Source organism: Maricaulis sp. (assembly GCF_030149425.1).
Lineage (GTDB): Bacteria > Pseudomonadota > Alphaproteobacteria > Caulobacterales > Maricaulaceae > Maricaulis.
The window spans coordinates 1-45235 of the sequence record NZ_JASBRQ010000045.1 but is presented as its reverse complement, the minus strand read 5'-3'; the positions used below and the strand labels follow the sequence as shown (position 1 = coordinate 45235).

Below are 45235 nucleotides of genomic sequence, written 5' to 3'. Positions count from 1 at the left end.
TTCCGGTCCGCCATCGGCCAGCGCCACAAACCGCAACAGCGAATCGGGCGCTAATCCGTATTCTACATCTTGATCAATGATTGCGGTCAGGACTCTTAAGGATCCGTTCACTTCCAAAAGTTGCTGCAGAAGACCAAGCTCCTGCATCTGCTTGAGCGCATGGCGCGGGTCCGGCGCCGCGAGCAGCTTCTTCAATTCCGACCAGACCCGTTCTACCGAAAGCGTCGACAGCCCGGCCTTGAGCTCGGATATCGCTGCCAGAGCATGCGGATCCGCCTGTGCTTCGCCATACCAGGCCTGGAAGCGGAAGAAGCGAAGGGCGCGCAGATAATCCTCGCGGATCCGGTCGCGTGCGTCCCCGACAAAGACGAAACGCCTCGCTTCAAGGTCATTCAGACCGCCTGTCGGGTCATGAATTATTCCGTGGAAATCTGCGTAGAGCGCATTGAGGCGGAAGTCGCGGCGCTCGGCATCCTCGGCCCAGTCTTCAGTGAAGGCGACCACCGCACGGCGGCCATCGGTCTCGACATCACGGCGCAAGCTGGTGACTTCGAAGGGTTCTCCTCCGGAGATGATCGTGACGGTGCCGTGCTCGATACCGGTCGGGACCGCTTTGAGGCCCGCCGCCCGGGCCGCGGCCAGGACCTCGTCCGGTTTCATCTGCGTCGCAATATCGACATCAGCCACCGGCGCGCCCAGCAAAGCATTGCGCACGCATCCACCGACATAGCGCGACGCGCCGGGTCGCGCAGCCTCCAGAGCTGCGGTCACAGCACGCGTATTGGCCTGGCACATCCAGGCCTGCGTTTGTGGATCAAGGCGGACCGACATCACCGACCGGCCGGCGGGTCCTCAGGCTCCTCGTCCTGATCCTCATCCGGGTCCTGGTCCACCGTGCCGCTATCAACAAAATAACCCGGCTGGATTTCGCCATCGACCAGTCGGGGCGGGATATAGTCCTGACCTTGATGGCCGGCTCTGGAATCGTCGAAAAGCACCAGCACGATCATAACGATCATAACCAGCACAGCGCCTGCTGCGCTGAGCTTGAGCACGGGTGTTGGCGTCACCGGCTTGTCGCTGGTGCGCTGCCAGCGCCAAATCAGGAACAGCGCGAAGGGCAGCAGGAAGGACGCGATCTGAAGCAGGAGGATGCGTGTCATGTTTTACCCGTATAGCCGGTCGTGCAGGGATTTGAGCATGCCTGCGGTTGCCCCCCAGATATAGCGCTCCTGCCAGGGCATGGCATAGAAATAGCGTCGCACCCCCTGCCATTCGCGCGACTGGCGCTGATGATTGGCTGGATTCATCAGGAAATCATACGGTGCTTCAAACACATCCGCGACTTCTCCAGGGTCAGGCCGCAGACTGAACCCGGGCCGGACAATGCCGACGAACGGCGTCACCGAGAAGCCGGTCACCGTCTCATAGGCATCGAAACGGCCGACCAGATCGACATAGCCCGGGGCAATGCCGACCTCCTCTTCCAGCTCACGCAAGGCGGCATCGGCCGGCGTAGCATCGCCGGGATCAATACGGCCGCCGGGAAAGCTGATCTGCCCGGCATGTTTTGACAGGTGGGCCGCCCGTTCAGTGAACAGGAAACGCGGCGCGCCGTCATGCAGGATCAGCGGAGCCAGCACGGCGGCCGGGCGCAGCTCGCGCCCGGTCGGTGACGGCGATCCATTTAGATCGCCATCGCCGCGCGCAGGGAACTCTGCACGGCTCTCGACCGGGTCCAGCTTGGCCCGGAGAAAATCCTCAAGCGCTTGGGTTTCAGGCATGCACGGCTCCCAGCGGGAAAAACGCCCCGCCGCTCCAGACGCCGAGTTCCCCGTCATGCTCAACCGCCAATTCAGCGAGCTCGTAGAAGACAGGACGTGTCATCAAGGCATCCAGGCGACCGCGAACCCGGACGCGCGGTGTCGGCTCTCCCGTGTCCTTATCGCTTCGCACATCGATCGGCCGGTCCGGCCCCGCTTGGGTCAGATCACCAAAATTTGTTGTGAAGAACAGGGTTTGTTCCTTCCCCGCACCAGCAGCGTCGACTCGCACGGCTACAAAGGGCGCTTCCTCGACGGTGATCGAGATCTTCTCTACCGGCGTAACGAGATAATGAATGCCGTCGTCATCTTTCCGCAAGATCGTTGAAAACAAGCGTATCAGACGGTCGCGCGTAATCCGTGTTCCCTCATGCCACCAGGAGCCATCGCGCCGGATGACCATATCCATTTCACCGCAATACTGCGGATTCCAGCGATCGACTGGCGGCAGACCCTCGCCTGCTGTCTCGGCAGCTTGCAGCAGGGACTGCAATGCATCCGGCGTTTGCTCGTCTTCAGGCATGGACACCTCGTGTGTGCAACGTCATCCTCGACGTTTGCATCCTGGTCTATAAATCAACCGTGTGGCGAAGGAATTTAGTGCGATGACAGACAGACATGAAGCCGGTGCGGAGCTGATTGCCGAAGCGGATGCAGCGACAGAGCGCCTGAAAGCGGTCAAATCCTCGATTGGACGGGTGATTTTCGGCCTCGAGAATGAAGTCGATCTCTGCCTCACGGCGATCCTTTCCGGTGGTCATGCCCTGCTCGTCGGCGCACCTGGCCTGGCCAAGACCAAGCTGGTCCAGACCATCGCGATCGCAACCGGACTCGACACCAAGCGCATCCAGTTTACACCGGACCTGATGCCGGCCGATATCCTCGGCTCGGAAATTCTCGAAGAGAGCGATGATGGCAAGCGTCATTTCCGCTTCCTCGCCGGTCCGGTCTTCTGCCGCCTCCTGATGGCGGACGAGATCAACCGCGCCAGCCCGCGCACCCAGGCCGCGCTCCTGCAGGCCATGCAGGAAGGCCATGTCACGGTTGCCGGCGAGCGCCACGACCTGCCGCACCCCTTCCATGTGCTGGCGACCCAGAACCCGATCGAGCAGGAAGGCACCTATCCGCTGCCCGAGGCCCAGCTCGACCGCTTCCTGCTGCGCGTCGATATTCCCTATCCCGAGCGCGATGCCGAGCGCGCCGTGCTTCTGGCCACGACAGGCGCCGACGAGGCCCATGCCGAAGCCATCCTCGACGCCGAAGAGATCATCAAGCTTCAATCGCTCGTCCGCCGCCTCCCGGTCGGCGAGAAAGTGCTTGAAGCCATTCTCGATCTGCTGCGCCTTGCCCGTCCCGACGAAAGCGAGATCGAAGCTGTGCGTGACGGCGTCGCCTGGGGCCCCGGCCCGCGCGCCGGTCAGGCACTGATGCTCGCTTGCCGCGCCCGGGCGCTGCTGCAAGGCCGCCTTGCGCCGTCGACGGAAGACGTTGCCGCGCTGGCCGAGCCGGTTCTGAAACACCGCATGGCCCTGTCCTTCGCTGCGCGTGCCGACGGGCACACGCTGGAAGGCCTGATCAAGACCTTGGCTGACCAGGCCGCCTGATCACATGGCCCGCGGCGTCGACCGACATAAGGAGGCGCAGGTCGTCAAGCTTCGCCACGAAGGCGAAGAGGCGGCCGCCAGCCTGCCGGCCCTCCTGGCCGAAGCCGAGCGTATTGCCGCGACGGTCGCCCAGGGTGTGCACGGACGTCGCCGCTCCGGTGTGGGTGAGACCTTCTGGCAATACCGCCATCATCGTCCCGAGGACGGCCGCGCCGCGATCGACTGGCGCCAATCGGCACGCTCAGATCAGCTTTTCGTCCGGCAAAACGAGTGGGAAGCCGCCAATACGATCTGGCTCTGGCGCGATGGCAGCGCCTCCATGCGCTTTGCCTCGTCCAAGCATGTGCCGCAAAAAGCCGACCGCGCCGCGGTCTGCCAGATCGCTGTCGCAGCGCTTTTGACCCAGGGCGGAGAACGCGTTTCCGTTCTCGGCGAGAGCGCGGTACCGCGTACAGGGGCACTCGGCCTTGAACGTACCTCGCGGCGCCTGGCTTTGGGACCGGGCGCGATGGGCTCGGTGGAAGCCCCTCATATCTCGCGCTATGGCCGTGTCGTTCTGGCCAGTGATTTCCTCGACCCCATTGAAACCTGGCATGCGCGCATGAGCCGCTTCACGGCGCAGGAATGCCAGGGTGTTCTGCTGCGTATCGTCGATCCGGCGGAGGAGGACTTCCCCTATTCCGGCCGTACCCGGTTTGAACCGGCTGAAGCGGGTGACAGCCTTCTCTTCGGCCGTGCCGAGGAAGCGCGCAAAACCTATCGTACGCGCTGGCGCGAACACGGCGAGGCTCTGGCCGAGCTGGCCCGCAGCCGTGGCTGGGCTCTCGTCACCCACCGCACCGACCGCCCGGCGACCAGTGCCGTCCTGGCGCTCTATCGCGCCCTGGCGCGGGAGGCCTGATGTGCTGAGCTTTGGACCTTTGAGCTTTGCCGCCCCCTGGGCCCTGGCCGGTCTTTTGACCCTGCCTGCACTTTGGCTGTTGCTGCGGGCCACGCCGCCGGCGCCCAAGCGGGCCGTTTTTCCGCCTCTGCGCCTGCTGCGCGATGCGCCGGACGATAATGAAACCCCGCATCATGCCCCGTGGTGGCTGGTCCTGTTCCGTCTTTTGATCGCAGCACTGATCATTATCGGGTTGGCCCGGCCGGTCTGGACACCTCCGGCTGTCGAGATTGAAGACCGGCCGATCCTGATCGTGATGGATAATGGCTGGGCCTCGGCGACGGCCTGGAGCGAGATGGAACGCCTGGCCGCACGGCTGATCGACGAGGCTGACCGGGACGGGCGCAGCGTTGCCTTGGCCGTAACCGCACCCGCCGTCGACGCCCCGCTGCCTCTGCGCCTGGACAGTGCCGACAGCGCCCGCCGCCTGCTCAGCAGCGCCGGACCGCAACCCTGGTTCGCTGACCGCACAGCGCTGGCAGAACGTATTGAAGACGCTGTATCCGGCGACGCGCTGACGGGCCCCCTGGCCGTCACCTGGCTATCAAACGGGCTGGATGATAGCGGCGCCCGCGATCTGGCCGGGACACTGAACGATCTCGGCTCTGTCCGCGTGATCGAACCCGATGCCGGTCGCGCACCTTTGGCAATCGATGCACCGGAAGCCACAACAGAAGGCCTGCGCGTGACGGTGCGCCGCGCCGCAGCCGATCTGCCGATGAGCGTCGATATCGTCGCCCTCGGCCAGGACGGGCGCGCCCTGGCCCGTGCGCCAGCCATCTTCGATGGTGGTTCGGGCACGACCAGTGTCGATATCGCCCTGCCGCTGGATCTGCGTAATCGAATTGCCAGCCTGCGCGTTGATGCCCGGCCGGGTGCCGGATCCGTACGCCTGCTTGGCGATCGCTGGCAGCGGCCGCGCGTTGGACTGATCGAAGCCAATGCTGATGACGGCCAGCCGCTGCTGTCCGACCTCCACTATGTCGAAAGCGCTATTACTCCGGTCTCCGTACCCTATCGCGGTGATCTGGATGCGCTGCTGGAAGAACCGCCGGCTGTCCTGGTCATGGTCGATGATGCGCGCAGCGATGATGAGCGCATCAGTGATTTTGTCCTCGAGGGTGGCCTCCTGATCCGTTTCGCTGGCCCGCGTCTGGCCGCGCGCGGCGACGACCTGCTGCCGGTCGACCTGCGCCAGGGCGGCCGTTTGCTGGGCGGGGCGCTGAACTGGGAAGAACCCCAGCGCATGGCCGCCTTCGGCGCGCAATCGCCCTTTGCCGGTCTTCCCGCTGATGCCAGCGCCACGATCGACAGCCAGGTTCTGGCCGAGCCGGGCAGCGCAACACCGGATCGCGTCTGGGCTCGCCTGGAAGACGGCACTCCTCTGGTCACGGCGCAGCGCCGGGGACGAGGCTGGATCGTCCTGTTCCATGTCACCGCTGGCCCGACCTGGTCGGACCTGCCGCTGTCCGGTCTGTTCCCGCGCATGCTGGAACGTGTTCTGGGACTGGCCGAAGGCGGCGAGGTCAGCGCCTCCCTGAGTGGCGCCTGGTCGATCTCCCAGGCACTCGATGCCGGCGGCCAGCTGGCCAATGCACCGGTCAGCGCCCGCCCGATCCCGGCTGAAACATTCAGCCAGACCCGCGTCAGCCCCTCGGCTCCGCCCGGTCTCTACCGGCTCGGCGCTGCGGTACAGGCGCTCAATACCGTACCGGCCGATTTCGCCCTGGCACCCCTGCCGCGCGACCTGCCCGGCGCGATCTTTGCCGGCTTTGACGGTCCGCGCCCGTTACGCTTTGAAACCCCTCTCCTGGTTGCGGCTCTCATCATGATGATCCTGGATGTATTGATTGCCCTGGGCCTGGCCGGCCGTATCCGCCTGCCCTTCGGCGCCACCGCAGCAGCGGGAGCAGCGGCGGTTTTCCTGATGCCGGCCATGCCTGTTGCCGACGCCCAGGAGGCCGACGCCTATGTCCTCGAAGCTGCTCTGGACCTGCGCTTTGCCTATGTGCCCACCGGTGACAGCGTCATCGACAATCGCAGCCGGGCCGGGCTTACCGGTCTGAGCCAACAGCTCACACGCCGCAGCGCCATGGAGCCGGGCACGCCGATGGCCGTCAATCCGGAAACCGATGAGCTGATTTTCTTCCCGATGATCTATTGGCCGGTCGAGCGCGATGCGGCCGAGCTCTCCGAAGAGGCAGCCGCGCGCATCACCGCCTACCTCCAGGGCGGCGGCCTGATTATCTTTGACACCCAGGACGCCGATGTCGCAGCCCTGCGTGCCGGGGCGCCGCATCCGGGCCTGATCACCATTCTGGACAGTATCGATATCCCGCCGCTGGCGCAGATCTCCTCCGACCACGTCCTCACCCGCAGCTTCTACCTGTTGCAGGAATTTCCGGGGCGCTTCTCCGGCAGCCCGGTCTGGGTCGAGGCCAATCCGGACGGCGCCTCGCGCGACGGTACCTCCGGCGTCATCATCGGCGCCCATGACTGGGCTTCGGCCTGGGCAGTGGATGAAAACGGCCGCCCGATGGCACCGGTCGATGGCGGCGAGCGCCAGCGCGAACTGGCCCAGCGTTTCGGCATCAATGTCGCCATGTATGCCCTGACCGGCAATTACAAGGCGGACCAGGTCCACATCCCCGATATTCTGGAGCGGCTCGGACAATGATGGCGACGACGATCGATTTCGCGCCGCTGATCCCGGCGCCCTGGCTGTTCGGCCTTTTGGGGCTTGGCTTTGCCGTGCTTATTGCGGGCGCGCTGCAACGCCTGTCCGGCTGGCTGTGGCGCGGCTTGGCGCTGGCCGTGGTGGGACTGGCCCTCGCCAATCCCTCGCTGGTCGAAGAAGAACGCGACCCGCTCGCCGATATCGCCGTCCTGGTGACCGATACCAGCGCCTCCATGCGCATCGGCGAGCGCGAGGCCGCCGCTGACAGCCTGGCCCAGCGCATGCGCGCGGCGGCGGAAGCCGATCCCCTGCTCGACCTCGTTGAAGTCGAGGCGCGCGAAGGCACGGACGGGTCGCGGGTGTTCGATGCCCTCAACCAGGCCCTGGCCAGCGTTCCGCAGGACCGGCTCGCCGGTGTCGTGATGGCGACGGACGGACAGGTACATGATGCGCCGACCGACGCGGACGCGCTCAACCTGGATGCCCCGCTGCACCAGGCCATGCCGGGGGATCGCAATGCCGGGGATCGCCGACTGATCATCGAGGAGGCCCCGCGCTACGGTATTGTCGGCCAGACCGTGAATTTCACCATCCGTATCGAGGATGAGGGCGTGACCGGCACGGCCCGGGTCGAGTTCCGCTTTGAGGGCGGCGAGGCGCAGGTCCACAATATCCCGATCGGCCGCACCATCCCGGTCAGCGTGCCGGTGGAGCGTCGCGGCCAGAATGTCATCGAGATCGAGGTTGCCGCCGGACCACAGGAACTGTCGCTGATCAATAACCGGGCCGCCGCCAATGTGAACGGCGTGCGCGACCGTCTGCGCGTACTGCTGGTCACCGGCGAGCCGCATAATGGTGCCCGCGCCTGGCGTGACCTGCTCAAATCCGACCCGTCCGTCGATCTTGTGCACTTCACCATCCTGCGGCCGCCGGATCGCCGCGACACCACGCCGGTGGATGAGCTCGCGCTGATCGCCTTCCCGGTCCAGGAATTGTTCGTGGAACGCCTGGCCGAGTTCGATCTGGTGATCTTCGACCGCTATTACCGGCGCAACATCATGCCGCCACTCTATTTCGACAATATCGCCCGCTATGTCGAAAATGGTGGCGCGCTGCTGGTCACCGCCGGCCCGCCCTTTGCCGGCCGCCCGAGCCTGTTCCGCACGCCGCTCGCATCAGTTCTCCCGGTGCGCCCGACAGGGACGCTGAGCGAGGGCGGATTCACCCCGCAATCAACACTATTAGGCCTCCGACATCCGGTCACAACAGGACTGGAAGGCGGCGGCGAGGACCCCAGTTGGGGACGCTGGCTGCGCCGTATCAACGGCACCGCCCTGTCCGGCCAGACCCTGCTAGAGGCCCCGGATGGCAATCCGCTTCTGGTCCTTGATCGCTCCGGACAAGGCCGCGCCGCCATGGTGATGTCGGATCAGACCTGGCTCTGGTCACGCGGCTTTGAGGGCGGCGGACCCTATGCGGAAATGTTCCGCCGCGTCGCCCACTGGCTGATGCGCGAACCGGAGCTTGATGAGGAACGCCTGACCGCCAGCATTGTCGATGGAGAGCTGCGAGCGGATCGCGTCACACTCGCCGGTGCCGCACCGCCGCTCCAGGTCACCTGGCCGGATGGGCAACAGGATGTGCTCGATATGAGCGAGACCGCGACCGGCCGTTTTGCTGCGGCTATCGAAGCGGAAGGCGCCGGCATTGTGCGGCTGCGCTCGGGCGATCTGACCACGGTCGCGGCTCTCGGTCCGCTCAATCCGCTGGAATATGCCGATCTGCGCCCGACCCCGGACGTGCTCGACCCCTTCGTCGATGCCACCGGCGGCGGTCAGTACTATATCGGCGAGGGTGACAGCCTGCGCCTGCCTGATATCCGCCGGACACGCGCCAGCGGCGACCAGGCCGGCCGCAACTGGCTCGGTCTCAAGCGCAATGAACGCTATATCGTCCGCGCCTCTACCCAGACCCCGATCATGCCCGCCCTGCTCCTCGTCCTGATCATCGCGACGCTGATGGGTCTGGGCTGGTGGCGTGAAGGCCGCTAGCCGGCATTGTTTCCTCCACGGAAACTAACAGCGTCCGCACCGCCCGTTTATCGCAAGCGAGCGGCGGCCTATCTCTGCGTCAACACGAAACGCAGGGAGCAAAACCATGATCGAGAAACGTTCCTTTGACAGCCTTGGCCGCTTTCAAAATGAGTGGCTGAACGCCAAACACCATTTCAGCTTCGGCGGTTATTTTGACCCGAAGCGGATCGGATGGGGCGCTTTGCGCGTCTGGAATGATGATGAAATCCAGCCGGGCGAAGGCTTCGCGCCGCACCCGCACAAGGATATGGAAATCATCACCTATGTCCGCGACGGCGCCATTACCCACCGCGACAATCTGGGCAATGAAGGCCGCACCGAAGCCGGCGATGTCCAGGTCATGTCGGCCGGTTCGGGCATCTACCATTCCGAGTTCAACCGCGAGGATGAACTGACCCGGATCTTCCAGATCTGGATCATCCCGGAAACCTCCGGCGGTGAACCGCGCTGGGATGCGATGGAGTTTCCCAAGGGCGAGAGCGCCGGTGATTTTGTCGTCCTCGCCTCGGGCAATCCGGAGCGCGATGGCGGGCTGATGATCCGCGCCGATGCCAAAGTGCTCGGCGCCACGGTTGAAGCCGGCAAGACCGTCACCCACGCCCTGCCCCAGGACCGCCAAGCCTATCTGGTCCTGGCCACAGGTTCGGCCACGGTCAATGGTGAAAGCCTCAAGGCCCGTGATGGTGCCGCGATCCGCGATGTCGGCGAGATCGTCATCGAGGCCGATGAAGACACCGAGCTGGTGCTGGTGGAAACCAAGTAATCAGCAGCAATAAGGCGGCGGTTTTCACACTTCCGCAATAGGAGTAGGCGAAGTCTGGTGCATCGATCCCTGGAGGTTTCCATGCGCCGGCTTCGCCCGCTTGTTTTTCTGCTTCTCGCTGCTCCGGCCCTGAATGGCTGTCTCGCCATCGGCGCTGCCAGCCTGGCCGCCGATGTCGCTATCGGTACCGTGGGCAATACAGTCGAAGCGGCCGTTGATGTAACCGGCGCAGCGATCGACGTCGTCACCCCGGGCGGGGACGATGATGATGACGATCGCTGAGGACACCGCCACAGCGCGTCAACTTGCCTGCCATCGTTAACGTGACATCCGCCTGCAACGTTTGCTAGCATCGCCTTTCGAGGGATGGGTAAAGCAAACGGAGGCGCCTATGACGCGCACTATTCTAGCCTGCCTTGCTGCCGCTGCCATGTCCGGTGCAGCGCTGGCGGATGAACCTATTGATATTGCCCCGATCGCTTTTGGCGATGAATTGCTCGAGAAAGCCGATGAATATGGCGAACGCGAGCTGGAGCGCCTGGCCGGTTACCTCACACAGGATCTGGAGCAGGCCCTGCGCGGTATCGAAATGGCTGACGGCACGCGGCTGGAAGTGACCCTGTTGGACGCCGAGCCGAACCGGCCGACCTTCCAGCAATTGCGCGACCGGGTAGGCTTGTCCTCGCAGAGCATCAGCTTGGGCGGTGCCGATCTTGAAGCGGTGCTGGTCAGTGCTGACGGCTCGGTGATCGAGGATTTCGAGTATTCCTGGTCCTCTTCAAGCCTGCGCGAAGTCTATGGCGCATCGACCTGGTATGATGCCCGCAAAGCCTTTGACCGCTTTTCCCGTCGCGTTCGCGGTGATGTACACGATCACCTCCGCGCCGGGTCATGATCCGCTGACAGCGATCTGACACAAAAAAGGGCTTGCCGTCGGGCAGGCCCTTTTTTCCTGTCTGACGCATAACCCGAAATCAGGGCGCGCCGATCCATTTATGGGTCTGCAGGCTGAGCACCCATTTGGGGTGTTGAAGACAGTATTCAAACGCCGCCTGGGCATTCTCCATCATCGCCGGACCATCCATGGGCTGAAGCGAGAAGCGCTTGAAGTCGAGATGCTCGACGTCTTCCGGTTTGATCTCGTCCTGCGGATAAACCAGTTTCAGCTCATCACCACGGGTCTGAATGACCTCTGCGGTGGCTTTCGGGCTGACGGTAATCCAGTCGATCCCCGCCGGAGCTTTCACCGTTCCGTTGGTCTCCACCGCGATCTCGAACCCGGCTGCGTGCAGGGCGTCAATCAGCGGCGTGTCCAGCTGTAACAGCGGCTCACCACCGGTGCAGACGACCAGGGGCGTCCCGCCACCCGGCCAGTAGGACGCCACCGTCTCGGCCAGGCTGGCCGCGTCGACGAACTTGCCGCCGCCCGGCCCGTCCGTGCCGACGAAATCAGTGTCACAGAAACGGCAGATCGCACTGGCACGATCGGCTTCACGGCCGCTCCAGAGATTACAGCCGGCAAAGCGCATGAATACGGCCGGTCGGCCGGCCTGGGCACCCTCACCCTGGACGGTGAGGAAGATTTCCTTGACGGAGTAGGTCATGCGGCCTGCGTCCACCCTTCCCAGCCGCGAGCGCGCAGCTCACAGGCCGGACAAACACCGCAGCCATGCCCCCACGCGTGCAGCGTAGAGCGGTCGCCGGTATAGCAGGTATGGGTGTCATGGCGGATCAGCTCAACCAGTTCCGCACCGCCGAGCTTGTGCGCCAGGGCCCAGGTTTCGCTCTTGTCGATAAACATGAGCGGCGTTTCCAGCGCGATCTTGCGATCCAGACCCAGCGACAGGGCCGATTGCATGGCATCTATCGTCTCGCGCCGGCAATCGGGATAACCGGAGAAATCCGTCTCGCACATTCCGCCCACCATGACGTCATGCCCGCGGCGATACGCCAGCGCGGAGGCCACCGTGAGGAAGACCAGATTGCGGCCGGGCACGAAGGTCGAAGGCAGGCCGTTTTCCTGCATCTCGATGGCCCGGTCAGCGGTCAGGGCGCTTTCGGCGATCGCTCCATAGCCGGCGAGGTCGATCACATAATCCTCGCCCAGCCGCTCGCCCCAATGCGGAAACTGTGCCGCCATGGAGCCACGGACATCGAGCCGGGCCTGCATTTCAACACCGTGACGCTGGCCATATTCAAAGCCGACCGTCTCGACACGGGCATAGCGATCCAGCGCCCAGGCGAGGCAGGTGGCGCTGTCCTGGCCGCCGGAGAACAGCACCAGCGCGGTTTCAAGGTTCGACGTATCAGTCATGGCGCCGTTATATAGGCGCCTCGAGGAGAGATAGCCATGCCCGCCTATCACTGGATCTACACCACCTGGCCGGACGCAGAGAGTGCCGCCGTCGCGGCGCGGACCCTGGTCGGTGACGGCCTGTGCGCCTGCGCCAATATCCAGCCGGAAATGACCAGCCTGTATGTCTGGGAGGGCGAGGTGCAGGAAGAGCGAGAGACGGTGATGATCCTGAAAGCCTCAGCGTCCAGCCTGGCGCCCTTGCGCCAGCGTTTCCTCACGCTGCATCCCTATGATGTTCCATGCTTCGCCGTTCTGGACATCCAAGCGGACGGATCGCATCAGCCCTATCTCGAATGGCTTGCGGCCAAAGCACCTAAGCCCATGTGATACTCTCACGATTGTTTTCTCACCGGCTGCGCGCTTAACGAAAACGAAGCCCCCATCTGCCTATATTTACTGCGGATGATTTTGGGGTGTGAGTATGAGCCGCTTGGTTCGTGATGTGCTCGTGGATGCGCCGACAGTGGCGCCGGCCGCGCGCGGCGAAGAAGTCTATGACCTGTTCTCCCACGATGATGACCTGTTGGTTGTCGCCGTGGTGGACAACCGCAAGCCTGTCGGACTGGTCACGCGCGATCAGTTCTTCCTTCGCATGGCGGACCGGCATGGCCGGGCGCTGTTCTCCAAACGGCCGATCACATACCTGATGAACAAGGAACCGCTGATCGTCGAGGCCGGGCTGCCGGTCGAAGAGCTCAACACCCAGATCGTACGAGACAAGCCGTCCGCACTGATGGACGGGTTCATCGCGGTTCGACAGGGCGAGTTCGTCGGCGTGGGGACATCGCTGGAACTCTTCACCGCCATGGCGCGGGAGTCCGAAGAACGCAATCACAAACTCTCCGCCCTGACCGAGCAGCTCGGACGGGCCCGGATTGAAGCCCTCGCAGCATCCAAAGCCAAGTCGGACTTCCTGGCCACGATGAGCCATGAAATCCGCACCCCGCTGAACGGTGTTCTCGGCATTACCCAGCTACTGGCTGCGACCCGTCTCGATAAAGATCAGAGCGAGTTTGTCCGGGTGATCGACGATAGCGGACAGATCCTGATGCGTCTGCTCAATGACATTCTCGATCTGTCCAAGATCGAGGCGGGCAAGATGGAACTCGATATCCAGCCCTTCGAACCAGGCCAGCTGGCCCGCGATGCCCAGACGCTGTGGCAGGCCCGGGCCGATCAGAAGACGGTCGATTTTACCATTGAGGTCAACGGTGCGGCCGAACGGGAATTCCGCGGTGACGCGGTCCGGCTCAAACAGGTCCTGTTCAATCTCATCGGCAATGCGATCAAGTTCACCGATGAAGGAACGGTCGACGTCTCCATGGCGTTTCACGATATCGGCCGCAAGCGGTCGGTCATGCGCCTGGAAGTCCACGACACCGGCTGCGGCATCTGCTCCAGCGCCCAGGACGGGTTATTCAGCGCCTTTACCCAGGCTGATGCTGACACAACGCGACGGCATGGCGGTAGCGGGCTGGGATTGGCCATCTGCAAACGGCTGGTCGAATTGATGGGCGGAACGATCGGCTTCCGCTCGGCGGAAGGCGAAGGCTCGGTCTTCTGGTTCGAGGTCCCGCTGCAGGTTCACAAGGCGGGAGAGACGGTTGCACCAGCTCCGTCAACGCCGCATGTCGAGCAGGCCACAGCCTCCGCCCCCCGGATCCTCATCGCCGAGGACAATGCGGTCAATCAGGCCGTCGCCCAGGGCTTTCTCAAGCTGAAAGGGTTAGAGGCGGATTGTGTCGACGACGGCAAACAGGCGCTGGAGGCGGTCAGGGCGCGCGCCTATGATCTTGTCCTGATGGACATGGAAATGCCGGTAATGGACGGCCTGGAGGCCACACGCGCTATCCGGGACCTGCAGAGCGATGCGGCGACGGTGCCGATTATCGCCCTGACGGCCCATGCGCTCTCGGGCGTCGCAGAACGGTGCCGCGCTGCCGGGATGAATGCCCATGTCGCCAAACCGATCGACCGCGAAGCGCTGTTTGCAGCGATTAATGAGGCCTTGGCCATGGACCGGCGGGTGAATCGCAAGGCGGCCTGAGCGTCGACCGACGGAATGTTCTGATCCTTGCGTTCGACTCATGCGAGGGACACGCAAACAGTGAAGGACATGCCATGCCCTACAAGTTCATTGCGATCGCCTTGATAGCGGCCAGCACAGCAGCGCCGGCTTATGCCCACCCGTATCATCCTCGTGCCCATGACGCCCGCGACCGCATCGAGGATGTCTTTGATCGCCGGGAGGATCGCCGCGATGCACGTGAGGATATCCGTGACCGGCGCGAAGACATTCGTGACGCCCGGCGTTTCACCGGTCCGGCTGATCTGATCGAGGACTACTTTGATATTCGCGAGGATATCCGCGATGCCCGCGAAGACGTCCGCGACCGCCGCGAAGACCGGCGGGACCGGCGTTACTAAGCGCTCACAAGCGCGGTGACGGTACCCGATGAGCTCGGCACCAAGGCCGGGCTCAACGCGTTTCTAGCGGTCTTCCAGCTCTTTATAGACCTCGTGAGCCGCCTCATCGAAACCGCGGCGGCGACTGATGATCAGTACAGCGGCGAGCCCGCCTCCGACCAATAGTGACACGACGGAGCCGAGAATCAGTGCGAACCAGCCATGACCGCTCATTCCGGTTTCCGGAAGAATGCTGGCCCCCGCGACGAGATAGGCAATTCCGGCAAGAATGATGATCGCGCCGGCAAACACCGACAAAACTGTTCCAGTGGACATGCGCCCGCTCCTGTTGGTCACAGCGCTGATATAGGTCGCCCGCGCCAAGAGGGAAACGCGACAGAAGCGCGCTTCACGGCGAGTTGATCTGGTCTGTCTCGGGAAGGAGTTTGGTGGTGGCGAGGGAGAGACTTGAACTCTCGACCTCACGATTATGAGTCGTGCGCTCTAACCAGCTGAGCTACCTCGCCACACGTGTTCCCCGCTAAGGGAGGATCGGCATATACGCGCACCGCCCGCGGCTGGCAAGCCGCAGGCGGTGGCGGATTTCAGTTGATCTGCAATTAAGCGGTGCGGACCTCGTCAAGGAAGGTCTCGACGGAAGACTTCAGCGTCTCCGACTGTCGCGATACAGCCAGCGAAGCTTCGAGCACCTGGCCTGCGCTTTCGCCGGTCTCCGAGGTCGCCTGATCGACTTCCTGGATGTTGGAGAAGACCTCGCGGGTACCGTCAGCGGCTTCCTGGGCCGAACGGGTGATCTCGCTGGCCGCAGCGCGCTGCTCTTCCATCGCCGCAGCAATGGCCGTCGCGATCTCGCTCATCTCATGGATGGTGCCGCCGATCGAGCCCATGGCTTCAACCGCCTTGGAGGTCGCAGACTGGATACCACCGATATGCTCGGAGATGTTCTGCGTCGCACTGCCCGTCTGGCTGGCCAGGGCTTTCACCTCAGAGGCCACGACCGCGAAGCCCTTGCCGGCTTCACCGGCGCGTGCCGCCTCGATGGTCGCGTTCAGCGCCAGGAGGTTGGTCTGTTCAGCGATGTCGTTGATCAGGTTGACGATGTCATCGATGCTCTTGGCCGCATCATTGAGCGCCTGCACATCGACATTGGTCTGTTCGACCTGGTCGACGGCATTGCCGGCGATTTCGGTGGAGCGGGAAATCTGCTGGCTGATCTCGCCGATCGAGGACACCATTTCCTCGGCGGCAGCGGCCACGGTCTGAACGTTCTGGGACGCCCCTTCCGAGGCCTGTGCCACGGCAGCGGACTTGCCGGTGGTCGCCGCAGCAGTCGAGCTCATGGCGCGGGCCGCGGTTTCCATCTGCGTCGCGGCCTCGTTGACCTGTCCAAGCGCGCTGGTCGAGGCGTCTTCGAAGGCCTGGATAAGGCTTTCCACGGCTGCAGAACGCTTTTCCTTCATGCGGCGCTCTTCTTCGGTTTCCGCTTCCAGGCGAGCCCGCTCGATAGCGTTCTGGCGGAAGACGTCAACGGAGCGCGCCATATCGCCAATCTCGTCGCGGCCCGGCGTAAAGCCGAGATGGACTTCGCTATTGCCCTCAGCCAGCGCACTCATTGTGCGGGCCATGGCGCTCAGGCGGGCCAGAACCATGTTGGAGACATAGAACCAGGCGATGGCAGCCGCGATCACAAGGCCGATCGCAGCAATAGCGATCAGCAGAATGCGACCGGTCAGAACCGCACTATTGGCATTGGCCGTCGCGGCTTCAACGCGGCCATCAACCTGGCCTTTGAAGTCGTCGGCACGCGCCAGCAGGGTTTCAGCGGCGACACGGGCTTCTTCGGAGACGCGTTCGGCTTCGGCAACAGCCTGAAGCTCGGATTTACGAAGTTCAAAAACGCCGCCATTGCCTTCGCCATAGCTCAGCAGAGCATTGGCGCTGGCGCGCATTTCGTCGGTCACGATAGCGCCGAGAATGGCAATGTTCACATCCAGCTCGCCAAGGGCCATGTCGAAGTCGTCGAACAGCGCATCGACTTCGCCGGCAGAGGCTGCGACATCGGTCTCGGTATACTGGATCAGGATCTGGTTGGCTGCGACGAGCGTGCGCAGAAGGCTTTCGATATCGGCTTCATCGCTGTCATCGAGCGCACCCTCAACGCTTTCGGTGAGGGTGATACGGGCCTCGCGCGCCTGGCTGGTTACATACCAGCGGCGGTCGCGAATCTGCAGGCGCTCACCGACAACCTCATTCATCGTATCAACGAGGGTCGCGAGCTCCTGGGCAGCCGTCGCAAGCTGGGCGGTTTCGGCATTGCCGGACATCTGACGCAGGGCCGAAAGGTCCGCGAGGAGGCGATCGCGCATTTCGGTCAGGCGGGTATAATTGGCCAGGCGCGCCTCAACGGTCGGCGAGAGCGCGAAGGCCTGTAGCCCCTCGGCGACAGCCTGGCTTTCTTCACTCAGCGTCGCCGCTGCCTGCAGCTCCGGGATGGAGCGGCTGGAGATTTCCTCGACCGCGCTGTTTGCTGAGTTAAATCCAAACACGCCAACACCGGCCGCGATCAGGGTCATTGCCGCCGACAGCCCGAAGGCGGCAAGCAGACGAACGCGGATACTGGATGTCTTCTCAGACAGGGTGGCGAAAAAGGAATTCATGGCCTCAGATCCTCCCGACAACGAGTCGGCAATTACAAAAAATCACGGCGACGCTACCGCGCCGCCGTAAATGAATTCTTATTGTTATTTTCGCGTTTCAGTTCTGATGCCGAATTGCGTTGTCTGGATTAACTTTAGCCGCCCAGATTAAAATCGAAGCGCTGCTCCATTCCTTCGGTCACCGCCGCGGCCGGAGCGTAGGCCCAGCCCTCGATGGCGCGGATTACGGCGCGGTCAAAAATACCTTCCGGCTGGGAATCGACCACCGTCGCGTTCTGAACGCTGCCGTCTTCGGCCACAGAATACTGGACCACGGCATAACCTTCGATACCGCGGCGCTCAGCACTACGCGGGTAGGACGGTGCTTCCACAGCTGTACGCTCGCGATCCTGGGCGCTCGCCGGTGCAGCCGCGAAGCTCATCGCCGTCATGGCCGCTGCAATAAACATGATACCTGCCGTTTTCATCGACATTCCCTCATCCATCTCAAAGTCGCGCCGCAGGGCTTATTACCCTCTTCTGACGCTGGGTTATCTCTGCGAGGCTGTTGCCGCCTCGACGTGATGAAGAATGCCAAAGACCGGTTGCTAAACTTTTAAATCAGCGCGAAATTTTCAGCACGGCGCGAATTTCTTTTCGTGAACAAATTCAATCACTTAAATTGGTAAAATTTTACTCAAATCGGTTCTGTGCCAAAACGGAACGGGTTTGGCTTTCAAGTGTAGTTAATATTCGACTAAACAAAGCAAATTGTTTTTATCGACCCGTCCGCTCCCCCTATTTTCAGACGATGCTTCTCCATGATCGCCAATGAACGCCGCTTCGCCGTATCCGACCTGACCGCCTTCGCCCAAAGCCTGCTGATGACGGCCGGGGCCAGGCAAGCGGATGCCGCGCGGGTGGCCGACCATCTCGTCGAAGCCAATCTGAGCGGTCATGACAGTCACGGCGTCGGCCTGCTGCCCGCCTATATCCGCCACGCCCAGACCGGTCTGGTTAAACTGGATGGGGAGCCGGAATTGATCACCGACACGACCGTGCTCACCCAGATGCATGCGCATTCGTGCTGGGGCGCGCCCAGCGCGGAGACGTTATTTGCCCTTGCAGCCCCGAAGGCGCGCGCCCACGGTCTGAGCTGCGCCACACTGGCCGATGCGCACCATCTGGGCCGCGTCGGTGCCTATGCCGAACGCCTGAGCGCCCAGGGCCTGGCATCGATGCATTTCATCAACGTTACCGATCACGCCCCGCTGGTCGCGCCCTTCCGCGGATCTGATGCCCGTTTCGGTACCAATCCGGTCTGTATCGGTTTTCCCGCCTCCAATACGCGCGGGCCCTTCCTGCTCGACATGGCCACCAGCCGTATCGCCCTCGGCAAGGTCCGGGTCGCCGCCAATAAAGGGCTAACCGTGCCCAAGGGCGCGCTACTCAATGAGCACGGCATGGAAACAACCGACCCGAGCGGCATGAGCGATTTCGAGGTCAAGGGCGCCCTCACCCCGATGGCACGGCATAAGGGCTATGGTCTCGCCTTCGCCTGTGAGCTTCTGGCCGGCGTCCTGTCGCGCTCGGGCACGATCCAGCCGGCCAAAGCGCGCCGCGGCGGCATTCTCAACTCACTCTTCTCCATCCTCATCGACCCGGCCGCCTTCGGTGACCCGGCCTGGATGGCCGAAGAGATCGACGCCATGAGCGATTACGCCACCCAGTCTCCGCCGATGGACTGGGACAGCCCGGTCCTCGTCCCAGGCGACGCCGAACGCGCCTGGCGCGGAAAGCGCGAACGCGACGGTGTACCGCTGGACGAAATGACGATCGATCAGTTGAACGAAGCCGCGCAGACTGCCGGCATTGACGGGCGGCTTTAAAGCAAGCCGGCCGTCAACGTGCCGGTAGTTGATCCAGAAACGTATCCAGCGAGATAGTTCGGGGCAAGAACTCACCATCCAGTGTGAAATAGCCGGGGTGGCTCCTTTCCCGAAGCTCAACCTGATTATTCACCACGTTAAACTCTCTCATCGCGTTTGTCGCGAACCGGCCGTTCGCATCCACCGTCGTAAAAAACTCTCCGCCAGGCGGGTAACGGGGACCATCTATATCCAATGCCTGCCCTGGCAGCGGGCACAATATGCCCTGGCTATTCTCAACATGGCGATCCGGCAACCGTTCGATCACGATCAACCTTGTAAGCGAGTCTCTTTGGACCGGAGTTCCGCAAGTCGGATTAAGCTGGTGCCTGAATACCTGTTCGGGCCAGATATAGGCCGTGTTCAGATAGCTGTCCTCGGTGCCGTACAACACGTGCTCGCTGAGTTCGATTGCGCCGTCATCCCAGCGAGCCGTTACGAGAATCATGGCCTCTACTTGCCCGATCCATTCGCCCAAGTCCTGTTGCGGCCCCTCCATAGTCTCATTGGCCAGCGCTTCACGCACGAAACTCAACCAGTGATCCGCCTCACCAGCTATATTTTCAAAACCGAGATTGTAATCGAGCGGGCCAAATACGAGGTAGGTCTGCCCGGCCTCAAAATCCGGAACAATGTTGCAGCCGGTGTTACTGGACGCCCGCCCGCCCATTGGCCGCCAGAATTGTGACGTCTCATGTGCATAGAAATTGGACGGCACAGCATCCCTGCTGTGGCGGAGCGGACGAACAGGACGCGCCCGTTCATAAGTCAGGACGTCAAGGCCCTCGCCTTTGAGATACTCAATGACATCAAGCTCGATCCCCCCGTTCTCATCATGGCGTCCAGCGCGCGCGAGGGCGATCCATCCGGCTTCCCGAATTGTTTCCAGATGCCCTTGATACATGTGCGGCGGTGGCCCAATGCACGCCTGGGCAACACCATTGCCCAGCACCCCCAGAACAAATGCAGCGAAAACAACCAGGTAACGCATCGAACCCCTCCCAACGAGAAGCTGGCTCAATCACACGCTTAAAGCAAGCCGTTCAGCCCGAACGTCTCCAGCACATCATCGCCGACCCGCTTCGGGCGGCGCGTGGCGGTGTCGACGCGGCACCATTCGGTGGTCGCCCGGGCGGAAAAGCGCTTGGCGCCGGGCTTGCGGATATCGACATGGCGATCAAAGCGCGGCCCGTGCACCCTGCCGAGCCAGGTGCGGATCTCGGCGGTTTCGCCGGGCAGGATCGGGTCGCGGTATTCGATGGTGTGTTTGAGCGCGACCCAGACATCACTCTCGATCTGCTGCGGCGGCGAGACCGTGTGCCAGTGGGTGATGGCAATATCCTGCACCCAGCGCAGATAAACGACATTATTGACGTGACCGAGCTCGTCGATCTCCTCCGGCGCGGCCGTCCGCGTGCGCAGGAAAGCCGTTTCGAAGGAGGTGCAGCAAACGCCCTCCCCCTCGAACTGGCGCTGCGTACTCATCCGGCTGGCTAGCGGGTGATCGCTCATCTCGTCTCGCCCTTACTTCTTCGGTGCCGAGATGTGGATCGGGTGCCCCAGCGCCGTCAGCGCCGCCTCGGCAAAGCCCTCGGTCAGGGTCGGGTGGACGTGGATGGTGCCGGAAATGTCTTCCAGGCGCGCCCCCATCTCGACCGCCAGTGCAAATTCACCGGACAGCTCGGAGACATGCGTGCCGACGGCATGAATGCCGAGCACGACATGGTCAGACTTGCGCGCCGTGATGCGCACGAAGCCGCCATCGGTCCCCGCTTCCATGGACAGGTAGCGGCCGGAAGCAGCGAGCGGGAATTTGCCGACAATGGTCTCTTCGCCCTTGGCCTTGGCCTCGTCCGGCGTCAGGCCGACACCGACGACTTCCGGCTCGGTAAAGCAGACCGCGGCGATGGAGACCGGGTCGAAGACACGGCGATGACCGGCGATGAGCTCGGCTACCAGCTCGCCCTGGGCCGTTGCCTTGTGCGCCAGTAGCGGCTCGCCGACGACATCGCCGATCGCCCAGACATTGCGCATGCCGGTACGGCACTGGTCGTCGACCTTGATGAAACGGCCATTGTCGAGATCAAGGCCCATATTCTCCAGACCCCAGCCATCCAGGCAGGCTTTACGGCCGACGGCGACGAGGATCTTGTCGGCTTCAATCGTCTGCGACGCGCCCTTGGCGTCTTCATATTCGAGGACGGCCATGCCGTCTTTCTCGGACATGCCCTTGGCCTTGCACGACAGGTTCACCGCCACCTTGTGCTTCTTCAGCCACATGGTGATGGGGCGGGTGATCTCCTTGTCATAGAGCGGCAGGATACCGTCCGAGGCTTCGATAAAGGTCACCTCAGAGCCCAGCTTGCGGAAGGCAATGCCAAGTTCCAGCCCGATATAACCGGCGCCGACGACAACCAGTTTCTCCGGCTTTTCGGCCAGATCAAGCGCGTCAGTGGAACCGATCACCTTGTCGCCGAACGGCAGGAAGGGCAGTTCAACCTCGACCGAACCGGTCGCCAGGATCACGTGCTCCGCCGTGATCTCGACCTGTTCGCCATTATCCATGTCGACGACACAGGTTTTGGCATTCTTGAAATTGGCCCAGCCGGCAATGTGCTCAGCACCGGCGGCCTTGAGGAGTTGACCGACACCGCCGGTCAGCTTGGAGACGATCCCGTCTTTCCATCCGACCAGCTTGCCCATGTCCAGCTTCGGCGTTTCGGCGAGCGAGATGCCCAGCGCATCATCCTCGGCATGCTTGGCCATTTCCTCATACTTGGTCGCCGCATGTATCATCGCCTTGGAGGGGATGCAGCCGCGGTTCAGGCAGGTACCGCCGAGCCCGTGCTTGTCGACGATAATCGTATCCAGCCCCAGCTGACCGGCGCGGATCGCTGCCGGATATCCGCCCGGACCACCACCAATAACGAGAACCTGGCAAGACCGTGTCTTCATGGAGAAGCCTCTTGAGAAAGAAACGTGCGCAAATGCGCTCAATGTTGCGAGCCGTTTAGCCTCTCAAGGCGCAAAGTGAAAGGGTTTGTGCTCAGACTTTGATGGGGGCGGGCTTTATGCGGGCGTTCGCAGCCCGCTGAGGAATGCGCGCAGCGCGAGCTCTTGCTCCTGCGCCCGCGGTGCCGGGTCGGCATGCAGAGCGCTGAGCGCGATTTCCGCGACCAGCGCATTGACGAGACGGGCCGTCAGATCGAGAGAGCCGACTTGGATCTCACCCGCCTCGATGGCGCGCTCCAGACCACGCTTCATCACGCCGAGACTGGATTGCTCTTCAAGATCGCGCGCCCGCTTCCAGCCCAGAACCTGCGGCCCCTCATCCAGCAGGATGGCCGCCACCTCCGGCTCCCGCGCCACACGCAGCCAGGCCAGGCAGGCCTCTATCAGATCTTCCAGCGGAGACGGCCCGGCACTGCGATCAAGGGCCGAGCGTGCAATGGTCTCATCCGAGACGGTAATAAAGACGGCCTCGAACACATCGCGCTTGCTCTGGAAGTGATGATACATGGCCCCGCGCGACACCCCGGCCGAGGCAAGGATGTCACCGGTATGGGTGTCCTCGAATCCCGTCATGGCGAAATTGCTCCGGGCGGCAGAGACAATCTTGGTCCGCGTCGCAGCGCGGCGTTCAGCTTGAGTCGTCATAAAGCCACTTTACAGACTGCGTGTCGGTTTTGCAGTGTCCGATACAGATACCGACACTGTGTCGGTTTTATCATGGAGACTGTCATGACGGACTACCCGGAAGCCCTCGACCACATGCTGGCGGCCTGGAATGCGGCGGAGCCGGCACAGGTACGCGGTTATCTCGACAAGGCGCTTGCGCCGGACGTCCGCTTTGTCGACCCGTCGATCGATGTCACCGGAATTGAAGGCTTCGAAGCCAATGTGCACGAGGTGCGCGGCAATCTGCCCGGCGCCGTCTATTCCCGCACCAGCGGCGTTGACGGGCAGCACGGCTTCTATCGCTATCACTGGGCCATCCACCAGGACGGCAAACTTCTGCTCGAGGGCTTTGACGTGACCGAGGTCAGTGATGAGGGCCGCATCACCCAGGTGATCGGATTCTTCGGCCAAGTACCGGAAAAAAGCTAACCGTCAGGCGCTACCGCACCAGAAACCGTCGCCCGATAATCCAGGCGGCAGAGCCGATAATCACCGCGAGGGCGGAGCCGAACACAATGCCGGGCAAGCTGTGCGGCTCGATGCCGAGGCGTTGATAGTTGAACATCAGCAGGAAGACGCCAACGCCCCAGACGGCGATGGCGCTGATGGTCAAGGACCAGATCTGTTTGACGAGCTCAGGCATGTATCTAATTGGCGCGGCTTTCAGGCTCGGGTCAAGCGGAGAACCTGTCCTTCAATGACGCCGGTAACCTGCTCGATCAAGAAGGCCTCCAGGGCGTCCGGCGAGCGCGGTGCCAGGGTCATCGATGCGGCCAGGGTAATCAGACCGTAACTCGCCCCCAGCGCGGCAAAGACCAGACTGCGGACGGTGTCTTCCGACGCGTCTGGCCCCAACAGGGCCTGCCCCGCGATCATGAAGTGCCCGAGCAGAGCCCGCACGCTCTGCTCGGGCGCACCCTCCTCAAACAACCGCTCCCGCGGCTGGCTGAGCATCAGGGCATATAGTTTCGGCCGCGCCAGCGCGAAGCGGATCGCCACCTTGAAATCGCGCGTCAGGTCGGGCGTTGAACCGGCGGCCTGCATTGCCTCGAGCAGGTCCGCAAAGCCCAGGGCCGCCACTTCTGCCAGGAGCCCCTCCCGGTCATCGAAATGGCGGTAGATCGCCCGATGGTCGATCCCGACACGCGCAGCGACAGCGCGCATGGTGACCGCCTCCGGACCGCCCTCCTCGGTCAGGACCAAGGCTGCGGTAATGGCCTCGGGCCGCACCTCTCCATGATGATAGCGGCGCGCCACCTAGCCCAGCTTCTTGATGTGCCACGCCACCGTCATCTCGGCGCACTTGTTCTCGTCCGTGTCGAGGAAATCCACAGTGACGTCGAAGACGACCTTGCCGTCATCGTTCAACGCCGCGAGGGCCGCTTCCTGGGTCACGCCCGCCTTGGCGATCGCGGTCAGGTCGGTCTTGGCCGTCTTGATATACTGGATGGACGCATTCGCCGCGACCGGACGCGCCGCCAGCAATTGATCACCGAGCAATCCGCCCATCGCCGCGCCCGATGCGGCCTCCCCCAGCGTGAACATGGCGCCGGCATGCATGGTCTGGATATGGTTCTCGACCTCGGGCCGCTTGCTCAGCCGGGCCACACCCCGCTCGCCATTCAACTCCACCAGCTCCACCCCGATATAACCGGCAAAGGGCACATTATCGGTCATGTGCTGGCGGATCATGTCATAGATTTCCATCGACTCGGCCTCTTATGTCACCATTGGTGACATTGGGTATAGAGCAAGCGGGAGGGTGTGGGAAGCCCATACCGCGGCAAGCCAATAAAAAAGCGGAACACGCAATCAGCGCATCCCGCTCTTCAATTTATCGCCGCCGCCTGCGCGAAGAGACGGCCTAGGCCTAGTGCCGCCAGACCCGCACCAGCGCGTAGACGGCACCGAAGATGAGCAATCCGCCGACGAGCACATCACTGATCAGGCTTGTGACCGTCTCGCCGCCGGCGGCATAGTCGAGATCCGCGCCGAGCAACTCCAGCAGGAAGCTGCCGCCAGCCAAAAACGCCAGTCCGAACAGACCAGCGAGCCCGTAGAACGAACCCAGAAGGCCGATCAAAACGGCGGCGATGCTGATGGCGATCTTCCAGCCGCGCCATTACATGAACAGCGTCGCCGGGTTTTCCAGATAGCCCTTCACACGCTGGATCAGCATGGCAGCGTCATAGCCGTCGACGATGCGGTGATCGAAACAGCTCGACAGGTTCATCACCTTGCGGGCCACGACCTGACCATTGTCATCAAAACGCGGCAGGGTCTGCATCTTATTGACGCCGATGATCGACACTTCCGGAGCATTGAGGATCGGCGTTGTCACCAGGCCACCAATCGCGCCGAGCGAGGTAATGGTGATGGTCGAACCGGACAGCTCGTCCTTGGTGCACTTGCCGGCCTTGGCGGCGGCACCGAGACGCTTGAGCTCGCCGGCGATCTGCCAGATATCGAGCGCTTCAGCGTGCTTGATGACCGGGACCATGAGGCCGTTCGGCGTCGCCGCGGCGACACCGGCATGGATCGCGTCGAACTTGGTCAGCACCATGTTCACGCCGTCGAAATGGCTGTTGGCCTGCGGCGTTTCCGGCAGCGCCTTGGTCAGCGCCATGACCAGGAAGGGAATGAAGGTCAGCTTGGCCTGGTCGTCCGTCTTGGTCGCATTGAGGTGCTTGCGCAGCTCTTCCAGCGCCGTGACATCGATCTCCTCGACATAGGCGATATCCGGAATGGTGCGCTGGGCGTGCGACATGTTTTCGGAAATGCGGCGGCGCAGGCCGATGATTTTCTCTTCCGTCACACCCGTGCGCGGCGCGCGACCCGCCCCGGATCCGCCCGCCTTGGAGGCCAGACGGCCACCGGCGGCGATGAAATCATCCAGGTCGGAATGGGTGACGCGCGCAGCCGGGCCGGTCCCGGGAACGGCATAAAGATCGATATCGGCTTCAAGCGCACGCTTGCGTACGGCCGGGCTGGCCAGCACGCGGCTGCCTTCCGGGCGAGAGGCCACGGCCGGCGCTGCGGGAGCGGCCCGTGTCGGTTCGGGCTTGGGCTCCGACTTGGCCTCTTCTTTCGGTGCTTCCTCAGCCGGCGTTTCAGCCGGAGCGGCCTCTTCCTCGGCCGGGACGTCGCCATCAACGGCGATGAACATGATCTCGGTGCCCACCGCGATCACCTCGCCCGGCGCGCCAACCAGCTTGGTCACCGTCCCGTTCACGGCGCACGGAATCTCCACCGTCGCCTTGTCGGTCATCACATCAAGGACGTGCTGGTCCTCGCTGACCGTATCGCCTTCCTTGACGTGCCATTCGACGATTTCCGCCTCGACGATACCTTCGCCGACATCGGGCATCTTGTAGCGATATTCGCTCATGATCAGGCCTCCAGAACTTCGCGGATGGCGTTGATGAAACGCTGCGGGCCCGGGAAATAGGCCCATTCATGTGCATGCGGGTAAGGCGTGTCCCAGCCTGTGACGCGCTGGATCGGCGCCTCAAGCGCGTAGAAACACTCTTCCTGGATCTGCGCGGCGAGTTCGGCGGCAAAGCCCGAGGTGCGCGGCGCTTCCTGGGAGACAACGCAGCGGCCGGTCTTGTTGACCGAAGCGGCGATGGTGTCGATGTCGTAGGGCACCAGGGTTTTCAGATCGATGATTTCCGCATCAATGCCCTCGCGCTCGGCCGCGGCCAGGGCGACATGGACCAGCGTGCCATAGGCGACAATGGTGACATCATTGCCTTCGCGTACCACTTCCGCCTTGCCGATCGGCAGGGTGTAGTGGCCTTCCGGGACTTCGCCCTTTTCATGCTTGGCCCAGGTTTCCAGTGCCTTGGTCGGGTCACCGTCAAACGGGCCGTTGTAAAGACGCTTGGGCTCGAAGAAGACGACCGGATCGGGGCTCTCGATCGCGGCGATCAGCAGGCCTTTGGCGTCATACGGGTTGGACGGCATGATCACCTGGATGCCCGGCACCTGGGTGAAGAAGGCTTCCGGGCTCATCGAGTGGGTCTGACCACCGCGGATACCGCCGCCGCAAGGTGTGCGCACCACGACCGGCGTGGTGAACTGGCCAGCCGTGCGATAGCGGATGCGCGACAGCTCGGATACGATCTGGTCGATCGCCGGGAAGATGTAGTCAGCAAACTGGATCTCGGCGACGGGACGCAGCCCTTTGGCCGCCATGCCGATCGCCATGGCGGTGATGGCCGCCTCATTGATCGGCGCGTCAAAGGAGCGGTCGAGACCGTATTTTTCCTGCAGGCCTGCGGTGACCCGGAAAACGCCGCCGAAATAACCGGCATCCTCACCGAAGGAGATGACGTTCGGGTCCTTCTCCATGGCATTATCGAGCGCCGAGTTGAGGCTCTGGATCATGTTCATCTTGGCCATGATTAAACTCCCAGATCCTGACGCTGACGGCGCAGACGCCAGTCCGGTTCGGCATAGACATCTTCAAAAATGCTCTCGACAGGTGAGAGCGGGCCATCATGCAGCGTGCCGAAGCTTTCCGCTTGCTTGTAGGATTTGATCACCAGCTCATCGAGTTCCTTCTCGAGCGCCGCATGGCGCTCCTCATCCCACTCACCCAAGCCAATCAGGTGCTGTTTGAGACGCTCGATCGGATCCCCCAGCGGCCATTTGGCTTCTTCGCCTTTGGGGCGATAGCCGGACGGATCATCGGAGGTGGAGTGCGCGTCGGCGCGATAGGTATAGCTTTCGATCACGGTGGCCCCGAGACCGGCGCGGGCGCGCTCGGCTGCCCATTGCGTCGCGGCATAGACGGCGAGGAAGTCATTCCCGTCGATGCGCAACGTGGCGAGACCATAGCCCTGGCCTTTCAGGGCGAAGGTTTCCGCCTGACCACCGGCAATGCCCTGAAAGGTCGAGATCGCCCACTGGTTATTGACGACATTGAGAATGACCGGCGCCTTATAGGTCGAGGCCAGCACCAGAGCGCCGTGGAAATCGCCCTCCGCGGTTGAGCCCTCACCGATCCAGCTCGCCGCGATCTGGCTTTCGCCCTTGTACTGGCAAGCCATGGCATAACCGACAGCCTGCGGGAATTGAGTCGTCAGATTGCCCGAAATGGAGAAGAAATTGCCCTCTGCCCAAGTGTAATGCACCGGCAGCTGGCGGCCCTTGAGATTGTCACGGCTGTTGGAGATGCAGTGACACATCATGTCGACAATGTCGCGGCCACGGGCGAACAGGATGCCCTGCTGGCGATAGGACGGAAACACCATATCGCCCTTGTCCAGCGCCATGGCGGCGGCAACGGCAACCGCCTCTTCGCCGGTCGACTTCATATAGAAGCTCATCTTGCCCTGACGCTGCAGCTTGAGCATGCGGTCATCATAGACACGCGTAAGCACCATGTGCTTCAGGCCTTCACGCAGCGGCTCGGCGTCCAGCTTCGGATCCCACTCACCCACCGCCTGGTGGTTATGGTCGAGCACACGCACCAGACCGGTTGCCAGATCGCGCGTCTCGTGGGCCGCAACGGTCGGCTCGGGGCGCTTGGCTTCGCCGGCCGGCGGAACCTCGATATGGGAGAAGTCGGGCGTGTCACCAGGCCGGGCGTGCGGCGCGGGGACGTGGAAGCGGGGATCGGTCTGCGTCATGGGCTCTCGCGATGACTGCGGCGGAACTGCCTGGATATGCGCGCCCGGGGAATGCCGGTCGCGCGAGGGGCGTCTAACGCGGATGGCAGGGCCTTGTCCAGCGCTGGATCAATGTGCCATTTGCGCGCCCTATCGGCCCTGGATGCGGATGAATTTCGCGAACAAAGGATGTTTGCCGCAAAAAATCATCAGCGCCGCCCCGCCCAGCGCACGCCGAAGCAGGCCGGTGATTGTCTTTTGCCACCAAAACGGGCTTAGCTGCAGCCCTTGGGATCTAGAGGACTATCCATGTCGAAACGCGTAACCGGTGCCATTATTGGCGGGCTGATCGGGATATTGGTCATCCCGGTCTTTTTTGGCGGCTTCATCTTTTTCGTTGGTGAGCGCAATCCGCTCCCCATCCTCGCCGCGCTGGCCGTGCAACCCATCTTCCTGATCATCGGTGCCGGCTTTGGCCTGTTCGGCGCTTTCATGGGCGCCAATCCGGGTCGGGGCAAAGGCGACGGGACCGGCGGAGGCGGTTTCTTCGACGGCGGCAGTGATGGCGGCGGCGGCGATGGCGGCGGCGGCGGCGGCTAGCCCCTGCACAAACACCAGCCTTGCATCGACTTGGATCAATGTGCCATATGCGCCATCGATAACGCTCCGCGTTGGACTAATTTCGCCGAAAATTGGGGATTCGGGCAAAAATGATCGCCGATCTTGATTCCGTTGACGTACGCATTCTCGAAGCCCTGCAGGAAGATGCCGGCCGCTCCGTGGCCGATATCGCCGAGATAGTCGGGCTGACCCCTTCACCCTGCTGGCGCCGCATCCGGCGCCTGGAAACTGAAGGCATAGTCCGTCGCCGCACCGTACAGCTCGACCGGCGCACCCTCGGCCTCATGTTCACCGCCTATATCGAGGTGAAGATTTCCCCGGCCCGCAAGGCCAATTTCGAGAAATTCGAGGCGGCGATCCAGAGCTTCCCCGAGGTTACCGAGGCGGTCACCATGACCGGGCCGTCCGATTATCTGCTCAAAGTCGTGATGCCGGACATCGACGCCTATAATGATTTTGTCTCCGACAAGCTGATCCCGCTCGACGTGGTAGGCGATTTCCGCACCTCGGTGCAGATCCGCAACGTCAAGGACAGCACCGGCCTGCCGCTGGGACATATCGAGGGCTAGCGGGAGAAACGGCTTGGCCGGACGGCGCGAGGAAAAGAAGCAGGCGGTCCGGCAGGCGATTTACGACGCCGCCCTGCGCCTCATCGAGCGCGATGGCTATGATGCGGTCAGCGTCACCGATATCACCCGCGATGTCGGCATCGCCAAGGGCACATTCTTCAATCATTTCCCGGCCAAGGCGGATATTCTCGCGGCTTGGTATGAGACATTGATTGCCGACTATCTCGCAGCGCAATCACCGCAGGACGATCTGGTCGACAGCCTGCTCGAACTGACCATGGGCATTGGCCGGCTCACGCGGCAATACCCGGAAATGTGGCGGGCCAAGAATATCGAAGCCGCCCGGTCGCAAAGCCTGCGCGATGTCGAACAGGATACGGATCGCCAGGTCGCTGCCCGCATCGCGGATCTGCTGCGCCGATCCGCCCTGCCCGAACAGGCCCCAGGCCCTGAGCACCTTGCCGATCTCATCCTGGCGTTGGCGACCGGCACCTGGCGCGAGGCCATGGTGACCGAGCAGCTTGATACCGCGCCGGACCGCATGCGCCAGCGGCTGCAAACCCTGCTCGGCACGATTGGCGCTTGCCAAGCCTGACGCCAGACCATAAAGATGACCACGGTCATTTTTTGGAGTTTCGCCGATGCATCGCCACTTTCTGATCCCTGCCCTGCTCGCCCTGGCGACCAGTGCCAGTGCGTGTGCGGCTCAGCCCGTTCGCGAGGAAATTCTCGGCCAGGACGGCGTTTTGGCCGCAGCGCAGGGCGTGTGGCGATCTCAGGAAAGCGGCTGGATTTTAGAGATCGACGGGTCCGGCATCACCCGCTGGCAGGACACGCCGGCCGCCTGCTATCCCAGCCCGGCCGGCGGACCGACCCTGATGGGACAGATCGAGTACCGCTATTACACCGCGATCAACGCTGACACGGCACGCTTTGAGTACCTTCCCGGCGATGGTCATGCCTGGTTCGAGCGCATCAGCGCCCTGCCCGAGCATTGTCTCGCCAACCCCGATACCTCCTCACAAGCCATTTTCGATGCTTTCGTCTCTGTTTTCGAGCGCCATTACGGCTTCTTCGAAGCGCGGGGTGTCGACTGGAACAGCCAGGTCGAGACGGCCCGAGGCCAACTGCAACCGGATATGAGCCAGGCCGCCCTGTTCGACCTCCTTGCCGCCATGATCGAGCCGCTGGGCGACAGCCACACCAAGCTGATTGCGCACATTGAGGGCGAGCGCCGCCGGGCCCAGTTCGGACTGGGCGAAACCCTGCCGCGCATCGCGGCCTCAACCGGGGAGACGCCCTGGCTGATTGGTCTCATCCAGCAGCTCTTCTCCGATGTGCTCGATGATGGCGCCGCGCATATCGCCAATGACCGTGTGATTACCGGCACCATCGACAACCGGGTCGGCTATATTCAGTTCCTGACCATGGGCGGTTTCATGACGGAGTTTGAAGCCGGTACGCCGCAATGGGCCGCAGCCGAACTCGAGGCGCTCGACACAATCATGGACGAGACCCTGACCCGCTTCGCCGGCATGGACGCCGTCATTCTCGACCTGTCCAATAATCGCGGCGGTTATGATGCGGTTTGCCGCGCCATCGCCGCGCGCTTCACGGATGAGCCCTTCCTCGGTTATTCCGTGAGCGTCGGCGACGAACCGGATCCGGTCGCGCGCTACACAATCGAGCCCGCGGAAGCCCCGCGCTTTACCGGCCCGGTCTATGTCCTCACCAGCGATGTCACCGTCTCCTGCGGTGAGATCACGACGATGATGTTGCGCCAGCTCGATCATGTGACCCAGGTCGGCGCGACCACGAGGGGCGCTTTCTCCACCCCGCTGGCCAAGCCGCTTCCCAATGGCTGGTATCTGGAATTGTCCAATGAGCGCTTCGCGGACGCATCCGGCGCGGTTTATGAAGGCCGGGGCCTGCCCCCGCACATCGAAATACATCCCTTCCCCGAGGATGCCCCGGTCGTCGGGCATGCTGCGGCGATTACGGCAATCCTGGCCGATCTCGACGAGCGGTAGACATGAAAAAGGGCGGCGCCATTGGCACCGCCCTTTCCGTTGCGTTCAGCCCGGACGTCTAGTCCAGATCAAACCGGTCATTGCGCATCACGCCGGCCCAGGCGTCGACGAAATCGCTGACGAAGCGGGCCTCGTTATAGGCATAGACCTCCGCCACGGCGCGCAGCTCAGCGTTCGAACCGAAGACGAGATCGGCTTCGGTCGCCGTCCAGCGCAGATCACCGGTCGCGCGGTCACGCCCTTCAAAGACATACCCACCCTCGGTCGTGTTCCACACCGTGCCCATGTCGAGCAGGTTGACGAAGAAGTCATTGCTCAACGTACCGGCACGATCGGTGAAAACGCCATGCGCTGCACTGCCGGTGTTGGCGTCGAGCGCACGCATACCCCCGACGAGAACCGTCATCTGCGGCACGGTCAGACCCAGCGTATCAGCACGGTCGACCATCATCGCCGACGGAGCCCGGGCCGCACGATCCGCATCATAGTAATTGCGGAAAGCATCAGCAGCCGGCTCCAGATGAGCGAAGCTGTCGACATCCGTCATCTCCTGGCTGGCATCGGTCCGGCCCGGGGCAAACGGGACACGAATGTCATGCCCGGCTTCTGCAGCGGCCTCCTCGATGGCGGCGGCACCGCCCAGCACGATCAGGTCTGCAAGGGAAATCCGGACATTGTCGCTGCGGCCAGAATTGAAGGTCGACTGGATCGCCTCGAGCGTCGACAACACAGTCTCCAGCTCCGCCGGGTTATTCACATCCCAACCGTTTTGCGGCTCGAGACGCAGACGGCCGCCATTGGCACCACCGCGCATGTCGGTGTCACGATAGGATGCGGCAGCCGCCCAGGCGGTCCGGATCAGCTGCGGGCGGGACAGGCCAGAGGCGAGGATCTGCGCCTTCAGGTCCTCGATCGCCGCGGCATCCACGAGGTCATGGTCAACCGCCGGAACCGGGTCCTGCCAGGAGAAGACATCTTCCGGGACATCGCTACCCAGATAACGGGCGCGCGGGCCCATATCGCGGTGGGTTAGCTTGAACCAGGCGCGCGCAAAGGCCGCTTCGAATTCCTCCGGGTTCTCGAGGAACCGGCGGGATATCTCATCGTAGACCGGGTCGAAACGCAGAGCCAGGTCCGTGGTGAACATGATCGGGGTTTCCAGCTCGCCCTCGACATGGGCGTCCGGCACGAACATGGCGGCCTCAGCATCTTCCGGGACCCACTGAATCGCGCCAGCCGGGCTCCGGGACTGGACCCATTCAAAGGCGTAGAGGTTGGACAGGTATTGCATCGACCACTGCGTCGGCGTGGCGGTCCAGGCGCCTTCCAGACCGGAGGTCACCGTGTCGGCGCCGTTACCGGTGCCGCAACGATTGTCCCAGCCCAGACCCTGACGCTCGACGCCATTGGCGGCCGGCTCGGGGCCGGTGCACTCTTCAGGGCTGTGCGCGCCATGCGCTTTACCAAAGGTATGACCACCAGCAATGAGTGCCACGGTCTCTTCGTCATTCATCGCCATACGGCCAAAAGTGTCACGGATGTCCGCAGCAGCCAGAAGCGGGTCAGGATTGCCGTTCGGGCCTTCCGGATTGACGTAGATCAAGCCCATCTGGACCGCCGCGAGCGGGCGCTGCAGTTCACGATCGCCGCTATAGCGCTGATCCGCCAGCATTTCCGCTTCCGGCCCCCAATAGACCAGCTCGGCCTGCCAGTCATCGGCGCGACCGCCGGCAAAGCCGAGCGTCTGGAAGCCCATATCCTCCATGGCCACATTCCCGGCCAGGATCATCAGATCGGCCCAGGAAATCGCATCGCCATACTCGGCCTTGATCGGCCACAGGAGACGGCGGGCGCGATCCAGATTGCCATTGTCCGGCCAGGAATTAAGCGGCTCAAACCGCTGCTGGCCGCCACCGGCACCGCCGCGACCGTCAAACGTCCGATAGGTGCCAGCCGAGTGCCAGGCCATGCGGATGAAGAAAGGTCCGTAATGACCCCAATCGGCCGGCCACCAGTCCTGGCTGTCGGTCATGACGGCGCGCAGATCGGCTTTCAGCGCCTCAAGATCAAGGCTCTCGAACGCGGCGGCGTAGTCGAAGTCGTCGCCGAGCGGGCTGGACCGGGTGATCTCGTTCTGGCGCAGCTGGCTCAGATCGAGCTGGTTCGGCCACCAGGCCAGATTGGACCGGGCCTCGCCAATGGCGCGCTCATAGTGTTGCGAAACCGGCGAGGCTTCACTGGCCATGGCGTCAGCCGCGGGCTCGGCGGCGTCGGTGGCCGCTGCGATTTCCGCTTCATCATTGCCACCCGAGCAGGCGGCAAGGCTGAGTGCGAGCGTCGCGACGCCAGCGCGCCAGAAAGGTTTTCGATTGATCATGATTGTCCTCTCCTTGGTCGTTTTCCGCCGGCTCAGGAGCACTCCAAGGAGGAGGCCGCTCGGCGGTACGCACATTCCCGGTTGCCCCGGGTCTTCAGTGAGGAGGCGATAGGGCGCAGCTGTTACCGCGCCTGCCCCAGCAGGTGCAGGCCTACGCCTGCCGCAACAATCAGTCCAATCTATTAATTTAATGAAACCTATTGATCAGTCTTATTCCGAGCGAGGCGGCGCAAAAAAGGGCGGCACCACTGGCACCGCCCTCTTTAATGTCATCGGAGCTGGGATCGCTTACTGCATGCGCTCGACAGCGATGGCCGTGGCTTCACCACCGCCAATGCAGAGCGAGGCAACGCCCTTGTCCTTACCCTGTTTTTCCAGGGCGGAGAGCAGGGTCACCATGATGCGGGCGCCAGAGGCACCGATCGGGTGGCCGAGCGCGCAGGCACCGCCATTGACGTTGACCTTGTCGTGGGAAATGCCGAGCTCTTTCATGGCGATCATCGGCACGACTGCAAACGCTTCGTTGATTTCCCAGAGATCGACATCATCGGTGGTCCAGCCGGCGCGATCGAGAACCTTGCGCATGGCCGGGACCGGAGCCGTGGTGAAATAGGCCGGCTCGTGAGCGTGGGCGGCCGTGGCAACGATCTTGGCCAGCGGCTTGAGGCCGCGGCGTTCGGCTTCAGAGGAACGCATCAGCACCAGGGCAGCCGCACCGTCAGAAATGGCCGAGGCGTTGGCTGCGGTGACGGTACCGTCCTTGTTAAAGGCCGGGCGCAGGTTCGGGATCTTGTCCGGCATCGCCTTGCGCGGCAGTTCGTCGGTATCGACGGTGATCTCGCCCTTGCGGGTCTTGATCGTCACCGGCGTGATCTCACGGGAGAAATCGCCCTCTTCGGCGGCGCGCTGGGCGCGAGCCAGGGTTTCCAGCGCGTAGGCGTCCTGCTGCTCACGGGTGAACTGGTGCTCTTTTGCGATCATGTCGGCGAAATTACCCATCGGGCCGCCTTCATAAGCGTCTTCCAGTCCGTCCTGCGCCATGTGGTCTTTGACGGTATCGTGGCCATATTTGAAACCGCCACGATGGCTCGGCAGCATGTGCGGGGCATTGGTCATGCTTTCCATGCCACCGGCAATGATGATGTCGGCATCGCCGGCCATGATCGAAGCGCGGCCCATAATGGCGGCCTGCATGCCCGAGCCGCACATCTTGTTCAGTGTCGTGGCTTCAACAGATTTGGGCAGGCCGGCCTTGATTGCCGCCTGGCGTCCCGGCGCCTGACCCTGACCCGCCATGAGCACATTGCCCATCACGATCTGGTCGACGTCTTCGCCCGCCACACCGGCTTCTTCCATCGCGGCCTTCACGGCGACGGCGCCGAGTTCATTCGCGGATTCGCTGGCCAGTTCACCCAGCAGGCCACCCATTGGGGTACGGGCCATGCCGACGATGACGACCGGATCGTCCATTGCGCTCATCTGAAATCTCCTTGCAAAGACTTGGGGCGGGATGCCGAACGGTTTTAGTCTGCGCGCATGTTGAGAAGATGCGGCACTGCGTCAAGCCTTTTCGCACATGCAGCAGGCGTGTTCCGCCCGCCTGCACAACTTCGCCATTACTGGCAATCCCTTGTGATTACGGCACTCTTTCTTGTCGTAGCGGGATATGTCGGACTTTGGTCTGATCTCTTCAAGATCGCTTGGGCAGTTGAATGGCCATCATTCGCGATTGTCGCTGCCGTAGCGTTCCTCCTGCCCTCGCTGACGGAGGAACTGGTGTTCCGGGCCGCACTGGCTGGCCGGGCTGGCTCAATGCGCGCCGCCGCAGCCCTTATCGCCTTTATTCTCTGGCACCCGGCCCAGGTCTGGCTTGGCCTGCCCATGGCCCAGGACCTCTTCCTGGACGGGCGCTTCCTGATTATCGCGGCAGCGCTCGGAGCGACCTGCACCGGCCTTTACCGCCTGACCGGATCGATCTGGCCGGCAGTCCTACTGCACTGGCTGGTGGTGCTGGCCTGGAAAGGTCTGACCAGTCCGGTCTAGTCGGCCAATATAGTCGTACCCGCTAGTCAGCCGGGCCGGACGGGCTCAGGGCAGAGGCCTGAGTGCGTAATTGGCGGGCCCGGCGAGTATCGCGATGCAGGTGGAGAGCGCCATCACGGCCAAGCTCATACATGGTCGCCAGGGTCAGGCAGGCCTCACGGTCACCGGCTTCACATCCCGCCTCGCAATAGGGCGCCTTGGGCAGATAGCCCGGGCGAGTGCCATAGCAGGCCATGGCCCTCGGCGCGGCGGCCTCATCACCGCCGGCTTCAAGCACATCTGTCCAGATGGCGCAGGCATCGGAGAAACCGCGCACACAGCCCAGCTCACCATGTTCAAGCGCCTCGTCCCAATCGCCTGGACCATTGCGCTGGAACAATTCCCGCGCAGCCTGGAAACAGGCCATAGCCGAGCCATTGCGGCAGCCCTCGCGCACCATGGGCAGGAAAGCCTCCTGGTCATTGCGCATCGAGGCGTAGGGATTGGGATTGCCGATCCGCTCGAACTTCCAGCACGACCCGTCCTGGCCGAACCGGCAACCGAGGATACGCAGGCGCACCTGCTCGTCAGCGAGCCAGAAGGTCTGATCACCGCGCTGCCCCAGCTGAGCCGCATAGGCGCAGGCATAGCCCTCGCCGGCCTCGCAGCGGGCGACATGCTCGATATAGGCCGGCGAGCCCACCTGGGCTGCTGCCGGCGCGCCAATGCCAAGCGCCAGAAGTATGAAAGCGATCAGTCGCATGGGAATGATCATAGGGCCGCGAAGCCGGACGCGCTACCCAATCAGCCGCACGCCCGATCCGCTCGCCTTGCCACCGGTGGCCGCGATCCAACCACCACCGAGGACGCGGTCCTCATTGTCGGTGGAATAAAAGACACAGGCCTGGCCCGGCGCCACGCCCTCTTCGCCCTGCGCCAGCACGACCCCGACCGTATCGCCATCGACCGACAGTGCAGCGGGAACCGGCGGCCGCGTCGAGCGCACCTTGACGCGCACCGGCGCGCCATCGGCGAGATCTTCATCACCCAGCCAGTTGACGTCATTGAGGCGGATCGTATCGACCTCCAGCGCTTCGCGCGGCCCGACCACGACCTGGGCGGCTTCCGCATCCAGACGCACGACATAGAGCGGATCACCCGCGGCAACGCCCAGCCCGCGGCGCTGGCCAACCGTATAGCGGATCACGCCCTCATGACGGCCCAGCACCCGGCCGTCGACATGCACAATCTCGCCCGGGCGCGAGGCGCCGGGGCGGACTTTCTCGACAATATCGACATAGCGGCCATTGGGTACGAAACAGATATCCTGGCTATCCGGCTTGTCGGCGACGATCAGGCCGAACGCCTCGGCCAGCTGCCGCGTCTGGTCCTTGTTGAGATGACCGAGCGGGAAGCGCAGGAAATCGAGCTGTTCTTCCGTGGTGGCGAAAAGGAAATAGGACTGGTCCTTGCCCTGGTCCGCCGCGCGGCGCAGTTCCGGGCCCTTTTCGCCGATGACGCGCTGGATGTAATGGCCCGTCGCCATGCACTCGGCGCCGAGCTGTTTCGCGGTCTCCAACAGGTCAGCGAATTTGACCGTCTGATTACAGCGCACACAGGGGATGGGCGTATAGCCGGCCAGATAGGTGCCGGCGAATTCCTCGATCACGGCTTCGCGGAAACGGCTCTCATAGTCGAGGACATAGTGCGGGAAACCGCACTCCTCGGCGACGCGCTTGGCGTCGTAAATATCCTGACCGGCACAGCAGGCGCCCTTTTTCTGGATCGCCGCGCCATGATCATATAGCTGCAGGGTGACACCGACGACGTCATAGCCGAGATGGTGCAAGAGCGCGGCGGTGACGGAACTGTCTACGCCGCCAGACATGGCCACGACGACGCGATGGTCGCCGGGATTGCCGCCAAGACCGAGCGGATCGCCGGACAGGTTGAGATCAGAAAGCAGAGCATCGACAGACGCCTTGGCGCCGCCGGTCGCGGAAGAAGTCATTTTCGCCTCCAGCGGGGTCAAGGCCCGCAGCAAACGGTGAATAAGGTGGCGGGTATATAGGCGATGGCGGGCGTGGCGGCAAATCTGGGGCGGGTCGGGGCTCCGCTGGCTCCTGCTCGACGTCCAACCATTACATACCGTCATCCCCCGGTTTATCCGGGGGACCTCAACATCCTCCGATTGCGGAGAGGTGCCCCGGATAAGCCGGGGCTTGGCGAACACGTGTGCATGGTTGGGGTGGGAAGCCCCTTGGCTCACGCAAGGGTCGGACAATCACTCCTGTTCAAGGCCGAGCCTTCGTCAGGGATGACAATCGCAATTGGATTGCCAGCCCTATCGCAGGAAGTTCAGCAGCGAGACCTGGCTCAGCGAAGAGAAGGTGCGCGCCGACACATCCAGCGCGGTCTGGGCCTGCTGGAAACGGGTCGCGGCATCAGCCATGTCGACATCTTCCATGTCGCCGATGAAGCGCTCAAGGAAGCCCTGGCGATCCTGATGGCTGGTGATCAGGGTTTCGACATGGGCCTGGGCCGAACCGGCTTCACCGGTCTTGTTGATGATATTGTCGATTGCGGCGATGACATTGGTGACCTCGGTGGTCACAAAGGCCTGCTGGGCCGCGGTCATGGGCTGAACGAAGGGCCCGCTGGCGCTGTTTTCGAAATCGACAATACGCTTGAAGGCATCCATCAGCGGCCCTGCCACCTCGTCGGCAAGCAGGCCGACATCGACAGCGATTTGCTGATCGAGCTGGGCCGAAGGGCGGCGCTGGTTGTTCTCGAAGGCTTCTGCGGCCGAGGCCATGGGCAGAAGGTCATTCAGCGAGGTGACATTGATCGGGGCGATGTCCGAGCGGGTACCGCCGAAGACATAGGCGCCGGAATGCGTCGTGTTGAGCGTGTTGATGACGGTGTTAAAGGCCTCGCGGACCTCGTGCATCATGTAATTGCCGTCCTTGGTGGTCAGCGCCATGCGCAGCTCGGTAGCCGCATCATTGAGATGGTTGAGCGCCGTATCCTGGGCCTCCAAACGGGCCTGCGCGCGTACCGCGGCCTGCTCATAGGCCTGGGACCGTGCCAGGGCGGCGCGCGTCGCACTCAGCGTTTCCGCCTCATGGCCAACGCCTTTCAGATCGGTCGCCTTCTTGCCGGTAATCAGCTCTTTTTGCGTATCGAATACGCTACGCTGCGCCTTCATCAGATCGAGCAAAGCGGTCTGGGATGCTGCAAAGGTCGAAATGCGGGCCATGGGTCAAAAGCCTCCTAGAGCACGTTCATCAGTGTATCGGCCATTTCCTTCGCTGCCTGGAGCATGCGCGCCGAGGCATTGTAGGACTGCTGATACATGGTCATGGACGCGAGTTCCTCATCCAGATTGACCCCCTCGACATCGGCTCGTTTCTGAGCCGCTGTCTGCATGAGAACATTCGCGCTTTCCGCTTCGCTTTCCGCCCGCGCCGCGCGCGAGCCGACCATGCCGGCAAAGCGGGCAGCATAGTCATTGAGATTGGCATTGGACTGGGCCAGCGAGCCGGCTGCGTTGAAGGTGCGGGTCTCGCCCAGCGATTGCTGCAACAAGATACCGCCCCGGTTATCCCCGGCACTCAGCACGATATCGCCAGCCACGGTCGCCGCGTCGATATCGAGCTGGCCCAGGGCCAGCAGGTCGGAATTGGCCCGGATCGCCGGATCGACGCTGAAAATCTCCGCGCGACCGGCCTTGGCGTCGAGACCGACGCCGAACAGTTCGGAGAAGGAGACGCCCGATGAGGTGCGTGCCGTTGTGTCCCCGCCCAAGTCCACATTGAAGGCTTCAAAGCCTGCGACCGGCGTCTGGATCAGACGCCCTTGGGCATCAAGGGCAAAATTGACGTAGCGGCCGACGCCGGTTGTAGCGTCGTTAATGGCGGTGATGAGGTCATTGAAGCTCTGCCCGGCGACAACGGGAATATTGACCGAGGCGACGGTTGCACCGGACGTGGTGGTGACGTCGAAGGTCACGGACTCGCCCGCCGAGAACAGGTGTGGGCGTGAGCCATTGATACCGGTCTCGAAGAAATAGGGGCGATCGGAGCGGACCAGATCATTGAGCCCGAAGAAATGGGAGAAGCCGCGACCGCCGCGGTCTGCCGGATTGGCTTCGTCCTGCAGGATGGACACGCCATTGCCGGCCACATCGGCCTGCAAGGACATGACGCCATTGCTGAAGCTCATCGAGCCATTGGCGCCCAGCGCGGCATCGATCGCGGTTGTCAGCGTGCCGATCGTGTTGCCGATACCAACCGCCGCGCCGCCATCGACCGACAGGGTTGCCGAATCGAAATCTACATCTACGCGCGAGACCAGCGCTCCAGTCGCATCACTTACGCCGATCGTCATTTGGCCGGTGAAATAGTGATAATCATTCACATCCCAGCCGGTATTGCCGCCAGTCAGGATCTGCGGAGCCGGGTAGGACGACGCGTTATTATGGGCGGCGTTGAGCGTGTCGGCGAAGCCCGTCGCCATTTCCGCCAGCTCCTCTGCCATATTCGGCAGGTGCACATCGCGTAATTCCATCAACCCGCGCAGTTCGCCGCTGACGATGTGACGGTCAAGCTCGACTGCGACACCGTTCGGCGGCACGGCAGAGATGCTGCCATAGGTCGTCTTGAACGCTCCCGTACCGGCCGGCTGGTAGGTAATGTTCATGGCGAAATTGTCCATCAGCAGGACGCCATCTTCCGTGCGCACCACAACACGGCCGTCGGGCTGCGTGGTCGCGCGGATATCCATGATGCTGGACAATTCATCGAGCAGTTCAGACTGCCGGTTCGCCGCGCCGGAGTTATCGCCGCCGCCGGAGGCCAGGTTCTGGACACTGGCATTGAGTTCGAACAGCTCGCCGAGGATTTCATTGACCCGCTGCACATTCGAATTGATGCGCGCCTCGGCCTCCTGGCGCTGCTGCTTGATCTCGATCGACAGCCGTGTGGTCTCGTCGAAGAAGCTCTCAATGTCTGCAGCGGCCGACAGGCGCGCCACGGACAGGGACGGATCGACACTGGCCTGGGACAGGCTGTCGAACACCTTATTCATGCGCGAGAAGATCGAACCGGGATCATCCAGGCCGCCGAACTGGGCCTGGACGCGATCCAGAGCGGTGGCCAGGGCGCTGGCCCGGCCCTCATCGCTGATCGCCTTGATCGAGGCCGCCTGCAGGAATTTGTCGGCGATGCGGGTCACACCTTCGATCTGCACGCCCATGGCGACACCGCCGACATTGCGCGAGATCAGGTTCGGCGTAGTGCGGGCGTAGCCAGGCGTGTTGACGTTGGCGACATTGTTAGAGGCCGAGCGCAAGCCGACCTGGCTCGCATTCAGACCCGTCAGGGCATTTCCAAGGACACCGCTCAGCGACATGGCGAGCTCCCTTCATTGCGCATGTTTTCACGCGTAGACCGGCGAATAATGCCGCCGGACCGGCAAGCCTTGCCCACATCAAGCGCTCTCAGCACCAACATGCCAAGGCGCTCAGAATGGGAGCAAGTAACTGTTTTCGCGTTGTCTTTCATGCGCTTTCAAATCCGTACAGGGCACGACCGTGTGCGCGCCGTATGATTAACATCGCAATCGACGGGCCAGTTTCGCGCAACCCGGGACCGTCCCCCCCTGAAGCGGGGGTTTTTCCACCCTGGCGAGACATCGCGCGGTGCTCCGGCTCGAACCCGGCAGCATCGGCCTAGCAGGCGGCAGAATGCGCCGGGCGAAGCGAAAATTTACAGGTATTACCGCGAAATTAATGCACGATTTCATGGGCTTATTAGTTTTTCAGAATGGCATGACGCTTGCGGATGATGGGACGGACCGGCGTCACCCTGGCGTCGGATGTGTGCAAAAGAGTGATCAGAACCGACATGCAAGCCAGCCTGTTGAGTGCGACATTTCTAAGTGGATCCGCCGCGGCGACGACCGGGGAGGCCCTTACCGGTGCCAATGCGGGTGCCAGCGGACAGACAAGCGAATTGTTTGCGTCGCTGCTGCCGCAACAGACCGGTGCGCCCGCTGGCCGACCGCTCGCAGGTGATGCTGCGGCGACGAGCGGCACCACTCCGACGAGCGCACAGGTAACGACTGACACAAACAACGCCGTTCCGGCACAGCAGGGCAACGCGCTCAACACCGCAACCGCGCAGCCAGCGGCACCGGATAGCGCAGACCAAGCGCAGATTGCGGTCCCGGGGCAGACGATTCAGGCGCAGCCACAGCCGGTCGTGAACACGCCTGTCGCTGCGACCACTCCTGCTCCTGCCGCTACCGCCCACATGAGTGCAGCTCCGCTTAGCCCGGCTCAAGCGCTCCTGGCCAAGGCCGCAAAGGCCGAGACCATGCTGGCCGGTACAGCTGAAACACCGGCCCAGGACGCGACTGCCACACAGGCCCAATCGGCAGCTGAAGCTACAACGGCTGAAACCGCATCGGGTGAGGCTCTCGCCACGACACAGGCCTTGGACAAGGCCAACGCCAAACCGGCTCAGCCCCAGACCTCTCAGCCGCAGCCGGCATTCTCTGCCCCGCCGCAGGCTGTCACGACCGAACCCGGCTCCGGACAAGTGACCGCTAGCCTGGGCGCAGACAATCCGGCCGGCAACACTGTTGCATCAACTGCAACAACCGCAGGCAGCCTTCCGGCCCAGCCCGGCTCCGCTTCTGTCGCCGCGAATACGCTTGACGGCGACGCCCTGGCCCAACCCGGCCGGGCCAGCGCGCAAGCAGCGCAGACCGGCCCGACGCAAGCTGCAAGCCTGGCTGAGCGCTTCAATCAGCGCGCCGACCTCCTGGCTGCACGGAGCAAGGCGGATGGACAGCCCAATACAGCTCTCGCCGAGGCGATGCGTGCGAGCGGTCAGTCGCGGGCCGGTCAGGCACTCTCCGGTCTTGAGAACAGCAATCCCGGCGCTCAGCCGGCACCGACTTCAGCTGCAGACCAGCTGACCAAGGCGCCCGTTTCCAAATCACTGACCCTGCCGGGACAAGGCGCACCCGCTGCCGCGTCCAACGCGATACCGTCGCCGGCCGAGGCGGGACAGCCCGCCACCCCGGAAATACCGTCAATGCAGACCGGTAGCGGGACAATCCCGGCTACGCCTGCATCACCGGGCTTGCCGGGTATGGCAGCAGAACCGGCGATGCCAGCCACGCCGGCCTCGGTGGCCGAGAACTCGGCTGATGCATCGTCCCAATCCAAACCGGACACTGCCCCGGCGGCCAGCAAGCCGGACGCCAAACCTGAGTTTGCTGCTCCCTTCACCAAGGGCCAGCCCCTTGCTCCGGCCGTAACGGATCCGCGCCCAGCCAACACGCCGGTGCCCGGCGCAGCTGTGACGCCTCAGGGCAATAATGCCGCCGACCCGACCATGGCCTTTGTGCCGCCGGCAACACCACAAGCTTCAAGCCAGGCCCCCGCTTCCGCGCCCGGTGCCCAATTAAAGCAGAAGATCGCCAAGGCTGCCGCCGCATCCGCTGGCGCATCCTCCGGCCAGACAGCACAGGCCGGCGCGAAGCCGGCTACATCGCCCGCCGCGTCCAGCGCCAGTGCGACTGATGCGTCCAGCCTGACCTCGGCGGCCACCTCAGCGGCTGCGAGCAAGAGCGTCACGCCGATGCCGTTATCCGGTGATGTCCTGTCTCAGCCCACCGTAAGCGTCGATTCTGGGACCGGAATGCGCGCTGATACCGACCTGTCCTGGGGCCGGATGGACGCGCGTCCGACCGGCCTGGAGCGCTCCGCGACACCGGATGGTGCGCGGTTCACGCCACAGACCGCGACCAATCTGGCCGCCCAGATCCAGCGCCGTTTCGTCAATGGCGCCCGGGTCTTTGATATCCGCCTCGACCCTGCCGAGCTCGGCCGGGTCGATGTGCGACTGGAATTGTCGCCGGATCAGCGGGTGCAGGCCATTTTGACCATCGAACGCCCGGAAACCCTGGCTGAAATGCAGCGCAATGCGCGGGAGCTGGAACGGGCCCTGGCCGAAGCCGGCCTCGACGTGGGCGATGACGGGCTGGAATTCCAGCTCGGCGGCGACACGCATTGGGAAGACCACAAGGATCAACTCGATGAGGACATGATCCCGGTGTTCCAGGAAAGCGAATATCTCGAACTGGCCGAGGCCGGTGTCGAACCCCAGGCAGAACGTGAAGCCTATGGCTTCCGCCTTTCCGGCGGACGCGACCGGCTTGATATGCGGATTTAGGACGCGAACCCATGGTCGATATTTCCCAAGTCACCAGCACGCTCGGCTCCAATAGCGCCCTGTCCAGTCAGAGCGCGAGCCTCGGCGACAATTTCGAGATGTTCCTGACCCTGCTCACCGAGCAGATGAAGAACCAGGACCCGCTCGACCCGTTGGACTCCACCCAGTTCGTCAATCAGCTGGTCGACTTCTCCAGCGTGGAACAGCAGATCCAGCAGAACCAGAATCTGGAAAACCTGCTGCTCCTGCAGGCCGCATCGGCCCAGAACTCTGCCGTTTCCTATATCGGCAAGGTCGGCGTTGCGGAGACCAATCAGTCCACCTTGAGCAATGGCAGCGCCAGCTGGGATTATGTCCTGCCGGAAGACAGCCGCCAGACCACGCTCGTGGTCAAGGACGCAGCCGGCCGGGAGCTTGGCCGCTTTGAAGGTTCCAGCTCGACCGGCACTCACACCTTTACCTGGGACGGGCGCGACAGCGCCGGTTCCCTCATGCCCGATGGCGCTTATTCGCTCGAGATCCTCGCTGCGGACGCCGACGGCAATACCCTAGCGCCCACCATCCGTGCCTCGGCCCGGGTGACGGGCGTGGATCTGTCCGGATCCGATGTCATCGTTGAGATGGGCGGCATTCGCGTCCCGCTCTCTTCGATACTCTCACTCAGAGACGGAGAGATCCCCGTCTAATTTTCTCAGGCCGCCGGCCTGAACCCGGTCGCCAGAAGGGCGGTCCGGTCAACCTTGAAAGCAGAAGGCTCCCTTTGTCGTTAAACGCAAGGAGCATGCAATGAGCATCAATTCCGCGTTACTGGCCGGCGCTTCCGGCCTGAT

At 62.9% G+C, this 45235-nt stretch carries 45 protein-coding genes and 1 tRNA gene; 19 read left to right on the top strand and 27 right to left on the bottom strand.

Annotated elements, in window-relative coordinates; genetic code table 11:
* From Q1V57_RS07435 to Q1V57_RS07420, 4 genes are all read right to left on the bottom strand, one after another.
* On the bottom strand, nucleotides 1–831 hold an 831-nt coding region (locus Q1V57_RS07435; RefSeq protein WP_300529236.1), incomplete at its 3' end, for a CCA tRNA nucleotidyltransferase.
* Nucleotides 831–1163: a DUF6111 family protein gene (locus Q1V57_RS07430; protein ID WP_300529234.1), complete on the bottom strand. Its 333-nt coding sequence runs from the start codon at nucleotides 1161–1163 to the stop codon at nucleotides 831–833. The genes Q1V57_RS07430 and Q1V57_RS07435, both read right to left, overlap by 1 nt.
* Before the next feature lie 3 nt (nucleotides 1164–1166).
* Nucleotides 1167–1784: a CoA pyrophosphatase gene (locus Q1V57_RS07425; protein ID WP_300529232.1), complete on the bottom strand. Its 618-nt coding sequence runs from the start codon at nucleotides 1782–1784 to the stop codon at nucleotides 1167–1169.
* Nucleotides 1777–2346, bottom strand: coding sequence for a DUF1285 domain-containing protein (locus tag Q1V57_RS07420; protein ID WP_300529230.1), 570 nt, complete (start codon nucleotides 2344–2346; stop codon nucleotides 1777–1779). The genes Q1V57_RS07425 and Q1V57_RS07420 overlap by 8 nt, the downstream gene beginning before the upstream one ends.
* An 82-nt stretch (nucleotides 2347–2428) precedes the next feature.
* On the opposite strand from Q1V57_RS07420, the gene Q1V57_RS07415 reads away from it, so the two are divergent.
* The 7 genes from Q1V57_RS07415 (at nucleotide 2429) to Q1V57_RS07385 (ending at nucleotide 10795) form a co-directional block, all read left to right on the top strand.
* Nucleotides 2429–3427: a MoxR family ATPase gene (locus tag Q1V57_RS07415; RefSeq protein WP_300529228.1), complete on the top strand. Its 999-nt coding sequence runs from the start codon at nucleotides 2429–2431 to the stop codon at nucleotides 3425–3427.
* A gap of 4 nt (nucleotides 3428–3431) precedes the next feature.
* Nucleotides 3432–4328: a DUF58 domain-containing protein gene (locus tag Q1V57_RS07410; RefSeq protein ID WP_300529226.1), complete on the top strand. Its 897-nt coding sequence runs from the start codon at nucleotides 3432–3434 to the stop codon at nucleotides 4326–4328.
* Between the two features lies 1 nt (nucleotide 4329).
* Nucleotides 4330–7044, top strand: a complete 2715-nt coding sequence (locus Q1V57_RS07405) for a DUF4159 domain-containing protein (protein WP_300529224.1) — start codon at nucleotides 4330–4332, stop codon at nucleotides 7042–7044.
* Nucleotides 7041–9095, top strand: coding sequence for a hypothetical protein (locus Q1V57_RS07400; protein WP_300529222.1), 2055 nt, complete (start codon nucleotides 7041–7043; stop codon nucleotides 9093–9095). Before Q1V57_RS07405 ends, Q1V57_RS07400 begins: the two co-directional genes overlap by 4 nt.
* Nucleotides 9096–9201: 106 nt before the next feature.
* Nucleotides 9202–9900: a pirin family protein gene (locus tag Q1V57_RS07395; protein WP_300529220.1), complete on the top strand. Its 699-nt coding sequence runs from the start codon at nucleotides 9202–9204 to the stop codon at nucleotides 9898–9900.
* 81 nt (nucleotides 9901–9981) lie between these two features.
* The gene (locus Q1V57_RS07390; protein ID WP_300529218.1) at nucleotides 9982–10182 is read left to right on the top strand and encodes a hypothetical protein; all 201 of its coding nucleotides are present in this window, start codon (nucleotides 9982–9984) and stop codon (nucleotides 10180–10182) included.
* 109 nt (nucleotides 10183–10291) lie between these two features.
* The gene (locus Q1V57_RS07385) at nucleotides 10292–10795 is read left to right on the top strand and encodes a hypothetical protein (protein ID WP_300529216.1); all 504 of its coding nucleotides are present in this window, start codon (nucleotides 10292–10294) and stop codon (nucleotides 10793–10795) included.
* Nucleotides 10796–10874: 79 nt separating this feature from the next.
* Here the strand turns inward: Q1V57_RS07385 and queE are convergent, their stop codons facing one another.
* Nucleotides 10875–11504, bottom strand: coding sequence for a 7-carboxy-7-deazaguanine synthase (gene queE, locus Q1V57_RS07380; RefSeq protein ID WP_300529214.1), 630 nt, complete (start codon nucleotides 11502–11504; stop codon nucleotides 10875–10877).
* Nucleotides 11501–12214: a 7-cyano-7-deazaguanine synthase QueC gene (queC, locus tag Q1V57_RS07375; RefSeq protein WP_300529212.1), complete on the bottom strand. Its 714-nt coding sequence runs from the start codon at nucleotides 12212–12214 to the stop codon at nucleotides 11501–11503. Before queC ends, queE begins: the two co-directional genes overlap by 4 nt.
* 36 nt (nucleotides 12215–12250) lie before the next feature.
* Between queC and cutA the strand changes: the two genes are divergently transcribed.
* The 3 genes from cutA to Q1V57_RS07360 all read left to right on the top strand — a co-directional run bounded on the left by cutA (nucleotide 12251) and on the right by Q1V57_RS07360 (nucleotide 14683).
* Nucleotides 12251–12583 (top strand): divalent-cation tolerance protein CutA, encoded by a 333-nt coding sequence (gene cutA / locus Q1V57_RS07370; RefSeq protein ID WP_300529210.1) that lies wholly within the window; start codon nucleotides 12251–12253, stop codon nucleotides 12581–12583.
* 94 nt (nucleotides 12584–12677) lie between these two features.
* Nucleotides 12678–14303, top strand: a complete 1626-nt coding sequence (locus tag Q1V57_RS07365) for an ATP-binding protein (protein ID WP_300529208.1) — start codon at nucleotides 12678–12680, stop codon at nucleotides 14301–14303.
* Nucleotides 14304–14377: 74 nt separating this feature from the next.
* Entirely contained in the window at nucleotides 14378–14683 is a 306-nt protein-coding gene (locus Q1V57_RS07360) for a hypothetical protein (protein WP_300529206.1), read from the top strand.
* Nucleotides 14684–14746: 63 nt separating this feature from the next.
* Here Q1V57_RS07360 and Q1V57_RS07355 read toward each other — a convergent pair whose 3' ends face one another.
* The 4 genes from Q1V57_RS07355 to Q1V57_RS07340 form a co-directional block, all read right to left on the bottom strand.
* Complete coding sequence (locus tag Q1V57_RS07355; RefSeq protein WP_300529204.1) at nucleotides 14747–14998, bottom strand: hypothetical protein; 252 nt, start codon at nucleotides 14996–14998, stop codon at nucleotides 14747–14749.
* Between the two features lie 114 nt (nucleotides 14999–15112).
* A tRNA-Met gene (locus Q1V57_RS07350) sits at nucleotides 15113–15189 on the bottom strand.
* Between the two features lie 93 nt (nucleotides 15190–15282).
* Nucleotides 15283–17340: a methyl-accepting chemotaxis protein gene (locus Q1V57_RS07345; protein ID WP_300529202.1), complete on the bottom strand. Its 2058-nt coding sequence runs from the start codon at nucleotides 17338–17340 to the stop codon at nucleotides 15283–15285.
* A 134-nt stretch (nucleotides 17341–17474) separates the two neighbouring features.
* The gene (locus tag Q1V57_RS07340) at nucleotides 17475–17813 is read right to left on the bottom strand and encodes an energy transducer TonB (protein WP_300529200.1); all 339 of its coding nucleotides are present in this window, start codon (nucleotides 17811–17813) and stop codon (nucleotides 17475–17477) included.
* A 327-nt stretch (nucleotides 17814–18140) separates the two neighbouring features.
* On the opposite strand from Q1V57_RS07340, the gene Q1V57_RS07335 reads away from it, so the two are divergent.
* Complete coding sequence (locus Q1V57_RS07335; RefSeq protein ID WP_300529198.1) at nucleotides 18141–19208, top strand: malate/lactate/ureidoglycolate dehydrogenase; 1068 nt, start codon at nucleotides 18141–18143, stop codon at nucleotides 19206–19208.
* Nucleotides 19209–19221: 13 nt separating this feature from the next.
* Here Q1V57_RS07335 and Q1V57_RS07330 read toward each other — a convergent pair whose 3' ends face one another.
* From Q1V57_RS07330 to Q1V57_RS07315, 4 genes are all read right to left on the bottom strand, one after another.
* On the bottom strand, nucleotides 19222–20238 hold the full coding sequence (locus tag Q1V57_RS07330; RefSeq protein ID WP_300529196.1) for a hypothetical protein: 1017 nt from the start codon (nucleotides 20236–20238) through the stop codon (nucleotides 19222–19224).
* A gap of 38 nt (nucleotides 20239–20276) precedes the next feature.
* Complete coding sequence (locus Q1V57_RS07325; protein ID WP_300529194.1) at nucleotides 20277–20759, bottom strand: thioesterase family protein; 483 nt, start codon at nucleotides 20757–20759, stop codon at nucleotides 20277–20279.
* 12 nt (nucleotides 20760–20771) lie between these two features.
* A complete protein-coding gene (gene lpdA, locus Q1V57_RS07320; protein WP_300529192.1) occupies nucleotides 20772–22202 on the bottom strand; it encodes a dihydrolipoyl dehydrogenase in 1431 nt (476 codons plus the stop codon).
* Nucleotides 22203–22316: 114 nt separating this feature from the next.
* Nucleotides 22317–22904, bottom strand: a complete 588-nt coding sequence (locus Q1V57_RS07315; protein WP_300529190.1) for a TetR/AcrR family transcriptional regulator — start codon at nucleotides 22902–22904, stop codon at nucleotides 22317–22319.
* An 84-nt stretch (nucleotides 22905–22988) separates the two neighbouring features.
* On the opposite strand from Q1V57_RS07315, the gene Q1V57_RS07310 reads away from it, so the two are divergent.
* The gene (locus Q1V57_RS07310) at nucleotides 22989–23354 is read left to right on the top strand and encodes a nuclear transport factor 2 family protein (RefSeq protein ID WP_300529188.1); all 366 of its coding nucleotides are present in this window, start codon (nucleotides 22989–22991) and stop codon (nucleotides 23352–23354) included.
* A 10-nt stretch (nucleotides 23355–23364) separates the two neighbouring features.
* Here Q1V57_RS07310 and Q1V57_RS07305 read toward each other — a convergent pair whose 3' ends face one another.
* The 7 genes from Q1V57_RS07305 to Q1V57_RS07275 form a co-directional block, all read right to left on the bottom strand.
* On the bottom strand, nucleotides 23365–23568 hold the full coding sequence (locus Q1V57_RS07305) for a hypothetical protein (RefSeq protein ID WP_300529186.1): 204 nt from the start codon (nucleotides 23566–23568) through the stop codon (nucleotides 23365–23367).
* A 20-nt stretch (nucleotides 23569–23588) separates the two neighbouring features.
* The gene (locus Q1V57_RS07300; protein WP_300529185.1) at nucleotides 23589–24182 is read right to left on the bottom strand and encodes a TetR/AcrR family transcriptional regulator; all 594 of its coding nucleotides are present in this window, start codon (nucleotides 24180–24182) and stop codon (nucleotides 23589–23591) included.
* A complete protein-coding gene (locus Q1V57_RS07295) occupies nucleotides 24183–24632 on the bottom strand; it encodes a DUF4442 domain-containing protein (RefSeq protein ID WP_300529183.1) in 450 nt (149 codons plus the stop codon).
* A gap of 163 nt (nucleotides 24633–24795) precedes the next feature.
* A complete protein-coding gene (locus tag Q1V57_RS07290) occupies nucleotides 24796–25008 on the bottom strand; it encodes a hypothetical protein (RefSeq protein WP_300529181.1) in 213 nt (70 codons plus the stop codon).
* Between the two features lie 39 nt (nucleotides 25009–25047).
* Nucleotides 25048–26313, bottom strand: coding sequence for a dihydrolipoamide acetyltransferase family protein (locus Q1V57_RS07285; RefSeq protein ID WP_300529179.1), 1266 nt, complete (start codon nucleotides 26311–26313; stop codon nucleotides 25048–25050).
* Between the two features lie 2 nt (nucleotides 26314–26315).
* Nucleotides 26316–27329, bottom strand: a complete 1014-nt coding sequence (locus Q1V57_RS07280) for an alpha-ketoacid dehydrogenase subunit beta (RefSeq protein WP_300529177.1) — start codon at nucleotides 27327–27329, stop codon at nucleotides 26316–26318.
* 2 nt (nucleotides 27330–27331) lie between these two features.
* Nucleotides 27332–28561, bottom strand: coding sequence for a thiamine pyrophosphate-dependent enzyme (locus tag Q1V57_RS07275; protein ID WP_300529175.1), 1230 nt, complete (start codon nucleotides 28559–28561; stop codon nucleotides 27332–27334).
* Nucleotides 28562–28849: 288 nt separating this feature from the next.
* Between Q1V57_RS07275 and Q1V57_RS07270 the strand changes: the two genes are divergently transcribed.
* The 4 genes from Q1V57_RS07270 (at nucleotide 28850) to Q1V57_RS07255 (ending at nucleotide 31760) form a co-directional block, all read left to right on the top strand.
* A complete protein-coding gene (locus tag Q1V57_RS07270) occupies nucleotides 28850–29140 on the top strand; it encodes a hypothetical protein (RefSeq protein ID WP_300529173.1) in 291 nt (96 codons plus the stop codon).
* A gap of 110 nt (nucleotides 29141–29250) precedes the next feature.
* Nucleotides 29251–29730: an Lrp/AsnC family transcriptional regulator gene (locus Q1V57_RS07265; RefSeq protein WP_300529171.1), complete on the top strand. Its 480-nt coding sequence runs from the start codon at nucleotides 29251–29253 to the stop codon at nucleotides 29728–29730.
* A gap of 13 nt (nucleotides 29731–29743) precedes the next feature.
* On the top strand, nucleotides 29744–30325 hold the full coding sequence (locus Q1V57_RS07260; RefSeq protein WP_300529169.1) for a TetR/AcrR family transcriptional regulator: 582 nt from the start codon (nucleotides 29744–29746) through the stop codon (nucleotides 30323–30325).
* A gap of 46 nt (nucleotides 30326–30371) precedes the next feature.
* Nucleotides 30372–31760: a S41 family peptidase gene (locus Q1V57_RS07255; protein ID WP_300529167.1), complete on the top strand. Its 1389-nt coding sequence runs from the start codon at nucleotides 30372–30374 to the stop codon at nucleotides 31758–31760.
* 58 nt (nucleotides 31761–31818) lie between these two features.
* Here Q1V57_RS07255 and katG read toward each other — a convergent pair whose 3' ends face one another.
* Together katG and Q1V57_RS07245 are read right to left on the bottom strand one after the other, a co-directional pair.
* A complete protein-coding gene (katG, locus tag Q1V57_RS07250) occupies nucleotides 31819–34005 on the bottom strand; it encodes a catalase/peroxidase HPI (RefSeq protein ID WP_366145105.1) in 2187 nt (728 codons plus the stop codon).
* 420 nt (nucleotides 34006–34425) lie between these two features.
* Complete coding sequence (locus Q1V57_RS07245) at nucleotides 34426–35616, bottom strand: thiolase family protein (RefSeq protein ID WP_300529163.1); 1191 nt, start codon at nucleotides 35614–35616, stop codon at nucleotides 34426–34428.
* A gap of 153 nt (nucleotides 35617–35769) precedes the next feature.
* On the opposite strand from Q1V57_RS07245, the gene Q1V57_RS07240 reads away from it, so the two are divergent.
* Nucleotides 35770–36180, top strand: coding sequence for a CPBP family glutamic-type intramembrane protease (locus Q1V57_RS07240; RefSeq protein WP_300529161.1), 411 nt, complete (start codon nucleotides 35770–35772; stop codon nucleotides 36178–36180).
* Between the two features lie 22 nt (nucleotides 36181–36202).
* On the opposite strand, the gene Q1V57_RS07235 is transcribed toward Q1V57_RS07240, so the two are convergent.
* The 4 genes from Q1V57_RS07235 to flgK form a co-directional block, all read right to left on the bottom strand.
* Nucleotides 36203–36922 (bottom strand): hypothetical protein, encoded by a 720-nt coding sequence (locus Q1V57_RS07235; RefSeq protein ID WP_300529159.1) that lies wholly within the window; start codon nucleotides 36920–36922, stop codon nucleotides 36203–36205.
* 33 nt (nucleotides 36923–36955) lie between these two features.
* Complete coding sequence (gene mnmA, locus Q1V57_RS07230; RefSeq protein WP_300529158.1) at nucleotides 36956–38170, bottom strand: tRNA 2-thiouridine(34) synthase MnmA; 1215 nt, start codon at nucleotides 38168–38170, stop codon at nucleotides 36956–36958.
* A gap of 333 nt (nucleotides 38171–38503) precedes the next feature.
* Nucleotides 38504–39418 (bottom strand): flagellin, encoded by a 915-nt coding sequence (locus Q1V57_RS07225; protein WP_300529156.1) that lies wholly within the window; start codon nucleotides 39416–39418, stop codon nucleotides 38504–38506.
* Nucleotides 39419–39432: 14 nt separating this feature from the next.
* Entirely contained in the window at nucleotides 39433–41571 is a 2139-nt protein-coding gene (gene flgK, locus Q1V57_RS07220) for a flagellar hook-associated protein FlgK (RefSeq protein WP_300529154.1), read from the bottom strand.
* Between the two features lie 902 nt (nucleotides 41572–42473).
* Here flgK and Q1V57_RS07215 point away from each other — a divergent pair.
* Together Q1V57_RS07215 and Q1V57_RS07210 are read left to right on the top strand one after the other, a co-directional pair.
* The gene (locus tag Q1V57_RS07215; RefSeq protein ID WP_300529152.1) at nucleotides 42474–44405 is read left to right on the top strand and encodes a flagellar hook-length control protein FliK; all 1932 of its coding nucleotides are present in this window, start codon (nucleotides 42474–42476) and stop codon (nucleotides 44403–44405) included.
* Between the two features lie 11 nt (nucleotides 44406–44416).
* Entirely contained in the window at nucleotides 44417–45091 is a 675-nt protein-coding gene (locus Q1V57_RS07210) for a flagellar hook capping FlgD N-terminal domain-containing protein (protein WP_300529150.1), read from the top strand.
* Nucleotides 45092–45235 lie beyond the last annotated feature (144 nt).

Excerpts from the sequence above, each read along its gene's own strand:
- Q1V57_RS07430 (WP_300529234.1), bottom strand. The coding sequence starts at position 1,163 with ATGACACGCATCCTCCTGCTTCAGATCGCGTCCTTCCTGCTGCCCTTC.
- Q1V57_RS07425 (WP_300529232.1), bottom strand. The coding sequence starts at position 1,784 with ATGCCTGAAACCCAAGCGCTTGAGGATTTTCTCCGGGCCAAGCTGGAC.
- Q1V57_RS07420 (WP_300529230.1), bottom strand. The coding sequence starts at position 2,346 with ATGCCTGAAGACGAGCAAACGCCGGATGCATTGCAGTCCCTGCTGCAA.
- Q1V57_RS07415 (WP_300529228.1), top strand. The coding sequence starts at position 2,429 with ATGACAGACAGACATGAAGCCGGTGCGGAGCTGATTGCCGAAGCGGAT.
- Q1V57_RS07410 (WP_300529226.1), top strand. The coding sequence starts at position 3,432 with ATGGCCCGCGGCGTCGACCGACATAAGGAGGCGCAGGTCGTCAAGCTT.
- Q1V57_RS07400 (WP_300529222.1), top strand. The coding sequence starts at position 7,041 with ATGATGGCGACGACGATCGATTTCGCGCCGCTGATCCCGGCGCCCTGG.
- Q1V57_RS07395 (WP_300529220.1), top strand. The coding sequence starts at position 9,202 with ATGATCGAGAAACGTTCCTTTGACAGCCTTGGCCGCTTTCAAAATGAG.
- Q1V57_RS07390 (WP_300529218.1), top strand. The coding sequence starts at position 9,982 with ATGCGCCGGCTTCGCCCGCTTGTTTTTCTGCTTCTCGCTGCTCCGGCC.
- Q1V57_RS07385 (WP_300529216.1), top strand. The coding sequence starts at position 10,292 with ATGACGCGCACTATTCTAGCCTGCCTTGCTGCCGCTGCCATGTCCGGT.
- queE (WP_300529214.1), bottom strand. The coding sequence starts at position 11,504 with ATGACCTACTCCGTCAAGGAAATCTTCCTCACCGTCCAGGGTGAGGGT.
- queC (WP_300529212.1), bottom strand. The coding sequence starts at position 12,214 with ATGACTGATACGTCGAACCTTGAAACCGCGCTGGTGCTGTTCTCCGGC.
- cutA (WP_300529210.1), top strand. The coding sequence starts at position 12,251 with ATGCCCGCCTATCACTGGATCTACACCACCTGGCCGGACGCAGAGAGT.
- Q1V57_RS07365 (WP_300529208.1), top strand. The coding sequence starts at position 12,678 with ATGAGCCGCTTGGTTCGTGATGTGCTCGTGGATGCGCCGACAGTGGCG.
- Q1V57_RS07360 (WP_300529206.1), top strand. The coding sequence starts at position 14,378 with ATGCCCTACAAGTTCATTGCGATCGCCTTGATAGCGGCCAGCACAGCA.
- Q1V57_RS07355 (WP_300529204.1), bottom strand. The coding sequence starts at position 14,998 with ATGTCCACTGGAACAGTTTTGTCGGTGTTTGCCGGCGCGATCATCATT.
- Q1V57_RS07345 (WP_300529202.1), bottom strand. The coding sequence starts at position 17,340 with ATGAATTCCTTTTTCGCCACCCTGTCTGAGAAGACATCCAGTATCCGC.
- Q1V57_RS07340 (WP_300529200.1), bottom strand. The coding sequence starts at position 17,813 with ATGTCGATGAAAACGGCAGGTATCATGTTTATTGCAGCGGCCATGACG.
- Q1V57_RS07335 (WP_300529198.1), top strand. The coding sequence starts at position 18,141 with ATGATCGCCAATGAACGCCGCTTCGCCGTATCCGACCTGACCGCCTTC.
- Q1V57_RS07330 (WP_300529196.1), bottom strand. The coding sequence starts at position 20,238 with ATGCGTTACCTGGTTGTTTTCGCTGCATTTGTTCTGGGGGTGCTGGGC.
- Q1V57_RS07325 (WP_300529194.1), bottom strand. The coding sequence starts at position 20,759 with ATGAGCGATCACCCGCTAGCCAGCCGGATGAGTACGCAGCGCCAGTTC.
- lpdA (WP_300529192.1), bottom strand. The coding sequence starts at position 22,202 with ATGAAGACACGGTCTTGCCAGGTTCTCGTTATTGGTGGTGGTCCGGGC.
- Q1V57_RS07315 (WP_300529190.1), bottom strand. The coding sequence starts at position 22,904 with ATGACGACTCAAGCTGAACGCCGCGCTGCGACGCGGACCAAGATTGTC.
- Q1V57_RS07310 (WP_300529188.1), top strand. The coding sequence starts at position 22,989 with ATGACGGACTACCCGGAAGCCCTCGACCACATGCTGGCGGCCTGGAAT.
- Q1V57_RS07305 (WP_300529186.1), bottom strand. The coding sequence starts at position 23,568 with ATGCCTGAGCTCGTCAAACAGATCTGGTCCTTGACCATCAGCGCCATC.
- Q1V57_RS07295 (WP_300529183.1), bottom strand. The coding sequence starts at position 24,632 with ATGGAAATCTATGACATGATCCGCCAGCACATGACCGATAATGTGCCC.
- Q1V57_RS07285 (WP_300529179.1), bottom strand. The coding sequence starts at position 26,313 with ATGAGCGAATATCGCTACAAGATGCCCGATGTCGGCGAAGGTATCGTC.
- Q1V57_RS07280 (WP_300529177.1), bottom strand. The coding sequence starts at position 27,329 with ATGGCCAAGATGAACATGATCCAGAGCCTCAACTCGGCGCTCGATAAT.
- Q1V57_RS07275 (WP_300529175.1), bottom strand. The coding sequence starts at position 28,561 with ATGACGCAGACCGATCCCCGCTTCCACGTCCCCGCGCCGCACGCCCGG.
- Q1V57_RS07270 (WP_300529173.1), top strand. The coding sequence starts at position 28,850 with ATGTCGAAACGCGTAACCGGTGCCATTATTGGCGGGCTGATCGGGATA.
- Q1V57_RS07265 (WP_300529171.1), top strand. The coding sequence starts at position 29,251 with ATGATCGCCGATCTTGATTCCGTTGACGTACGCATTCTCGAAGCCCTG.
- Q1V57_RS07255 (WP_300529167.1), top strand. The coding sequence starts at position 30,372 with ATGCATCGCCACTTTCTGATCCCTGCCCTGCTCGCCCTGGCGACCAGT.
- katG (WP_366145105.1), bottom strand. The coding sequence starts at position 34,005 with ATGGCCAGTGAAGCCTCGCCGGTTTCGCAACACTATGAGCGCGCCATT.
- Q1V57_RS07245 (WP_300529163.1), bottom strand. The coding sequence starts at position 35,616 with ATGAGCGCAATGGACGATCCGGTCGTCATCGTCGGCATGGCCCGTACC.
- Q1V57_RS07235 (WP_300529159.1), bottom strand. The coding sequence starts at position 36,922 with ATGCGACTGATCGCTTTCATACTTCTGGCGCTTGGCATTGGCGCGCCG.
- mnmA (WP_300529158.1), bottom strand. The coding sequence starts at position 38,170 with ATGACTTCTTCCGCGACCGGCGGCGCCAAGGCGTCTGTCGATGCTCTG.
- Q1V57_RS07225 (WP_300529156.1), bottom strand. The coding sequence starts at position 39,418 with ATGGCCCGCATTTCGACCTTTGCAGCATCCCAGACCGCTTTGCTCGAT.
- flgK (WP_300529154.1), bottom strand. The coding sequence starts at position 41,571 with ATGTCGCTGAGCGGTGTCCTTGGAAATGCCCTGACGGGTCTGAATGCG.
- Q1V57_RS07215 (WP_300529152.1), top strand. The coding sequence starts at position 42,474 with ATGAGTGCAGCTCCGCTTAGCCCGGCTCAAGCGCTCCTGGCCAAGGCC.
- Q1V57_RS07210 (WP_300529150.1), top strand. The coding sequence starts at position 44,417 with ATGGTCGATATTTCCCAAGTCACCAGCACGCTCGGCTCCAATAGCGCC.